Consider the following 57,671-nt stretch of genomic DNA (forward strand, 5'->3'; position numbering starts at 1 on the left):
ATCTCTCTTGTAAAGTCAATTCATTGGCTGTTCTTCGACTTAACCTCAATCTGCGTGTTGCATAATATCTGCAGTAATCTTCATAGCGACTGCATTAATATTATCCTCAGTTTGTGACATGCCAGTATGAGAGGTACAATCTTCTTCAAAGAATTTCTGTAGTGTTACCAGGGTATCACTATCAATGGGGATATTTTCCTCCCCACGGAGAATGGAAATGCCCATTCCCTGGACGCTAGCCTCATCGAAATTAACCCGATAGAGACGGGTATTAAACATACAGGCTTTTGTTAAAATAGAACAGTTGAAATGGCAGTTGCTTAAATTGGCATTATTAAAATTAACATTAGCCATATTAGAGCCGGTACATATAACCATTTCGAGGAATGTATTTGTCAGCCACGTACAAAAGAGTTTGCTATCAATTAAGTTTATATTCTGGAGGATTGCTTTGTTCAGATTGACGCGAGACAGATCAGCATGTTCAAAGTTAATTAAATCGAGTTTAGAGAAACTAAGGTCGGCTTTAAATAAATTAACATATGGCGCTATTACTTTATAAAGATTTACCTCAGCCATGTACGCCATATAAAAATTTGAATAGTCAAGGAAGGTATTTTTAATATTGGCTCTATTCATTGCTGCATTGTAGAATTGAACATGCATAGCGGAGCATGCATTTAGAGTTCCGTCGGCCATTTTTATCTGAGCGAAATTTGAGTCATCGAGAATACAATTATCAAAAAGTATTTTTTCCATTATGGCGTAATAAAAATTCGTTTTATACATATTACAGTCCTGGAAAATAGCGTTTTGTAGTCTGCAACCTGCAAAATTCGAATTGGATAAATCTTCATCTTTAATCACGATACCCTTCAGGCTAAGGTGTGAAAAATCGTAACCACCATTTACTATCTGTGGAATTTCGATAGTATTATTATGGACGGCGACATTATTTATAAAATATACCACCTTAATGGATACATCCTTTTCTTTACTAAGGTAAACTCTTCTCGTAATTCTATCGTCACATTTATTATTTGCATATAACGCTATATCTATAAAATATTTATGTATTTTCCTGTCCGTTTCTTTCGTGATTTTTCCTGATGGTAAACTATCATAAATTCTTTTCATTTTCTGAATCAAGCCTATCACTTTTTCATGATCATCTATTTTGAAAAGAGAGAGGGCTTTATTGTCAATTAACGTGTTTTTATGATGTTTGCTGTAATTATCTGATTTTGTTTTCTTTGTATGTGATGAACTTGTGATAGAGTGGTTATCGTTAATCTGGCAAAGAGGGAAAAACATATTATTTAAACCATTATAGCGCATAAAATATCCTTATAATTAACAAGAAAGAAAAGGCATATTCTCTGCATTATCATTTTCTACGACTGTCAAAAATCGCTCATTTTTTAATGAGTTTATTTGTTTAATATTATGGGAAAAGGTGATGCATGTTGGAGAGGAAGCGTATTCCCCGGTCAGGCGACCGGGGAAGGGGAGAGATTAATGTGCGCGGCCTTGCTCAACGCCAAAGCCGGTCTGGGAGCGGATAAACTGCGCGCGGAACAGTTCACGCTCGCGCGCCCCTTCCGCTGAGTTATCGGTTGCCGAGAAGAACCAGATGCCGAGGAATGCCACGCTGATAGAGAACAGCGCCGGGTATTCATACGGGAAGATGGCTTTTTCGTGACCGAGGATCTGTACCCAAATAGTCGGGCCGAGGATCATCAGCACCACTGCGGTAATCAGCCCCAGCCAGCCGCCCAGCATCGCGCCACGGGTAGTCAGTTTCGACCAGTACATGGAAAGCAGAATGATCGGGAAGTTACAGCTCGCCGCGATGGCAAACGCAAGGCCTACCATAAAGGCGATGTTCTGATTCTCAAACAGCACGCCGAGGATAATCGCAATCACGCCGAGGATCAGTACGGTGATTTTTGATACCCGCAGCTCTTCACGTTCGGTCGCGCCTTTTTTGAAGACGTTAGCGTACAAGTCATGCGAAACCGCCGATGCGCCCGCCAGCGTCAGATCCGCAACCACCGCGAGGATAGTGGCGAAAGCAACCGCTGAAATAAAACCGAGGAATAGGTTGCCGCCCACTGCATTCGCCAGGTGAACGGCCGCCATGTTGTTACCACCAATCAGATGGCCCGCCGCGTCTTTATATTCCGGATTCGCACCAACAAGCATGATCGCGCCGAAGCCGATAATAAAGGTCAGAATATAGAAGTAGCCCATAAATCCGGTGGCGTAGAACACGCTCTTACGTGCTTCGCGGGCATCGCTGACTGTAAAGAAGCGCATCAGAATGTGCGGCAAGCCCGCCGTACCAAACATCAGTCCCAGCCCCAGAGAGAGCGCGGAGATCGGATCTTTCACCAGTCCGCCCGGTTTCATGATGTCGACACCTTTCGGGTGTACCGCCATCGCTTCGCTGAACAGATTGTTGAAGCTAAAGCCGACGTGTTTCATCACCATAAAGGCCATAAAGCTGGCACCGAACAGCAACAGCACAGCTTTGATAATTTGTACCCAGGTGGTCGCCAGCATGCCGCCGAACAGGACGTACATCATCATCAGCACGCCGACCAGCACCACCGCAATGTGATAGTTAAGGCCAAACAGCAGCTCGATCAGTTTACCTGCGCCTACCATCTGAGCGATAAGGTAAAGCGCCACCACTACCAGAGAACCACAGGCCGAAAGAATACGAATCGGCCCTTGTTTCAGACGATAAGAGGCCACATCGGCAGAGGTGTAGCGTCCCAGGTTACGCAGACGTTCGGCAATCAGAAACAGAATGATTGGCCAGCCCACCAGGAAGCCCAACGAGTAGATCAGCCCGTCATAGCCGGAGGTAAACACCAGCGCGGAGATCCCCAAGAATGAGGCGGCGGACATATAGTCCCCGGCAATCGCCAGCCCGTTCTGGAAGCCAGTGATATTGCCGCCTGCGGTGTAGTAGTCGCTACGAGAACGTACGCGTTTTGATGCCCAGTAGGTAATGCCGAGCGTAAACACGACGAAAATCAGGAACATAATAATCGCCTGCCAGTTCGTTGGCTGGCGCTCTACGGCCCCGCTAATAGCATCCGCGGCGTTAGCTGCGAAAGGGAGTGTGGCGGCAAGCGCCGTCAGAACTCTTTTCATGATGCTTGTACCTCATGCAGGACTTCATTATTAAGACGGTCGAATTCGCCGTTCGCCCGCCAGATGTAGATACCGGTGAGAACAAAGGAGATCACAATCACTCCAACACCAATTGGAATACCGCGTGTGACGCTGGTGTTCGGATTCAGCGGCGTGCCCAGCCAGCCGGGCGCGAAGGCGATCAGTAAAATAAAGCCGATATAAACTGCCAGCATAATAATCGACAGGATGGTGGCAAACCGTTGCCGTTTTTCGACTAACTCCCTGAAATGCGCATTGTCTTCTATCCGCTGATAAATCGTACCATTCATCACAGATTCTCCAGAGGTAATGTAGGGATTGTTTTAATTCCCGCTCCCTTATGGGAGAAGGTTAACGCTCGGGTAACCCTTGCCGAATGTAGGCCGGATAAGGCGTTTACGCCGCATCCGGCAATCAATGCCTGATGCGACGCTGTCGCGTCTTATCAGGCCTACAAACCGTTACCGATTCGCATCCGGCAATTGTGGGTTACGATGGCATCGCGATAGCCTGCTTCTCTTCAAGCAGCTTCTCGACCACGCCAGGATCGGCAAGCGTCGAGGTATCGCCCAGGTTGCTGGTATCGCCCGCCGCAATTTTGCGCAGAATACGGCGCATAATTTTGCCGGAGCGGGTTTTAGGCAGGGAGTCGGTCCAGTGCAGCACGTCTGGCGTCGCCAGCGGGCCAATCTCTTTACGCACCCAGTTGCGGACTTCTGCGTACAGTTCTGGTGACGGTTCCTCCCCGTGATTAAGCGTGACATAGGCGTAGATCGCCTGACCTTTAATATTGTGCGGAATACCTACTACGGCGGCTTCGGCAATCTTCGGATGCGCCACCAGCGCCGACTCTATCTCTGCCGTCCCCAGACGGTGACCGGAGACGTTCAGCACGTCGTCCACACGCCCGGTGATCCAGTAATAGCCATCTTCATCGCGACGCGCGCCGTCGCCGCTGAAATACATATTTTTGAAGGTGGAAAAATAGGTCTGCTCAAAACGTTCGTGATCGCCAAACAGCGTACGCGCCTGACCAGGCCAGGAGTCGGTGATCACCAGGCTACCTTCGGTAGCCCCTTCCAGCGGGTTACCTTCGTTATCGACCAGCGCCGGTTGCACGCCGAAGAACGGACGTGTTGCCGAACCGGCTTTCAGCTCGGTAGCGCCAGGCAGCGGGGTGATCATGAAACCGCCGGTTTCGGTCTGCCACCAGGTATCGACCACCGGACATTTCTCGTTGCCGATTTTTTTCCAGTACCACTCCCACGCTTCCGGGTTAATTGGCTCGCCCACGGAACCGAGAATGCGTAGCGACGAACGGTCGGTGCCTTCAATCGCTTTATCGCCTTCCGCCATCAGCGCGCGGATCGCCGTGGGTGCGGTATAGAGAATATTGACCTGATGCTTGTCCACCACCTGCGCCATACGGGCAGGCGTCGGCCAGTTCGGTACGCCTTCAAACATCAGCGTGGTTGCGCCGCAGGCCAGCGGGCCGTACAGCAAATAACTGTGTCCGGTAACCCAGCCCACATCGGCGGTGCACCAGTAGATATCACCCGGATGATAATCAAAGACATATTTAAAGGTCAGCGCCGCGTACACCAGATAACCGCCGGTAGTGTGCAGTACGCCTTTTGGTTTTCCGGTAGAACCGGAGGTATAGAGAATAAACAGCGGATCTTCGGCGTTCATCTCTTCCGCCTAGTGCTGATCGCTGGCTTGCTCAACCAGGTCGTGCCACCACAGGTCGCGCCCTTCCTGCCAGTCGATGTTTCCGCCAGTACGCTTCAGTACCACCACATGCTCTACGCTGGTGACGTTCGGGTTTTTTAGTGCGTCATCAACGTTTTTCTTCAGCGGAATACTACGCCCGGCGCGCACGCCTTCGTCGGAAGTGATCACCAGTCGTGAGTTGGAATCAATAATGCGCCCGGCAACGGCTTCCGGCGAGAAGCCGCCGAAAATCACCGAATGCATCGCGCCAATGCGGGCGCAGGCCAGCATCGCAACCGCGGCTTCCGGCACCATCGGCATATAAATCGCCACCACATCACCTTTTTTAATGCCCAGCTCGAGCAGGGTATTGGCGAAGCGGCAGACGTCGCGGTGCAGCTCTTTATAGCTGATATGTTTGCTCTGGCTGGCGTCGTCGCCTTCCCAGATGATGGCGGTGCGATCGCCGTTTTCTTGCAGATGGCGGTCAAGGCAGTTTGCCGCCAGATTCAGCGTGCCGTCCTCGTACCATTTAATGGACACATTACCGGGGGCAAAGGAGGTATTTTTCACCTTCTGGTACGGTTTGATCCAGTCGAGAATTTTTCCCTGTTCGCCCCAGAAGGTATCAGGTACGTTAATAGATTGTTGATACATCGCCTCGTACTGCTGAGGGTTTATCAGGCAACGGTCTGCGATGTTGGCAGGAATGGTGTGTTTGTGAATTTGGCTCATGCTTTTGTTCTCCTTGTAGGATGTTAATAATATGTGGCATAAGCGTTAAATGTAGGGGTATTGGCAGTTTTGTTTAGTATTTGGGCGACAGATCACGCAAAAGTAGAATGGTGCAAATAAACGGCAGGGTAATTTTTGAAGGTCACCAACAAAAGTTGATTAATTCTTTGAGGAACATGCAGTTATGCATGCTGTTGAAAAAGAGGAAGATACTGACTAACTCTAAAGTGGTATTTTACATGCACTTACAATTGATTAAAGACAACATTCACAGTGTGGTTATTTGTTACACATAGGGGTGAGCAATGTCATGACAGTGTAGGTGCGGTTACTGTCGTGAAAAACAATAAAAACCGCCATTGCAACAATGGCGCAATTCGGATGAAGCCCCTATGACAAGGATAAAAATAAACGCACGCCGTATCTTCAGCTTATTGATTCCTTTTTTCTTTTTCACTTCTGTTCACGCTGAACAAACGGCAGCTCCCGCAAAACCTGTAACTGTGGAAGCGAAGAATGAAACCTTTGCCCCGCAGCATCACGATCAATATCTCTCCTGGAAAGCCACCTCGGAACAGTCAGAGCGTGTTGACGCCCTGGCGGAAGATCCACGGCTGGTGATCCTGTGGGCGGGGTATCCCTTCTCGCGCGATTACAACAAGCCTCGTGGACATGCCTTTGCTGTGACCGATGTGCGTGAAACCCTGCGTACCGGTGCGCCGAAAAACGCTGAAGATGGTCCGCTACCGATGGCGTGCTGGAGTTGTAAAAGCCCGGATGTGGCGCGTCTGATCCAGAAAGACGGCGAAGATGGCTACTTCCACGGTAAATGGGCGCGCGGCGGCCCGGAAATCGTCAACAACTTAGGTTGTGCCGACTGCCATAACACCGCCTCACCAGAGTTCGCCAAAGGCAAACCGGAGTTAACCCTTTCCCGTCCGTATGCGGCTCGCGCGATGGAAGCCATTGGTAAACCTTTTGAGAAAGCCGGACGTTTCGACCAGCAATCGATGGTTTGCGGTCAGTGCCATGTGGAGTATTACTTCGACGGCAAAAACAAAGCGGTTAAATTCCCGTGGGATGACGGCATGAAAGTCGAAAATATGGAGCAGTATTACGACAAAATTGCCTTCTCTGACTGGACTAACTCCCTGTCGAAAACGCCAATGCTGAAAGCGCAGCACCCGGAATATGAAACCTGGACAGCGGGCATTCACGGTAAAAACAACGTGACCTGTATCGACTGCCATATGCCAAAAGTGCAGAACGCCGAAGGCAAACTCTACACCGACCATAAAATTGGTAATCCGTTTGATAACTTCGCCCAGACTTGTGCGAACTGCCATACCCAGGATAAAGCTGCCTTGCAAAAAGTGGTCGCGGAACGTAAGCAATCGATTAACGACCTGAAAATCAAGGTTGAAGATCAACTGGTTCACGCTCACTTCGAAGCGAAAGCGGCGCTGGATGCAGGCGCGACGGAAGCCGAAATGAAGCCGATTCAGGACGATATCCGTCATGCCCAGTGGCGTTGGGATCTGGCGATCGCTTCCCACGGTATTCATATGCACGCACCGGAAGAAGGTCTACGGATGCTCGGTACGGCGATGGATAAAGCGGCGGATGCGCGCACCAAACTGGCGCGCCTGCTGGCGACCAAAGGTATCACCCATGAAATCCAGATCCCGGATATCTCGACCAAAGAGAAAGCCCAGCAGGCCATTGGCCTGAACATGGAACAAATCAAGGCCGAGAAGCAGGACTTCATCAAAACGGTGATCCCGCAGTGGGAAGAGCAGGCACGTAAAAACGGTCTGTTAAGCCAATAACCCCGTTCCGCCTCGCAAGGGGCGGAAAACACAATGGAGTGAATATGAGCGTATTACGTTCGTTATTAACTGCTGGGGTGCTGGCGTCGGGCCTGTTGTGGAGCCTGAACGGAATTACCGCTACCCCTGCGGTGCAGGCATCTGGTGATCGCTACGAAGTTACCCAGCAGCGTAACCCGGATGCCGCCTGTCTGGACTGTCATAAACCAGATACCGAAGGTATGCATGGCAAACATGCTTCCGTTATCAACCCGAATAACAAATTGCCGGTCACCTGCACCAACTGTCACGGCCAAGCATCACCGCAACACCGCGAAGGGGTGAAAGATGTGATGCGCTTTAACGAGCCGATGTATAAGGTCGGAGAGCAGAACAGCGTCTGTATGTCCTGTCATCTGCCGGAACAGTTGCAAAAAGCGTTCTGGCCGCACGATGTCCACGTAACCAAAGTGGCGTGCGCCAGCTGCCATTCCCTGCATCCACAGCAAGATACGATGCAGACGTTAAGTGACAAAGGACGGATTAAGATTTGCGTCGATTGCCACAGCGATCAGCGCACCAATCCGAACTTTAACCCGGCGTCTGTTCCGTTGCTTAAGGAGCAGCCATGACCTGGTCTCGTCGCCAGTTTCTCACCGGCGTCGGCGTGCTGGCAGCCGTCAGCGGCACCGCAGGGCGCGTGGTGGCGAAAACGTTGAATATCAATGGGGTGCGTTACGGCATGGTGCATGACGAGTCGTTATGCATCGGCTGTACCGCCTGTATGGATGCTTGTCGGGAAGTGAACAAGGTGCCGGAAGGCGTCTCGCGCCTGACGATTATTCGTAGCGAGCCGCAGGGCGAATTTCCTGATGTGAAATATCGCTTCTTCCGTAAGTCTTGCCAGCACTGCGATCATGCGCCGTGCGTTGACGTCTGCCCGACCGGTGCGTCTTTTCGTGATGCCGCTAGCGGGATTGTCGATGTTAATCCTGATCTCTGCGTCGGTTGTCAGTACTGCATCGCCGCCTGTCCGTACCGCGTGCGCTTTATCCATCCGGTCACGAAGACGGCGGACAAATGCGATTTCTGTCGTAAGACCAATTTGCAGGCCGGTAAGCTTCCCGCGTGCGTTGAAGCTTGCCCGACGAAGGCGCTGACGTTTGGCAATCTGGACGATCCTAACAGTGAGATTTCGCAACTGCTGCGCCAGAAGCCTACTTACCGCTACAAGCTGGCGCTGGGAACCAAACCGAAGCTGTACCGCGTACCGTTTAAATACGGGGAGGTGAGCCAATGACGCAGACTTCCGCATTTCATTTTGAATCGCTGGTGTGGGACTGGCCGATTGCCATCTACCTGTTTTTGATTGGTATTTCTGCCGGTCTGGTGACGCTGGCCGTGCTGTTACGTCGCTTCTACCCGCAGGCGGGCGGTGCAGACAGTACGTTGCTGCGCACCACGCTGATTGTCGGGCCGGGCGCGGTGATCCTCGGTCTGTTGATCCTCGTCTTCCACCTGACAAGACCGTGGACCTTCTGGAAGCTGATGTTCCACTACAGTTTTACCTCGGTGATGTCGATGGGGGTGATGCTGTTTCAGCTCTACATGGTGGTGCTGGTGCTGTGGCTGGCGAAAATCTTTGAACATGATTTGCTTGCCCTGCAACAACGCTGGTTGCCGAAGCTGGGGATCGTGCAAAAGGTTCTGAGCCTGCTGACGCCCGTTCATCGCGGACTGGAAACGCTGATGCTGGTGTTGGCGGTGCTGCTGGGGGCTTATACCGGCTTTCTGCTGTCGGCGCTGAAATCGTATCCGTTCCTCAATAACCCGAGCCTGCCGGTGCTGCTCCTCTTCTCCGGCATCTCGTCCGGTGCGGCGGTGGCGCTGATCGCCATGGCGATACGCCAACGCAGTAACCCGCATTCCACGGAAGCGCACTTTGTTCACCGGATGGAAATCCCCGTGGTATGGGGTGAAATCTTCCTGCTGGTGGCGTTTTTTGTCGGTCTGGCGCTGGGCGATGACGGTAAAGTTCGTGCGCTGGTGGCGGCATTAGGTGGCGGTTTCTGGACGTGGTGGTTCTGGCTTGGTGTCGCCGGGCTGGGGCTGATTGTGCCAATGTTGCTCAAACCGTGGGTCAATCGCAGTTCCGGCATTCCTGCCGTGCTGGCGGCGTGTGGGGCCAGTCTGGTCGGCGTGTTGATGCTGCGCTTTTTCATTCTCTACGCCGGACAGTTGACGGTGGCGTAAGCCAGAAAAGAGGTGGTTTCTGGACGTATTCCTTCCTGAAGTCGGTTTTCTGGCGTTGTTGTTAAGTCTCGGGGTCAACGTGTTGACCCCGTTGACGGCCTTTGCGGGAGTGCGGTTGCGCTGGCCTGCCATGATGCGACTCACTTGCATCGGCATTCTGGCGCAGTTCGCGCTCCTGCTGCTCGCCTTTGGCGTACTGACGTATTGTTTTCTCATCAGCGATTTCTCGGTCATTTATGTCGCCCAACATAGCTACAGCCTGCTGTCGTGGGAACTCAAACTGGCGGCGGTGTGGGGCGGTCATGAAGGTTCGCTGCTGCTTTGGGTGCTGCTGCTTTCCGCCTGGAGCGCGCTGTTTGCCTGGCATTATCGGCAGCAAAGCGATCCGCTATTTCCGCTGACGCTAGCCGTTTTATCTCTCATGCTCGCCGCACTGCTACTGTTTGTGGTGCTGTGGTCCGATCCCTTCGTGCGGATATTTCCACCAGCAATCGAAGGCCGCGATCTCAATCCGATGCTGCAACATCCCGGTCTTATCTTTCATCCACCGCTGCTTTACCTTGGCTATGGCGGTTTGATGGTAGCGGCGAGCGTGGCGCTGGCGAGTCTACTGCGCGGCGAGTTTGATGCGGCCAGCGCCCGAATTTGCTGGCGCTGGGCGTTACCTGGCTGGAGTGCATTAACGGCGGGGATCATCCTCGGTTCCTGGTGGGCCTACTGCGAACTCGGCTGGGGCGGCTGGTGGTTCTGGGATCCGGTGGAAAACGCCTCTTTATTACCCTGGCTTTCTGCCACTGCGCTGCTGCACAGTTTGTCCCTGACACGCCAGCGGGGGATTTTCCGCCACTGGTCGCTGTTGCTGGCGATAGTTACTCTGATGCTGTCGCTGCTGGGCACCTTAATTGTCCGTTCTGGCATTCTGGTTTCGGTTCATGCGTTCGCACTGGATAACGTCCGCGCCGTGCCGTTGTTCAGCCTGTTTGCACTGATTAGCCTTGCGTCTTTGGCTCTGTATGGCTGGCGAGCGCGGGACGGTGGCCCGGCGGTGCGTTTTTCGGGGTTATCGCGGGAAATGTTAATCCTCGCTACGCTGTTGCTGTTTTGCGCAGTGCTACTGATCGTGCTGGTGGGAACGCTTTATCCGATGATTTACGGCCTGCTGGGCTGGGGACGCCTCTCCGTTGGCGCGCCGTATTTTAACCGCGCGACGTTACCGTTTGGTCTGTTGATGCTGGTGGTGATTGTGCTGGCGACGTTTGTCTCTGGCAAACGCGTGCAGCTTCCGGCGCTGGTAGCTCATGCTGGCGTGCTGTTATTTGCCGCGGGGATCGTGGTTTCCAGTGTCAGTCGTCAGGAGATCAGCCTGAATTTACAGCCGGGTCAGCAGGTGACGCTGGCAGGATACACCTTCCGTTTTGAGCGACTCGATCTGCAAGCCAGAGGCAATTACACCAGCGAAAAAGCGATAGTGGCGCTGTTTGACCATCAGCAACGCATTGGTGAATTAACGCCGGAGCGGCGTTTTTATGAAGCACGCCGTCAGCAAATGATGGAACCGTCAATTCGCTGGAACGGCATCCATGACTGGTATGCGGTCATGGGTGAAAAAACCAGAGCGGATCGTTACGCTTTTCGTTTGTATGTACAAAGCGGTGTGCGCTGGATCTGGGGGGGAGGATTGTTGATGATTGCGGGCGCATTGTTAAGCGGATGGCGGGGGAAGAAGCGCGATGAATAAAGGGCTTCTCACGCTACTGCTGTTATTTACCTGTTTTGCGCGCGCTCAGGTTGTAGACACCTGGCAATTCGCCAATCCGCAACAACAGCAACAGGCGTTAAATATTGCCAGCCAGTTACGTTGTCCGCAGTGCCAGAATCAAAACTTACTCGAATCCAATGCGCCGGTGGCGGTCAGTATGCGCCATCAGGTTTATAGCATGGTGTCGGAGGGGAAGAACGAAGTCGAAATCATTGGCTGGATGACCGAACGCTACGGAGATTTTGTTCGCTATAACCCACCGTTAACGGGTCAGACGCTGGTGTTGTGGGCGCTGCCAGTGGTGTTGTTATTGCTGATGGCACTGATCCTCTGGCGAGTGAGGGCTAAGCGATGAAACAGCCTCAAATACCGGTGAAAATGCTGACAACACTCACGATATTGATGGTATTCCTCTGTGTCGGCAGTTATCTGTTAAGCCCAAAATGGCAGGCGGTACGTGCGGAGTATCAGCGTCAGCGCGATCCGCTACATCAGTTTGCCAGCCAGCAAACCCCGGAAGCGCAGCTTCAGGCATTGCAGGATAAAATCCGCGCTAATCCACAAAACAGCGAACAATGGGCGTTACTGGGCGAGTACTATCTGTGGCAAAACGATTACAGCAATTCGCTGCTGGCGTATCGTCAGGCGTTGCAACTACGTGGTGAGAACGCTGAACTGTATGCGGCGCTGGCGACGGTGCTTTATTACCAGGCCAGCCAGCATATGACCGCCCAGACTCGCGCAATGATCGACAAAGCCCTCGCGCTGGACTCTAACGAAATCACCGCTCTGATGCTGCTGGCTTCCGATGCGTTTATGCAGGCGAATTACGCGCAAGCCATCGAACTATGGCAAAAAGTGATGGATCTCAACTCACCCCGGATCAACCGGACACAGCTGGTCGAGTCGATTAATATGGCAAAACTGTTGCAGCGGAGATCGGATTAATCATCTGGTGATGAAGATTATGTCATTGAGCTGCATAAAAAATAATCGAATGAACATATGCCAAAAATAATCACCAATCAGTATTATTGCAGATTAAACAAATAAAAATCTTTCCATAACAAATGGTTATTCATTAATCCTGCCATAAACTCGCGTTATTATGCATTAATGCAGCGAAAAGCTCTGTTGTTAAAGGGTTGCGCAACATACCGCGCAAATGATACTGATCATAAGCGTTAAAAAAATCTACAAACCAACGCAACACAATTCATGCCCTGGCAGTATGTCACGTTCTCGCGTTTCTGAACGGGGAACGGCGCTCCATTGAGGAAGTTATTCTGATGAAAAATATAAAATTCAGCCTGGCCTGGCAGATTCTGTTTGCTATGGTGCTGGGCATTCTCCTGGGAAGCTACCTGCACTACCATAGCGACAGCCGCGACTGGCTGGTCGTCAATTTGCTCTCTCCGGCGGGTGATATCTTCATCCATCTGATCAAAATGATTGTTGTGCCGATTGTGATCTCCACGCTGGTGGTGGGTATCGCGGGTGTTGGTGATGCCAAACAGCTCGGGCGTATTGGCGCGAAAACCATTATTTACTTCGAGGTGATCACCACCGTCGCCATCATTTTGGGGATCACTCTGGCGAACGTCTTCCAGCCCGGTGCCGGGGTGGATATGTCGCAGCTGGCGACCGTCGATATCTCGAAATATCAGAGCACTACGGAAGCGGTACAAAGCAGTTCCCACGGCATTATGGGCACGATTTTGTCGCTGGTGCCGACGAACATTGTGGCGTCGATGGCGAAAGGCGAAATGCTGCCGATCATCTTTTTCTCGGTGCTGTTTGGTCTGGGGCTTTCTTCCCTGCCCGCGACGCATCGTGAACCGCTGGTGACCGTGTTCCGCTCCATCTCTGAAACCATGTTTAAAGTGACTCACATGGTGATGCGTTATGCACCGGTGGGTGTGTTTGCGCTGATTGCGGTGACGGTGGCTAACTTTGGTTTCTCGTCTCTGTGGCCACTGGCGAAACTGGTGCTGCTGGTGCATTTCGCCATTCTGTTCTTCGCGCTGGTAGTGCTGGGAATTGTGGCACGTCTGTGCGGGTTAAGCGTCTGGATCCTGATTCGTATTCTGAAAGATGAGCTGATTCTGGCGTACTCCACTGCCAGCTCTGAAAGCGTACTGCCGCGAATTATTGAGAAGATGGAAGCCTACGGAGCACCGGCGTCGATCACCAGCTTCGTGGTGCCGACCGGTTACTCTTTTAACCTTGATGGTTCGACGCTGTATCAAAGTATTGCCGCTATTTTCATCGCTCAGCTGTATGGCATTGACCTGTCCATCTGGCAGGAAATCATTCTGGTGCTGACGCTGATGGTGACCTCGAAAGGGATTGCTGGCGTGGCTGGCGTGTCGTTTGTGGTGTTGCTGGCAACGCTGGGTAGCGTAGGTATTCCGCTGGAAGGTCTGGCGTTTATTGCTGGTGTTGACCGTATCCTCGACATGGCGCGTACTGCGCTGAACGTGGTGGGTAATGCGCTGGCGGTGCTGGTGATTGCCAAGTGGGAACACAAATTTGACCGCAAAAAGGCGCTGGCTTATGAGCGTGAAGTGCTGGGCAAATTTGATAAAACTGCGGATCAATAATTGAAGATTGCCGGGGATATCCCCCGGCAATGTGTGGATGCCTGATGCGACGCTTGCCGCGTCTTATCAGGCCTACCTTAACCGTTGGTTAATTTTTCAAACTCTTCACACCCGGTATCAAACCCTTCCATACAGCTCAGGTTCAACCAGTGCAGCGCCTTTTGTTTGTTCTTCTCGATAAAACCTTCCTCACCGTTTAAGAACATCATTCCCGCCCAGTACTCGGAATAACCGGTTCGGGAAATTGCAGAGCTGCGTTTGAAATACCAGGTTGCCTTGTCATCGTCGGCCTTAATGCCCACGCCGTTGGCGTAAATCAAACCAAGCAGCATTTGGGCATCGACGGCGGAGTCATTCTCCAGATCTTCCGAGGCGTTTTCTAACAGCGAAATCGCCTTTGGATAATCCGGTTTACCCGCTTGAGTATTTACCAGAATATGCGCCAGCGTTACTTCACCTTCTTTACTGCCCGCTTGCGCCGCTTTCTCTGCAAGAACTTTTGCTTGTGGATAGTCCAGACTGACCGGATTGGTGATTTTGATCTGCGCCAACAGCGCGCAGGCATCAGCATCACCGCTGTCGGCGGCTTTCTGTGCCCAATATTCGGCTTTGCTCAAATCGCCGGAGCTAAACCAGCTGTCGGCAAGAAAATATTGTGCACGTCGGTCCCCGGCCTCTGCTGCCTTTAAATACTGGCTGCCAGGCTCGGAGTCGTTCGCGTGGGCAAAGAATGTCAAAAACAACATCAATGCGATAATTTTTTTCATTTTGATAATACGATTGGGTAGGGAGTAACCAGTATAAAGAGTTCGAATGGATAAAAAAACAGCCTCCGAAAGGAGGCTGTAGAAAGGACTGTATTACGCCAGTGCCGCTTCGCGCAGGCGAGTTTTCAACTTGTTGTACTCGTCAATCACGTACTGCTCGGCGGCGCGCTGATCGGAGATCGGCTCGACGCGCACGGCGCAGTATTTGTATTCCGGCGTTTTCGTAATCGGGCTTAAGCTTTCGGTAACCAGCTCGTTACAGGCACCAATCCACCACTGGTAGGTCATGTAAATCGCCCCTTTGTTCGGACGATCGCTGACCTGCGCACGGGTGATAATTTTGCCTTTACGCGAGTGCACTCAAACCAATGCCTCATCTTCAATACCCAGACGTTTGGCGTCTTCGGTATTGATTTGTGCGTAGCCAGGTTCATCAGCCAGCGCCGCCAGTGCCGCACAGTTACCGGTCATCGAACGGCAAGAGTAGTGACCAACTTCACGCACCGTTGACAGTACCATCGGGTACTCGTCGGTGAGTTTGTCGATTGGCGCTACCCAGTCGCAGGTGAAGAACTGCGCCAGACCGTTCGGGGTATCAAACTTCTCTTTAAACAGATAAGAAGTCCCCTGATCGGCATCTGAAGTATCGCGGCAAGGCCACTGAATGAAGCCCAGTTCGCCCATTTTCTCGTAAGTCGCACCGTAGAAATCCGGGCACAGATGACGCAACTCATCCCAGATCTCCTGGGTGTTGTTGTAGTGCATCGGATAACCCATACGGGTGGCGATTTCACTGATGATTTGCCAGTCCGTTTTCAGATCCCATTTCGGTTCAACTGCTTTGAAGAAACGCTGGAAGCCACGGTCAGCCGCAGTAAACACGCCTTCATGCTCGCCCCACGACGTTGACGGCAAAATGACATCCGCCGCCGACGCGGTTTTGGTTATAAAGATGTCCTGAACGATGACCAGTTCCAGATCTTCAAAGGCTTTACGTACTGCCGACAGCTCCGCATCAGTTTGCAGCGGATCTTCGCCCATAATGTACGCGGCACGCACTTCGCCATGCGCTGCGCGGTGCGGCAGCTCGCTGATGCGATAGCCGGTATGAGCAGGCAGGCTTTCCACGCCCCAGGCTTTGGCGAATTTTTCGCGGTTAGCCGGATCTTTCACGTACTGGTATCCCGGATACGTATCCGGCAGCGCGCCCATATCGCAGGCACCCTGCACGTTGTTCTGACCACGAACCGGGTTTACACCCGCATGCGGCTTACCGAGGTTACTGGTCAGCATCGCGAGGCTGGTCAGAGAACGCACGGTTTCCACGCCCTGGTAGAACTGGGTTACACCCATGCCCCACAGGATGGCGGCGCTTTTCGCCTGGGCATACATCCGTGCCGCCTGACGAATCTCACTGGCGCTGACACCGGTGATATCTTCAACCGACTCCGGCGTGTAGCCTTCAACGATTTTACGATACTCTTCAAAGCCTTCTGTACGGGAAGCGACGAACGCTTTGTCGTACAGATTTTCTTCAATAATGACATGGCCCATCGCATTCAACAGCGCGATGTTCGAGCCGTTTTTCAGTGCAATGTGCATGTCAGCAATGCGCGCGGTTTCAATTTTGCGCGGATCGCAGACGATAATTTTCGCCCCGTTACGTTTAGCGTTAATTACGTGATTCGCCACGATTGGGTGGGAATCCGCCGGGTTGTACCCGAAAACGAACACTAAATCGGTATTATCAATTTCGTTAATAGCATTGCTCATTGCGCCATTACCGACCGATTGGTGCAGACCTGCAACCGATGGGCCGTGTCAGACACGAGCGCAGCAGTCAACGTTATTGGTACCAATAACGGCGCGCGCAAATTTTTGCATTACATAGTTGGTTTCGTTACCCGTACCACGCGAGGAGCCGGTCGTCTGGATGGCATCCGGACCGTACTTCTCTTTGATGGCGCTCAGGCGCTCGGCAACGTAATTCAGTGCCTCATCTCAGGAAACAGGTTCGAGTTTGCCGCCACGCTGGCGACGGATCATGGGGGTTTTCAGGCGCGGGGTCAGGATCTGGGTATCGTTAATGAAATCCCAGCCATAATAACCCTTCAGACACAGGGTACCCTGGTTGGTTTTCCCCTGCGCTGCCTCCGCCCGGACGATTTTGCCGTTATCGACGACCAGGTTGATTTTGCAACCTGATGCGCAATAGGGGCAAACCGTGACGACTTTTTTCATCGGTCTCGCTCCAGTTAATCAAATCACGCATACGCGCTCTCGACTACAGTATGCATCTTTTATGCCACATTTTATTTGGGGTCATTCCCTGATATTACGGGCACTATTTATTCAAAACTCTGACGAAAAACAGGCTGTCGTCAGTTTTGACGTGACGAAACGAAATACCGCGTGACAGCCATCACGCGGCAGACATTTTATTTTTTCTCGACGACGGGAGCCGCCTGATACCCGCCGCCCAGCGATTTCATCAACTGAATGCTTTGGATCACCCGGCGGCTGTCCAGCATCAGTAATGACATCTCTTCGGCAAGTACTGGCAACCGGGCTTCAGTGGCCTGTAAGCGGCTGGTTAAGCCGCGCTGATAGGCGGCCTCGGCAGCGCGCTGGGTGAAGCGCGTTGCTTCCACGTGTTCAGCCTGCATTTCTCGCTCGTCGTTGAGCGTTTGCAGACGCGTGCCGTTGACGGCAACGTCACGCACCGCGTTCAGTACTGACTGGTTGTAACGTTCAATCATCATGTTGCTGGCGGCGCGCGTGCCTTCGAGATTGGCATTCAACCGTCCACCGTCAAACAGCGGCAATTTCAGACCCGGGATGAAGTTGAACTGGCGACTGGTTTTTTTGAATAAGGTATCCAGGTGGATGGCATCAAGGCCGAAAAACGCTTTGATATCAAAGCTCGGATAGAACAACGCCCGCGCGGAATCCACCTGATCTAATGACGCCTGAACATACCAGCGCATGGCTTGCAGATCCGGGCGTCTGGCGAGCAACTCATAAGAGAGTGTCGCCGGAATGCCGGTCTGGACTCGTGGTAATGCCACAGGTTTGATCTCCGGCATATCGCTGGCTCCCGCGCCAATCAATGCGCGCAGAGATTCTCTCGTTTCGGTGATTTGCCCTTTGACGGCAGCAATTTGTTTATCGACCGCCAGAATCTGTGCCCGCGCGCCGTGGAAAGGCACTTGTGCTTCCAGACCGTGCGCCACTTTACTTTGGTGCGCTTTCACCGCGTAATCAATCACATCGCGAGTTTGTTCTAACAGATCGAGCATCTGATAGCTGGCCTGCATACTGTAATAAAGCTGCGCTACGCCCGTGGTCAGCGATAGCTCTACTGCTGCGGTTTCTGCCAGCGCGGCATTATGCGCGCCAATGGCGGCGGCAACCGCTGAGCGATGCACACCCCACAAATCAAGATCCAGTCCGGCAAACAAACCTACTGTGGCTTCCGTATAGTACGGCCCGTCCATCCCCAGTGCGGGCGCATCCATCGCATAAGGGCTTAAAAAGCCGTTCGCCGAGACACGTTGGCGGTTAAGCATCCCTAACGCTGCCACCTGCAACTGTGAACCGGCATCTAACAAATCGGCCTGCGATTGCGCTTTTTCTTCCCGCAGTTTCGCTTCGGCGAGGGTGTGTGAACCACTTAGCGTCCGTTGGATCAGGGCATCCAACTGCGGGTCATTGAGTTGTTTCCACCACTGCGCCTGCGGCCAGCCGGAGCTGGCAAGATGAATATCATCGGCCAGTTTGATTTGTTCCGGTTTGAGCTGTTGATGAGGCGCAGAATCCTTACGTACCAGGGCACAGCCGGAAATCAGCGTCGTGCTGCCGAGAATGCTGCACAACAGCAGACGTGAAAGTTGACGATTGATCATTGCGTGGCTCCTTGTGCCTGTTCCGTGGCGGGCGTTAATGCCGGGGCTGTCCAGTCTGGCAAGCGGGCGAAAAGCTGGCAGACGTGTTGCTCCTGTTTTAATAAGGTGGGCAGGATGGCCTGCGAGGTGGGTGTCTCTTCAAGCGTTATTTGAGGAGAACGGCTGAGTGCGGTTGCCAGACCGGCAGCGTATTTCTCCAGGGCGTCGGCAAACTGACCTGCTCTGTCCGGCTGTAGTGCGTTATCCAGCGCCTGCGCCGAATTCCAGGTGGCATCCCAGGCGTGAAGGATATCGCGGCCCTGACGAATAACCGTTTGCGAACGTTCAATCAGTAAGGCGCGTTCTTCGCTGTCCAGTTGACGCTCCAGCGCCACGCGTTGGCACATCTCTTCACAGGCATTAAACGCCGCATGCAGACCGATACGAATTTGCAGATAAGTGCGCAGAGCCGTGACTTCCTGCTGGCGTGGGATCCGCATTACTTTACTTAACATACCCAGCGCGCCAGCCAGTTTTTGCGGCAGCGTGCGCGCTTCACTTTCAGGCCAGACAAAGGTGTAAATCATCGCGGACACCACGGTACCAATGATGATACCCAGGGCGCGATCGCGAATTTCCACCAGGTCGTACACTGGGCCAAAAACGTTTTCGAGCGTGGCGAGCGCGAAGGTGACCACCATCTGTGTGCCGATATAAGAAGAGCGTTCAGAGCTGGTGGCAATCCATGCGCCCAACAGGAAAATCGGTGCCAGCACAAACAGCAATTCGACAATATTGTCCAGCCAGGGCATGACCAGTAGCGTGAATAACAGCGCCAGAATCGCGCCGCAAAAGGCCCCGCCAAAACGCAGCACCATCTTCTGGTACGACGAACCGACATTTGGATTAGCGACGATCACGCAGGTCAGCATACAGGTGTGAATGCCTTCCCAGTCCACGCCGCTGTAAAAGGTGTAACAGATCAAACAGGCGAGCAATGTTTTTACCGCGTAGCGTATATAGTCTGGATTGGTAAAAGCATCGGCGACCATTGATGGCGGTTTGGCGGCGGGCGTTGGCGGCGTATTCGGGTTCATCTGGCCCAGTTGTAACAACGTCTGGCAGATATTCTCCAGGTTACATTCCCGTGCCGCCACCGCTTCACTTTCACTGAGCCGCCAGTCGCTTTGCCAGCACTGACCTTCAGCAACGGCATGCTGCAGCTTGTTGATTTCTGAGGCTAATTTTTGCCGAAATTCAATAATTGCCTGAGAATCAGCAAAAGAGGTGGGATCGTAGCGATTCAGCGTCGAGTAAATGTAGGTTACCGTTGCCACGCAGCTTTGCCACCATGCGCTTTGAGTTCGCCAGTTGGCATCGTCCGCGAGACAAAAGACATTCAGTTTTTGCAGCGCCAGCGCCTCTCTTTCAATCCGCGTTTCGGGTAGCGGTGCGAGGCTGTCCGTCAGGTGGCTAATGGCATCATCAAGCCGATCATTAAGCGCTTGATGCATTTGCGTAATGGCACGATTGGGAAACCACAGCACGCCGATTAACGTCATCAGCAAGGTTGGATAGAGGCCAACAACGATACACCACAGCGTTAAGCGCACGACTACTTCCGGATAGTCGAGCATGGCGGGGAAGGTTTGCCCGTAAATGGCGACAGCGAAAAAGACCAGTCCCAGCCGATGGGTGCGCATCAAAAACATGCAGCCCATCAGGATCGGCCCGGCGATGATCAATCGGATCAACGGTTCGCCGTATGACCATTTGTAGATCAAAAACAGGCTGCCGATCTCCAGCACCGTGGCAACCACAAACAAGATCGCCACAAATTTGGTGTAAAACGCGTTCGACTGAATACCGTAAAACAGCACTGCCAGCGATAACGCCACAAAAGGGATCTCAAAAGTCATCGAGATCAGAATCACCAGCAGGCAGCCTACCCAGAGTTGCACGATCTGCGGCACGCGGCCGGGTCGCCGCTCGCTTAACTCTTCATGAAAGAACGCCAGCAGCCTGACCACCGGTAATGGCAGGGAGTTGAGCGCGCTCATTATTGCGGCTCAAGATTAGCGACTGCCGAAGCGCCGATGCGGAACATTTCCGGGTCAGGTTTATCGACCATGATTTTGACCGGAAAACGCTGGGCAACGCGGACCCAGTTAATAGAACGAGACACTTTTGGCAGGCCGCCCAGCACCAGGCCGCCGTCATCCGGTAGCACGCCGTAGCCAATCGAATCCACTTTACCCTCGAAGGTTTTGCCGCTGTCACTCATCAGGCGAATCGTTGCGGGTGTACCTGAGCGAATATTTTTCAGATCGGTTTCGCGGAAGTTGGCGATCACGTACCAGTGACGAGTGTCGATGAGGGTAAAAATAGGGCGCATGGCAGAAGCAAATTGCCCGACGGAGGTTTTGAGGGAAATGATCCGGCCATCAAATGGCGCGCGAACGGTCGTCATTTCCAGATGTAGTTTGGTCAGGGCAATATCCGCTTCGACCGCCGCACGTTGCGCCACCAGCGCATCGACGCCGCTGACGGCGCTGGCGGCTGACTGCGCCTGTAACAATACGGCATTAAGATCCGCTTCTGCGGCGCGCTGCGCCGTTCTTGCACGGTCAACGTCTTCTGCTGAGACAAAACCCTCTTTCAGTAATGGCTCGGTGCGGCGTAATGTATCTGTGGCCTGTTTCGCGGCGGCACGGGCTTTTTCTACCGTGGCATTAACCGAGTCGGCACCAAACTGTTGGGCGTCAACGCTACGCTGGGTGAGCATAATTTGCTTATCCAGCGCCGCGAGGGAGGCTTCGGCTTTCGCCAGGTTGGCTTCGTACGGGCGCGGGTCGATGCGGAACAGCAAATCGCCCTGTTTCACCGCCTGGTTGTCGGTGACCGCCAGTTCTACAATGCGACCGCTGACTTCCGGCACCACATCAATGGTATCTGCTGACGCGTAAGCGTCATTAGTTGATGGCGCACTGTCTACGCGCCAGATAACGAAAACAAGGGCAACCAGCGCCAACGCAACCACTAACAGAGCAGGGAATTTACTGCGAGGTGCTTTTTTCGGCGTACTTTCCATGAGCGCGTCTCAAATAGATTAGAAAAATGCCAGCCAGAACAGCATGGCGTAGAGAGCAAAAAGGGCGGTATAAATAATTCCGACAAATGCCAGATTGATATTTGCCCGCTGGGTAATGCTGCCAACTTACTGATTTAGTGTATGATGGTGATTTTAAGGTGCTTGCGTGGCTTCCATTTCCATCAGATGTCCTTCCTGCTCCGCTACTGAAGGCGTGGTGCGTAACGGCAAAAGCACTGCCGGACATCAGCGCTATCTCTGCTCTCATTGCCGTAAAACATGGCAACTACAGTTCACTTACACCGCCTCTCAGCCCGGTACGCACCAGAAAATCATTGATATGGCCATGAATGGCGTCGGATGTCGCGCCAGTGCACGCATTATGGGCGTTGGCCTCAACACGGTTTTACGTCACTTAAAAAACTCAGGCCGCAGTCGGTAACCTCGCGCATACAACCGGGCAGTGATGTGATTGTCTGCGCTGAAATGGACGAACATTGGGGCTACGTCGGTGCTAAATCACGTCAGCGCTGGCTGTTTTACGCGTATGACAGGATACGGAGGACGGTTGTGGCGCACGTCTTCGGTGAACGCACTCTGGCCACACTGGAGCGTCTTCTGAGCCTGCTGTCGGCCTTTGAGGTCGTGGTATGGATGACGGATGGCTGGCCGCTGTATGAATCACGCCTGAAGGGAAAGCTGCACGTTATCAGCAAGCGTTACACTCAGCGCATTGAGCGACATAATCTGAATCTGAGACAACATCTGGCAAGGCTGGGACGGAAGTCACTGTCGTTCTCAAAATCGGTGGAGCTGCATGACAAGGTCATCGGGCATTATCTGAACATAAAACACTATCAGTAAGTTGGAGTCATTACCTGAAAAAACAAATATTGATGGGAAGCCTCCATAACGGAGGCTTCTTTTTTATGGCTGGCAGATGCTTTAATCATCCACCTTAAAACAATATAACCTATTGTTTTAATGACAAATCAGAACGGAATGTCATCATCAAAGTCCATCGGCGGCTCGTTAGACGGCGCTGCCGGAGCGGACTGCTGCGGGCGAGACTGCGCGCCGCCGCTGAACTGATTGCCACCCTGCGGCTGCTGAGGCTGACCCCAACCGCCCTGCGGCTGACCACCACCGATATTGCCACCTGCCGGAGCGCCACCACCCTGACGACCACCCAGCATCTGCATGGTGCCGCCAACGTTCACCACGACTTCTGTGGTGTAGCGATCCTGACCGGATTGATCGGTCCATTTACGGGTACGCAGCTGACCTTCGATATAAACCTGAGAACCTTTACGCAGATATTCGCTCGCCACTTCTGCCAGTTTGCCGAACAGCACAACGCGGTGCCATTCAGTCTGTTCTTTCATCTCGCCGGTCGCTTTATCACGCCAGGATTCGGAAGTAGCCAGCGTAATGTTGGCAACTGCGCCACCATTTGGCATGTAGCGTACTTCCGGGTCCTGACCCAGATTACCAACGAGAATAACCTTGTTTACGCCTCTGCTGGCCATGTTCGTGTCTCCTGAAAAAAATCGTTCTGAATAAGTGTAAACGCGCGATTGTACCATTACCAATAGCGCTTTTACTATGTTGTGACCTCGGTTCCGGGAAACAAACCTGGCCAGACATTGTTACACAACACTCCGGATAATGCATTCCAATACTGTATATTCATTCAGGTCAATTTGTGTCATAATTAACCGTTTGTGATCGCCGGTAGCACCATGCCACCGGGCAAAAAAGCGTTTAATCCGGGAAAGGTGAATGGATAAGATCGAAGTTCGGGGCGCCCGCACCCATAATCTCAAAAACATCAACCTCGTTATCCCCCGCGACAAGCTCATTGTCGTGACCGGGCTTTCGGGTTCTGGCAAATCCTCGCTCGCTTTCGACACCTTATATGCCGAAGGGCAGCGCCGTTACGTTGAATCCCTTTCCGCCTACGCGCGGCAGTTTCTGTCACTGATGGAAAAGCCGGACGTCGATCATATTGAGGGGCTTTCTCCTGCCATCTCAATTGAGCAGAAATCGACGTCTCATAACCCGCGTTCTACGGTGGGGACAATCACCGAAATCCACGACTATTTGCGTTTGTTGTTCGCCCGCGTCGGCGAACCGCGCTGTCCGGACCACGACGTCCCGCTGGCGGCGCAAACCGTCAGCCAGATGGTGGATAACGTGCTGTCGCAGCCGGAAGGCAAGCGTCTGATGCTGCTCGCGCCAATCATTAAAGAGCGCAAAGGCGAACACACCAAAACGCTGGAGAACCTGGCAAGCCAGGGTTACATCCGTGCTCGTATTGATGGCGAAGTCTGCGATCTTTCCGATCCGCCGAAACTGGAACTGCAAAAGAAACATACCATTGAAGTGGTGGTTGATCGCTTCAAGGTGCGTGACGATCTTACCCAACGTCTTGCGGAGTCGTTTGAAACCGCGCTGGAACTTTCCGGTGGTACAGCGGTAGTGGCGGATATGGACGACCCGAAAGCGGAAGAGCTGCTGTTCTCCGCCAACTTCGCCTGCCCAATTTGCGGCTACAGTATGCGTGAACTGGAGCCGCGACTGTTTTCGTTTAACAACCCGGCAGGTGCCTGCCCGACCTGTGACGGCCTTGGCGTACAGCAATATTTCGATCCTGACCGCGTGATCCAAAACCCCGAGCTGTCACTGGCTGGCGGTGCGATCCGTGGCTGGGATCGCCGCAACTTCTATTACTTCCAGATGCTGAAATCGCTGGCAGATCACTATAAGTTCGACGTCGAAGCGCCGTGGGGCAGCCTGAGCGCGAACGTGCATAAAGTGGTGTTGTACGGTTCTGGCAAAGAAAACATTGAATTCAAATACATGAACGATCGTGGCGATACCTCCATCCGTCGTCATCCGTTCGAAGGCGTGCTGCACAATATGGAGCGCCGTTATAAAGAGACAGAATCCAGTGCGGTACGTGAAGAATTAGCCAAGTTTATCAGCAATCGCCCATGCGCCAGCTGCGAAGGGACGCGTCTGCGTCGGGAAGCGCGCCACGTTTATGTCGAGAATACGCCGCTGCCTGCTATCTCCGACATGAGCATCGGTCATGCGATGGAATTCTTCAACAATCTCAAACTCGCTGGTCAGCGGGCGAAGATTGCGGAAAAAATTCTTAAAGAGATCGGCGATCGCCTGAAATTCCTCGTAAACGTCGGCCTGAATTACCTGACACTTTCCCGCTCGGCAGAAACACTTTCCGGCGGTGAAGCCCAGCGTATCCGTCTGGCGAGCCAGATTGGTGCGGGCCTGGTTGGCGTTATGTACGTGCTGGACGAGCCGTCTATCGGCCTGCACCAGCGCGATAACGAGCGCCTGTTGGGTACGCTTATCCATCTGCGCGATCTCGGTAATACCGTGATTGTGGTGGAGCATGACGAAGACGCAATTCGCGCCGCTGACCATGTGATCGATATCGGTCCTGGTGCGGGTGTTCACGGCGGTGAAGTGGTCGCAGAAGGTCCGCTGGAAGCGATTATGGCGGTGCCTGAATCGTTGACCGGGCAGTACATGAGCGGTAAACGCAAGATTGAAGTGCCGAAGAAACGCGTTCCGGCGAATCCAGAAAAAGTGCTGAAGCTGACAGGCGCACGCGGCAACAACCTGAAGGACGTGACGCTCACGCTGCCAGTCGGTCTGTTTACCTGCATCACAGGGGTTTCAGGTTCCGGTAAATCGACGCTGATTAACGACACACTGTTCCCGATTGCCCAACGCCAGTTGAATGGTGCGACCATCGCCGAACCGGCACCGTATCGCGATATTCAGGGACTGGAGCATTTCGATAAAGTGATCGATATCGACCAAAGCCCAATTGGTCGTACTCCACGTTCTAACCCGGCGACCTATACCGGCGTGTTTACGCCTGTGCGCGAACTGTTTGCGGGCGTACCGGAATCCCGTGCGCGTGGTTATACGCCAGGACGTTTCAGCTTTAACGTCCGTGGCGGGCGCTGCGAAGCCTGTCAGGGCGACGGTGTGATCAAAGTGGAGATGCACTTCCTGCCGGATATCTACGTGCCGTGCGATCAGTGCAAAGGTAAACGCTATAACCGTGAAACGCTGGAAATTAAGTACAAAGGCAAAACCATCCACGAAGTGCTGGATATGACCATCGAAGAGGCGCGTGAGTTCTTTGATGCGGTGCCAGCTCTGGCGCGTAAGCTGCAAACGTTGATGGACGTTGGTCTGACGTACATTCGCCTGGGGCAGTCCGCAACCACACTTTCTGGTGGTGAAGCCCAGCGCGTGAAGCTGGCGCGTGAGCTGTCAAAACGCGGCACCGGGCAGACGCTGTATATTCTCGACGAGCCGACCACCGGTCTGCACTTCGCCGATATTCAGCAACTCCTCGACGTGCTGCATAAACTGCGCGATCAGGGCAATACCATTGTGGTGATTGAGCACAATCTCGACGTGATCAAAACCGCTGACTGGATTGTCGACCTGGGACCAGAAGGCGGCAGTGGCGGCGGCGAAATCCTCGTCTCCGGTACGCCAGAAACCGTCGCGGAGTGCGAAGCTTCGCATACGGCACGCTTCCTCAAGCCGATGCTGTAATCGTTAAGGCCGCTTTCTGAGCGGCCTTTTCCTTTCAGAGTTGTACCAGCAATTTACGCTTTTCTTCCGGTAGTAAATTCACTGCCTGCTGATAAGACGCATCCACCAGATAATAGATTTGCGAATCCGGCAGCGAACCGTCGAGATACACGGTGCTCCAGTGCGCTTTATTCAGATGGCGGCTAGGACGCACATCGCTGTGCTGCTGACGTAGCAGCTCCGCCAGCTCCGGGCTGGTTTTCAGCGAAACAGCTGGGCGATTTTCTACTTCTTTCACCATCGCAAACAGTACATCTTCCACTTTGATCTGCGTCGCTTTCCAGTCGTTATGCACGCTCTGTTCTGCGCTTGGTTTTGCCATGCAATATTGTAGCAACTCCGAAATGGTCATTTTTTACTCCCCTTGTAGTGTCGCGATGATGCGACGCGATCCGCCGTGGATGCGATGTTCCCCCAGCCAGATGCCTTGCCAAGTGCCGGTCTGAATACGCCCTTTATGTACCGGCAATACAAGCGATGTTCCCAGCATTGAGGATTTGATATGAGAAGGCATATCGTCTGCTCCCTCATAGTCATGCTCATAATTTCCGTTGTCGGGAACGGTGCGGAGGAAAAAACACTCCATGTCGTGGCGTACGGTGGGATCGCAGTTCTCATTAAGTGTCAGAGAGGCGGAGGTATGTTGCAGCAACAGATGCAGTAAGCCGATGTTAACGCGCGGCATATCAGCCAGCTGATTCAGAATTTCATCCGTTACCAGATGAAACCCACGAGATTTGGCGCTAAGCGTGAGCGTCTTTTGATACCACATGTGCTGCTCCTTGATAAAACTCTCTTAATCAGTTTGCAGCAAGACAGCGAAAGGATAAAGGTGTGATTAAAAAAACAGCATTCGGGAGAGCATCACTCTCTCCCGCTCTGTCAGTATTCTGAATTGACGATCACCTCTTCACCAAACGCACCCGCTTGTGGCAAGGGTTTGTAGGTAGAGTTGGAGGCGCGCAGAATGCGGATACCACGAGCGCCGACATCGCGTGCGGCGGTAATATCGTTATCGGAATCGCCATAAAAAATTCGGATATTTTTATCCTGCAGCCATTGCGATTTTGTATTTTGCCCTGGTTTATCGCCCGCAAAGATTACCGGATTCATGTTGGTGGCAGGAATATGAAAATTATCCGCCAGCGTTTTTGAAACCGTTTCTGTTTTCGTCGGGCTACGACCAGTCACAAAGAAGATCGCGTCACCGCGGCGTACATGCATATCAATCAGCTGGCGAGCGACCTCTTTTGGAATGCTGAATTCATCCCAGCCATTATTCATTTTTTCCCAGAACACAGGATTTTTCAGATAATCTTCGCTTTCTGGCGAGAAGGTTTTTTTGCCGCGCCAGAACCCCGGACTGGAAAAAAGTACCGTGTCATCGATATCAAACCCCACCGCCATTGGCGGACGCCCTGCGAGGCTATTTTCAATTTGTGCGACCGAAACCCAATGAATTGGTGCCTGTTCAGCAAGCCTGGCAACGTTAGTCCCAGGGTTAAGCGGTGAAGGAGATGAGGCCAGGGCAACAGCGGAACTGTTTAGAGCGAACAATAAGCAAACGGCACTGATTGCCTGTGTGATCTTGCGCATATTTTTCCCTAAATAGTCAGTATGTTGAAACTTTTTATTGTGAGATTTGTTGCAAAAACCATCTGACCATAACGCCAGCTGCCGGGGAAAGGAAGGATTATCTGCGGTTTTTGTGATGAAAAGCAGGATGATTATATTTAACCCAGTAAATACGTTCCTGTCTTTTTTTGTATAAAAAATGTTTATTACTCGATGTAAGGATACATTAATTTTACGTTTATTATGATGAATCCTCGGCAAATGAGCGAAATTTGATAGAACATTTATCTGCTGTACGATTTAATGAACTTAATGATACAGCATTACAAAAACAATCGAAGTTTATAAAGATGATTTCTGATTGACCAGCCCCCTACCCTACAATGGTGATTAATTTTATTACTCGCGATGGAGATGATGATATGAATATATCATATGTGAATAGCAACAAAACGACATCTTTATCTGTTGAGCTAGATGCACTAAATAATAAAGATATCTCTTATGCCAAAGATTTCTTTTTATACATAGAAACACAGTTAAAAATTGCAAAAGATTTTTGTAGACCTGGAGAAGAAGTATCAAGTTCTATTGCAAGTAAAGTTTTTCACGCATTTATTGATTTAGTTAACAAAATCAGGGGTAAGAAAGACTTTATGTATATTTGCACGCTTTGCTGTTTTGCCGAGGAGGTTAAAGGTGATTATTCTCATTACAGGACCTTTTTATTTGATATTGGTAATCAATATAAGGTTAAACTTACACAAAGCGGAAAAAAGAGTTCTCTTTAACATTAGAATTTAACGATACTATAATTGAATCTCAGAAAGTCACAGGCAATAAGGCAAAGCATATTCTTGAGGATATAGAAATATTCTATCGTAACAAACCCGATACTTATTATTAAATTTAATAATGGTTAGATGTGCAGAAATTATTACTCCACACGAAAAAATAGGGAAAGGAATTCCAGATAATTGGGATAAACTTAACAATAAAAGAACTGACAACGTTTTATTATCTCTCACGTAGAACAACGGCATCAAAAAAATCATCTACAAAGAAATAGTGAAAGCGACGACAGTTTAATTTCACTGCAGGCTGGGTAACTCCAGCCTGCTTTCCTGCATTACATCACCGCAGCAAACGCCTTTGCCACACGTTGTACATTTGCCGTATTTAACCCGGCGACACACATGCGACCGCTGGCGATGAGATAGACACCAAATTCTTCACGTAGTCGGTCAACCTGAGCGGCACTTAAACCGGTATAACTGAACATGCCGCGCTGATTAAGCAGATAATCGAAATTGCGTTCTGGCATCTCTGTGCTTAATACCTTCACCAATTCCTGACGCATTGCCAGAATGCGAGTACGCATCTCTTCTACTTCCGCCAGCCAGCTGGCTTTCAATGCCTCGTCATTCAGCACTGCAGCCACCACCTGCGCACCAAAATTCGGCGGGCTGGAGTAGTTGCGGCGAACTGTTGCTTTCAATTGCCCCAGTACGCGGCCAGCGGCTTCGGCATCTTCACACAGAACAGAAAGTCCGCCGACGCGCTCGCCGTAAAGGGAGAAAATTTTCGAGAACGAATTGCTCACCAGAGCGGGTAATCCAGCACTGGCAATGGCGCGAATAGCGTAGGCATCCTCTTCCATACCGGCACTAAATCCTTGATAGGCAATATCGAGGAATGGGATAAGCTCGCGGGCTTTGAGAATTTCAATCACCGCATCCCACTGATCATTAGTGAGATCGGCACCCGTTGGGTTGTGGCAACATGGATGCAGCAACACAATACTGCGGGCAGGTAATGTTTTCAGCGTCGCCAACAGGTCATTAAAGCGCACGCTGTTAGTCACTTCGTCATACCAGGGGTAAGTACTCACTTCGAATCCAGCCCCGGCGAATATTGCTACGTGGTTTTCCCAAGTAGGATCGCTGACCCAGACGCCTGATTCCGGGAAGTAGCGTTTCAGGAAATCCGCGCCCACTTTCAATGCCCCTGAGCCGCCAAGGGTTTGAATGGTTGCTACGCGCTGTTGTTGCAGTACCGGATGGTCCGCACCAAACAGCAGCGGCGCAATGGCATGGCGATAGCTGTTAAGCCCTTCCATCGGTAAATAAAGCGAAGCGCCATGGGGCTGCGCATTCAGGCGCGCTTCCGCCTCCGCCACGGCTTTCAATTGTGGAATAATTCCGTCTTCGTTGTAGTACAGACCGATACTTAAATTCACTTTGTCGCTGCGAGGGTCTTCTTTAAAACGCTCCATAAGCGTAAGAATCGGGTCGCCAGCGTAGGCGTCAACTTTTTGAAACACGCGATGGTTCTCCAGGTTTACGGGCAGGTGGTTAAAACACAATAAACCGGAAGAAGGCGAAGATCGAGTGGATGTTCAGGAGCGAACGGCAATTAGCAACAGAGTGAGACTAATGATAAACGTACATCCGCCAGAGGCACGACCTTTATAAGAGCATGAAAGAACATCAACTTATTGAATTTTTAGGATTTTATTGGCCGGATAAGGCATTCACGCCGCATCCGGCACAGACAATCAAATATTACAGAACGATTAATCCACGTATTTCATCGCGACCCTTGAAGTCAGGCGCGTAATAAGTTCGTAAGCGCTTACTTTCGTCATTTCAGCGATACGTTCTACGGGCAAACCTTCGCCCCATAAAATGACCGGATCCCCGGCTTTGTCCTGCGCCTGTGGACCTAAGTCTACGCAGATCATATCCATCGCCACGCGCCCGACAATCGGTACTTCGCGACCGTTCACCAGCACTGGCGTACCGGACGGCGCGGCGCGCGGATAACCATCGCCATAGCCCATCGCGACTACGCCAAGACGGGTATCACGTTCGCTTACCCAGGTTCCACCATAACCAACAGGCTCTCCGGCTTTATGCTCACGCACGGCAATCAGGCTGGAGGTTAGTGACATCACTGGCTGACAGCCAAAATCGGCACCGGTGGAGCGATCTTCCAGCGGCGAGACGCCATAAAGAATGATGCCCGGGCGCACCCAGTCAAAATGCGACTGTGGCCACAGCAGAATGCCACCCGACGCGGCAATGGAACGTTGACCAGGTTTGCCTTCGCAAAAGGTATTAAAGATAGCGAGTTGTTTCTCGGTTGCGCCACATTTTGGTTCATCCGCGCGCGCAAAATGGCTGACGATATTCACCGGCTGACGAACGTTTTTGCACTGGGTCAGGCGATGATAAAACGCCTCAGCCTGTTCCGGCCTTACGCCCAGACGGTGCATACCGGTATCGAGTTTCATCCAGACGGTAACCGGCTCGTCCAAGCTAGCCTCTTCCAGCGCAGCCAGCTGTTCTTCGTTATGCACGGCGGTATGAAAATGTTGCGCAGAAATCGTCGGCAGATCTCTGGCATCAAAAAAGCCTTCGAGTAACAGTACAGGTTTGGTGATTCCCCCCGCACGCAGTCGCAGAGCTTCTTCGAGACGGGCTACGCCAAAGGCGTCAGCATCGGGGAGCGTTCGCGCGGTCTCAAGAAGACCGTGACCATAAGCGTTCGCTTTCACCACCGCAACCATTTTACTGGCAGGTGCCAGTTCACGAAGACGTTGCAGGTTGTGTCGCAGAGCGCGGCGGTTAATCACAACAGTTGCCGCTTGCATTTGTGTTCCTTGATAATTGTTTGCTTTAATTACCTAATTCATAAAATAATTATTATTCGTCGTCGTACTGCGGCCCCGCATAGTTGTCGAAGCGCGACCATTGACCGTTAAAGGTCAGGCGTACCGTCCCGATTGGGCCGTTACGTTGTTTACCGATAATAATTTCCGCGATGCCTTTTAAATCACTGTTTTCGTGATACACCTCATCACGATAGATAAACATGATCAAGTCCGCATCCTGCTCGATAGAGCCAGATTCACGCAGGTCGGAGTTGACCGGACGTTTGTCGGCACGTTGTTCCAGAGAACGGTTCAACTGGGACAGCGCCACCACCGGCACGTTCAGTTCTTTCGCCAGTGCTTTCAGCGAGCGGGAGATTTCTGCAATTTCCAGCGTACGGTTATCGGAAAGCGCCGGTACGCGCATCAGTTGCAGGTAGTCGATCATGATAAGCCCGATGCCGCCGTGTTCACGGGCAATACGGCGTGCGCGGGAACGCACTTCCGTTGGCGTCAGGCCGGAAGAGTCATCGATATAGATATTGCGTTTTTCGAGCAAAATACCCATGGTGCCGGAAATGCGCGCCCAGTCTTCATCATCGAGCTGCCCGGTACGGATTTTAGTCTGGTCAACGCGCGACAGCGACGCCAGAGAACGCATCATGATCTGTTCTGATGGCATCTCCAGCGAGAAGATAAGTACTGGTTTATCCTGCAACATTGCCGCGTTTTCGACGAGGTTCATCGCAAATGTTGTTTTACCCATCGACGGACGCGCGGCGACGATGATCAAATCCGACGGCTGCAAGCCAGCGGTTTTTTTGTTGAGATCGTCATAACCGGTGTTTACCCCGGTAACGCCATCGTGTGGCTGCTGAAACAACTGCTCAATACGCGCCACGGTTGCGTCGAGCACATCGGCGATGTTCTTCGGCCCTTCGTCTTTGTTTGCACGACTTTCGGCAATTTTAAAGACGCGGGATTCAGCAAGGTCCAGCAGATCTTCGCTGGTACGCCCCTGCGGATCAAAACCGGCTTCAGCAATCTCATTCGCAACCGAGATCATCTCACGGACAACGGCACGTTCACGCACGATGTCCGCATAAGCACTGATGTTCGCCGCACTTGGCGTATTTTTTGACAGCTCTGCCAGATAAGCAAAACCACCGACGCTATCGAGTTGCCCCTGGCGTTCCAACGATTCCGCAAGGGTAATCAGATCGATAGGACTACCGCTTTCCTGCAAACGCGCCATTTCAGTAAAGATATGACGGTGTGGGCGGGTGTAAAAATCGTCTGCTACCACACGCTCGGCTACATCATCCCAGCGTTCGTTATCCAGCATTAAACCGCCCAACACCGACTGCTCCGCTTCGATCGAGTGCGGAGGCACTTTCAGCCCGGCAACTTGTGGATCGCGTTCGCGGGGTTCAGCCTGCTGTTTGTTGAAGGGTTTATTTCCTGCCATAGTGAATGGAGTTACCGAAATAAAGAATGGGTCGAAACTTTACCATATGAAGCAGACCCTGACGATACGTTCTGGAGGACACATGGCAACACGAATTGAATTTCACAAGCACGGTGGCCCGGAAGTACTTCAAGCCGTAGAGTTCACTCCTGCCGATCCGGCGGAGAATGAAATCCAGGTCGAAAATAAAGCCATCGGCATCAATTTTATCGACACGTATATCCGCAGCGGCCTTTACCCGCCGCCATCGCTACCCAGCGGATTAGGTACCGAAGCGGCAGGCATCGTGAGTAAAGTCGGCAGTGGTGTAAAGCATATTAAGGCTGGCGATCATGTAGTCTATGCGCAGTCGGCGTTAGGCGCTTACAGCTCTGTGCATAACATTAATGCGGATAAAGCGGCGATTCTGCCTGCGGCAATTTCTTTTGAGCAAGCTGCGGCATCCTTCCTGAAAGGCTTAACGGTTTATTATCTGCTGCGCAAAACCTATGAAATTAAACCCGATGAACAGTTCCTGTTCCACGCAGCGGCTGGCGGCATTGGCTTAATTGCCTGCCAGTGGGCAAAAGCCCTGGGCGCGAAACTCATCGGCACCGTAGGAACCGCGCAAAAAGCGCAGAGCGCGCTAAAAGCCGGCGCGTGGCAGGTTATTAACTATCGTGAAGAGAATCTGGTCGAGCGATTGAAAGAGATCACCGGCGGTAAGAAAGTGCGCGTAGTGTACGATTCCGTGGGCAGAGACACCTGGGAACGGTCGCTGGATTGCCTGCAACGCCGCGGCTTAATGGTCAGTTTTGGCAACTCATCAGGTGCGGTTACCGGTGTGAACTTAGGCATTCTCAATCAAAAAGGCTCGTTGTATGTGACACGCCCTTCCCTGCAAGGCTATATCACCACGCGGGAGGAATTAACCGAGGCCAGTAATGAACTGTTCTCTTTGATTGCCAGCGGTGTGATTAAGGTCGATGTCGCCGAGCAGCAGAAATATCCGCTGAAGGATGCGCAGCGTGCGCATGAGATTCTGGAAAGCCGGGCGACGCAAGGTTCCAGCCTGCTGATTCCATAAAAGAAATAGGGCTTCCACCTGGGAAGCCCTTTCTTTTTATAGTTCGGCTGTATGTAGGGTACAGCACGATGAATCTGTTAGAGGCGCAATAGTGACAGATTTGATTATCAATTCCTATTTTGTTCTAAGGATAAAACCTTAGGTTGTGATCATCCGCACAATCCCTTAGTAACGCCAGCGGTCATAACGCTGATATTTCGGCATTTTTGGTGCTTTAATCGCCTTAATAACCCACACCACCGCAATCGCCAGTAGTAACCACGGCAGCAACTTAATCATCAATGCCAGCATACCGCCGAGGAACATAATGGCCGTCGCCACAACCAGCGCGGCGATAATGCCCAGCAACGAAACGCCGGTGACCATCAGCATGACAAAAAAGCCAATCACAAAAAGTAGTTCCAGCATGATGCTCTCCCAAATATGAAATCTCTTGCTGGCATTACAAGAATCATGCCAAAAATAATCTATTGATTTAACAGCAAAACGCCCCGCGACGGTGCGCAGGGCGTGGTGAATTTGACTACTTTTTGGTGAAAAGTTAACGCTTATCCGCCACCAGTTTGAGCGCGTGTTCCAGCACGTTAATGTCAGCACCCGCTTTATGGGCATTTTCACTTAAATAACGCCGCCACTGCCGCGCGCCAGGAATACCCTGGAACAAACCCAGCATATGCCGGATAATATGGCCGAGATACGTCCCCTGGCTGAGTTCATGCTCAATGTACGGATACATGGCACGCACTACTGCCACCGGATCGGCATCGGTATCCGAGGAACCAAAGATCTCCCGGTCTACCGCCGCCAGAATACCCGGATTCTGATACGCCTCGCGCCCGACCATCACGCCATCCATATGTTGCAAATGCGCTTTAGCTTCTTCCAGCGACTTGATACCACCGTTAATCGACATTGTCAGATGCGGGAAGTCACGCTTCAGTTGATACACACGCGGATAATCGAGCGGCGGGATTTCACGGTTTTCTTTCGGGCTTAACCCCGAAAGCCAGGCTTTACGTGCGTGGATGATGAACATCTCACACTCGCCTTTGCCGGAAACGGTATTGATGAAATCGCAGAGAAATTCATAGCTGTCCTGGTCGTCGATGCCAATACGCGTTTTCACCGTCACCGGAATCGACACCACATCGCGCATCGCTTTCACGCAGTCGGCAACCAGCTGCGCATTACCCATCAGACACGCACCAAACATGCCGTTCTGCACCCGGTCAGACGGGCAGCCGACATTCAGGTTGATCTCATCATATCCGCGCGCTTCTGCCAGCTTTGCACACTGCGCCAGCGCCGCCGGATCGCTACCGCCCAGTTGCAACGCTACCGGATGTTCTTCTTCACTGTACGCCAGATAATCACCTTTACCGTGAATTATCGCCCCTGTGGTCACCATTTCGGTATAAAGCAACGTATTGCGGGAAAGCAGACGCAAGAAATAGCGGCAATGTCTGTCCGTCCAGTCGAGCATTGGTGCAACACTAAACCGACCACTCCAGTGAACGTCAGTTTTTTCAGGCATTGCGCTGGTTTGGTTGATTTTTTGCATTTCAGAATTACCGTGCATTTTCAAATGTAGAGATTATTTTATCGATATATCATGGGGTTATGTTATTCAGCTTCACTGTTCAGGAGGCTCAATAGCGGGGTACTATACCATAACAACAGGAAGCGCCTGTCTCATTGCAAAAGAAAATTGAGATCCTCTCAAGGCATGAAGCTCTCACGAAGTGATGGAAATAATCTTATTAGCCGTTAACTTTGTTAAGGCCAATGATAAACAATCCAGGTTCGACGATAAATAAAAAATCACACATTAAACTCTGGTGATATATCTCCCTGCTAATAGCATTGATAGAGAAAAAAGAACCCAATAAATATTGGGTCCTTTTATATAATGCCTTCCATACTATCGAAGAACTTCACATATTATTTCTCCGATTTAACCCCGAACAAGTCATAAATTAATTTAGAAGTGTCTGTAAGTATTTTAATCTCTTCCTTTGAGGTTGGGTCAAACGACTTCGCGAAGCTAATTAATTGTGGTGCAGCATCTCGCATTTTGCTTAAAATATCAGGATCGAGCGTTCCTTCATTCACCAGATGTGACATCTTATCCAGATAGCCATCAAAATTCATTTCTCCCCCATCTGCCAGACGCTTCATCTCTCCTAGGTACTTCTTCATATCACGTTGATATAATTTTTCAAACTGAGCTTTCAGGTAGCTCTCATTATTTTCATTAATATACACTGTTTCTGATAAATCTGCGTAGGCACTAGAATATGAAAGTGAAATTAACAGCGAAGCAAATAATTTTAAGCTGTTGTCATCATGTTCCTGGCAGGCATTAACAAACGTTAAAAAACCAGAACCTATTGCTTGAAAATGTATATTCGCTAAAGGTTCATTATCCTTAGATTCCTCATAAAATAGCTGAACCGTGGAGGGAAGGCCATTCTTAGTTTCTACATCAAAAGTACATTGTTCAATGGGCATTGCATCTTTATTATCCCCAGGATTACATATACTATTAATCGCGAAATGAAAAATAGCCCGGTCAACAACTGATGCAATAAAGTCACGATCGTTTAAATCCTCATCAGTGCAATCGTCAGTATACTTATTGACCCACATTTTGAGATCATTTATGTGCTCAATTAAAAACACATTTTTTTACGTGCATGCCATAAATTATGCGTGATTCGTTGAATAAACAAATCTATTTTTGCAATAATTATATCCCGATGACGCAGCGCTGCATAATCAATAGATTTACCATATATATTATTTAATTTACCTTTGATTGAACCTCTATTATCCAATTTATCTTTGGTTGCATCTTTATTTTCGAATTGATTTGAATTGAGTGTTTTATTAAAGTATCCAGTTGCACCGGGTATTATCTTCAACATGATTCATCTACCTTTTTTGTCGTACCGTGTCCTCCTTATAATTCTTTTGCCATCTGGTCACTATCAAAAATCGCTCATAATTTCTGAACTACAGGTATGCGTTTAAACCCAGTTAAATAAATAGCGAGTTAACTTGAAGCAATTTATTTAAAAATGAATTATTAATTATTATCGTGTTGATAATGGTACGATAAGGCAACACAACACCTTACCTACAAAACAGAAAATCAACATTACGGCAACAATAAGGGTTCTCGGTGTTTTTCCTGGAACATGGTAAAGTAAGGACATTCTTAACCCCCACTTTGAGGTGCCCGATGGAAAAGACCACAACGCAGGAGTTATTAGCGCAGGCTGAAAAAATCTGCGCGCAGCGTAATGTGCGCCTGACCCCACAGCGCCTGGAAGTGTTGCGCCTGATGAGTCTGCAGGATGGCGCTATCAGCGCTTATGATCTGCTTGATTTACTGCGCGAAGCTGAACCGCAAGCCAAGCCGCCAACGGTTTATCGCGCGCTGGATTTTCTGCTTGAGCAAGGTTTTGTGCATAAGGTGGAATCCACCAACAGTTATGTGCTCTGTCATCTGTTCGACCAGCCCACGCATACGTCAGCCATGTTTATTTGCGATCGCTGCGGCGCGGTGAAAGAAGAGTGTGCAGAAGGCGTGGAAGACATTATGCATACGCTGGCGGCAAAAATGGGGTTTGCCCTGCGGCATAATGTGATTGAAGCACATGGGCTCTGTGCGGCATGCGTGGAAGTGGAAGCGTGTCGTCATCCTGAACAGTGCCAGCATGATCACTCTGTGCAGGTGAAAAAGAAACCGCGTTAAGAGGGCGTACATCCTTGTACACGTCGGGCAGGAGGGATTAATTACCAGCGATATTCATTGCGGGTTTCCCAATCCACGACCTCTTTTTCTGCCTGATCTTTCTGATAACCATAACGTTCCTGGATTTTACCGACCAGTTGATCACGTTTACCTTCAATGATCGTCATATCATCATCGGTCAGTTTGCCCCATTGCTCTTTCACTTTACCTTTAAACTGTTTCCAGTTACCGCCGGCTTCATCTTTATTCATAATCAAGACCTCATCGTTAGGTTGTGAATGAGAGTACGTTCACTTTTCTTCTGAACGTGAGATTAAGTGTAGTCAGCAATTTGGCTTAGGATAATTTATTCAGAATTTTTAACCGTCACGTTGCGGCAAACCAGGTACCGTTGCGCCAGTGACGCCGCCAGATAGCCGCCAGAGAAAGCCCGCGCAACGCCAGAAAGACGGTTAATGCCAGCCACAAACCATGATTACCCAGCCACGGCAGCGTAAGGAGCGTCAGCGCAAAACCTGCGGCGGCCACCGCCATACTGTTACGCATTTCGGCGGCACGCGTTGCGCCTATAAACATGCCGTCCAGCAGATAACACCAGACGCCAACCAACGGCAAAATCACCTGCCAGATAAGATAGCGGTCAGCCAGCTGCTGAATCTGGGTTAACGACGTCAGCAACGCAATGATGTGTTCCCCTGCCAGCAAATAAACCACCGAAAATAGTAACGCTACAATCCCCGACTGGCGGCACGCTGCCCGCCATACATCCAGCAACTGGCTACCGTCGCGCGCACCGTATGCCTGACCGGAGTGCGCTTCAACCGCGTAGGCAAAACCATCAAGCGCATAGGCGGTAAAGGTGAGTAGCGTCATCAGAACCGCGTTAACAGCGATAATGTCACTCCCCAGTCGCGCACCAAGTACGGTGATCGCGCCGAAACAGAGTTGCAACAACAGCGAACGCAGCATGATATCGCGGTTAAGCGCCAGCAAGCGACGGAAGTTTCCTCGCCAGGCAGTTTTCAGCATTTCGCCGGAAATTCCGCGTAGTTTGAGGATTTTACGCACCATTAGCAGACCAATCAGCAATGTTGCATATTCCGCAATAACCGTCGCCAGCGCCGCGCCCTGCACGTTCATATGCAGCCCCATCACCAGCCAGACATCCAGCACAATGTTGAGGATATTGCCGACCACTAACAAAATTACTGGCGCACGGGCATATTGCACGCCGAGTAACCAACCGAGTAATACCAGATTCGCCAGCGACGCCGGAGCGCTTAACCAGCGGATTTCAAGAAAGCGCCGCGCCTGTTCCAGGACCGCTTCACTACCGCCAACAATATGCAGCGCCAGATCGATAATCGGCGTACGCAACAGCGCAATTAACGCCCCGGCCCCCAACGCCAACAGCAACGGTTGCACCAGCGCACGGGCTAATGCCTGAGGATTTTTGGCACCATAAGCCTGCGCAGTCAGCCCGGTGGTGCTCATGCGTAAAAACAGCAACAGCATAAAGAGAAAGCTGGTCGCCGTTGCACCAACCGCCACGCCGCCCAAATAAACCGGACTATCAAGATGACCAATTACCGCCGTATCGACCAGTCCCAGCAACGGAACGGTGATATTGGAGAAAATCATGGGTAAGGCGAGATGCCAGAGTGCTTTATCAGATGAAGTGAGGAATGCCATGCAGACAAGCCTGATGAAGAGAGATGAAAAACAAACCGCGACGCCAAGCGGCATCGCGGTCTCAGAGATATGTTACAGCCAGTCGCCGTTGCGAATAACCCCAACCGCCAGCCCTTCAATGGTGAAGCTCTGCTGACGAAGGTCAACGACAATTGGTTTAAACTCGCTATTTTCTGGCAACAGTTCGACTTTATTGCCCTGTTTTTTCAGGCGCTTAACGGTAACTTCGTCATCAATACGTGCGACAACGACCTGACCGTTACGTACATCCTGAGTTTTATGCACTGCCAGCAAGTCGCCATCCATAATGCCGATATCTTTCATCGACATCCCGCTGACGCGCAGCAGGAAATCAGCATTCGGCTTGAACAAGGAAGGATCGACCTGATAATGACCTTCAATATGCTGTTGCGCCAGAAGCGGTTCACCGGCAGCCACACGACCTACCAGCGGCAACCCTTCTTCCTCTTCCTGCAACAGACGAATCCCGCGTGATGCGCCGGAAACAATTTCAATAACGCCTTTGCGTGCCAGCGCCTTCAGATGTTCTTCAGCCGCGTTTGGGGAACGGAACCCCAAACGCTGCGCGATTTCCGCACGCGTCGGCGGCATACCTGTCTGGCTGATGTGATCACGGATGAGATCAAACACCTCTTGTTGCCTGGCCGTTAACGCTTTCATTCCGCCCCCTGGGTGTATATACAGTTATACTGTGAGTATATACAGCAAAAGGCGATTTTGGAACCATAAACTGCACAATAAACCAGAGATTTATCGAAATCTGGAAGGGTTATCCAAAATGCGACCATAACAGGATGCACCAGGTAATCACGGCGACGATAATGGCAATCAGCACCGCGGCGGATCCCATATCTTTTGCGCGTCCGGAAAGCTCATGGTATTCAGAGCCAATTCGGTCAACCACTGCTTCGATGGCGCTATTGAGGATTTCCACAATCATCACCAGCATCACGGAGCTGATAAGCAGCACGCGGGTAATTGCGTCCACATCCAGCCAGCAGGCGATGACCACCGCCAACAATACCGCTACGCCTTCCTGACGGAATGCCGCTTCGTTGATCCATGCAGCGCGTAAACCTTTCCAGGAATAGCCAGCAGCTTTGATAATTCGGGTGAATCCAGTTGTATTATTGGCCATTGAAAGAACCTTTTTACATTATGAGCGTCAATATCAGTGTACCGTTAAATCCGATGATTCGGGTTTGCGTAACGCCGCGCGAAACATGAGCGGATACCACAGAATTTCCCATGACTTTCTGCTATCCTTGCCGCGCATTTGCATTATTAACCAGAGGCTTTACATCGTTTATGTCCGGCTGGCCACGAATTTACTACAAATTACTGAATTTACCATTAAGCATCCTGGTAAAAAGCAAGTCTATTCCGGCAGATCCTGCCCCGGAACTGGGGCTGGATACCTCTCGTCCAATTATGTACGTTTTACCGTACAACTCGAAAGCAGATTTGCTGACGTTGCGCGCCCAGTGTCTGGCACATGATTTGCCTGACCCGTTAGAGCCGCTGGAAATCGACGGCACGCTACTGCCGCGCTATGTGTTCATTCACGGCGGGCCGCGTGTATTCACCTATTACACGCCGAAAGAAGAGTCTATTAAGCTTTTCCACGACTATCTCGATTTGCACCGTAGCAACCCAAATCTGGATGTGCAGATGGTGCCAGTATCGGTGATGTTTGGTCGCGCGCCGGGGCGTGAAAAAGGCGAAGTGAACCCGCCGCTGCGTATGCTTAACGGCGTACAGAAATTTTTCGCTGTACTGTGGCTCGGTCGCGACAGTTTTGTGCGTTTCTCGCCGTCAGTGTCGCTGCGCCGTATGGCGGATGAACACGGCACGGATAAAACTATCGCTCAGAAACTGGCGCGCGTGGCGCGTATGCACTTTGCCCGTCAACGTCTGGCTGCCGTAGGCCCACGTCTGCCTGCTCGTCAGGATCTGTTTAATAAGCTGCTCGCCTCCCGCGCCATTGCCAAAGCGGTAGAAGATGAAGCGCGCAGCAAAAAAATCTCCCATGAAAAAGCGCAGCAGAACGCGATTGCGCTGATGGAAGAGATTGCGGCGAATTTCTCTTACGAGATGATCCGCCTGACTGACCGCATTCTGGGCTTCACCTGGAACCGATTTTATCAGGGCATCAACGTCCATAACGCCGAGCGCGTTCGCCAGCTGGCCCACGACGGTCATGAGCTGGTGTATGTGCCTTGCCACCGCAGTCACATGGACTACCTGCTACTTTCTTACGTGCTGTACCACCAGGGGCTGGTGCCGCCGCATATCGCCGCCGGGATCAACCTGAACTTCTGGCCGGCCGGGCCGATTTTCCGCCGTCTGGGGGCGTTCTTTATTCGCCGTACTTTTAAAGGCAATAAACTTTATTCCACCGTTTTCCGTGAGTATCTCGGCGAACTGTTCAGCCGTGGTTATTCCGTCGAGTACTTCGTGGAAGGCGGTCGTTCCCGCACGGGGCGTTTGCTGGATCCGAAAACCGGTACGCTGTCGATGACCATTCAGGCGATGCTGCGTGGCGGCACGCGTCCGATTACGCTGATTCCGATCTATATCGGTTATGAGCACGTCATGGAAGTGGGTACTTACGCCAAAGAACTGCGCGGCGCGACGAAAGAGAAAGAGAGCCTGCCGCAGATGCTGCGCGGTTTAAGCAAGCTGCGTAATCTCGGTCAGGGTTACGTCAACTTCGGTGAACCAATGCCGTTGATGACCTACCTTAACCAGCACGTACCAGACTGGCGTGAATCTATCGATCCCATCGAAGCGGTGCGTCCGGCCTGGTTAACGCCGACGGTCAATAATATTGCTGCCGATCTGATGGTACGCATTAACAACGCAGGCGCGGCAAACGCCATGAACCTGTGCTGTACTGCGCTACTGGCATCACGTCAGCGCTCACTCACCCGCGAGCAGTTAACCGAGCAACTCAACTGCTACCTGGATCTGATGCGCAACGTACCTTACTCCACGGACTCTACCGTTCCTTCAGCCAGCGCCAGCGAGCTTATCGATCACGCGCTGCAAATGAACAAGTTTGAAGTCGAGAAAGACACTATCGGCGACATCATCATTCTGCCACGCGAGCAAGCGGTGCTGATGACCTACTATCGCAACAACATTGCGCATATGTTGGTGCTGCCTTCGCTGATGGCGGCAATTGTCACCCAGCATCGCCACATCTCCCGCGACGTATTGATGGAGCACGTCAATGTGCTTTACCCAATGCTGAAAGCGGAGCTGTTCCTGCGCTGGGATCGCGACGAGTTGCCGGACGTTATTGATGCGCTGGCAAATGAGATGCAACGTCAGGGGCTGATTACCCTGCAAGATGATGAGTTGCATATCAACCCGGCGCATTCTCGCACCCTACAGCTGCTGGCCGCAGGCGCGCGCGAAACGCTGCAACGTTATGCCATCACCTTCTGGTTGTTGAGTGCCAACCCGTCGATCAACCGCGGTACGCTGGAGAAAGAGAGCCGCACCGTTGCGCAACGTCTCTCCGTGCTGCACGGCATCAACGCGCCGGAGTTCTTCGACAAGGCGGTGTTCAGTTCTCTGGTGCTGACGCTGCGTGATGAAGGGTATATCAGCGATAGCGGCGATGCCGAACCAGCAGAAACGATGAAGGTTTATCAGTTGCTGGCGGAGTTGATTACATCAGACGTGCGTTTGACGATTGAGAGTGCGACGCAGGGCGAAGGGTAATCAGAGAGAATTGCCGGATGCGGCGAAAACGCCTTATCCGGCCTACCATGACCTGCAAATTCAATAAATTGCGATTCACCGGGTAGGCCTGAGAAGCGCAACGCATCAGGCAACCCAGAAGAAAGCCGGATGATCATCCGGCTTTTTTACATCATCAGAAATGCCAGTAACTCATTGCCAGTCCTAAAAACAGTACCAGACCAACATAGTTATTATTCATAAATGCTTTAAAGCAGGCTTCACGCTCGCGGTTGGCAATCAGTTTTTGTTGATAAACAAACAGCGCGCCAGCCACCACAATTGACCAGTAATATCCCCAGCCTAAGCCATTTAACTCACCGATGATCGCCATCAGTGCCAGTACGCCAATCTGCAAAATACCAATAATCAATTTATCGTATTGGCCGAACAGGATTGCCGTGGATTTAATGCCAATCTTCACATCATCATCGCGGTCAACCATCGCATACTGCGTGTCGTAAGCCACCGCCCAGAGAATATTGGCGAGGAACATTAACCAGCAACTCAATGGCACCGACTCACTCACAGCGGCAAAAGCCATTGGAATCGACCAGCCAAACGCCGCGCCCAGCACCACTTGCGGGAGATGGGTATACCGCTTCATAAACGGGTACACCCACGCCAATGCCAGAGCGGCAATCGACAACAGAATGGTCATCGTATTCAGCGTCAGAACCAGTAAAAACGAAATCAGTACCAGCACTACAAACAGCGCGCGCGCCTCTTTCTCTGTTACCGCGCCGCTGGGAAGTGGTCGGTTCGCCGTGCGCTTAACATGACCATCAAACTTGCGATCAGCATAATCATTCACCACGCAACCAGCAGCGCGCATCAGCCAGACACCCGCGACAAACACCGCCATGATCCAGAGCTGAGGAACGCCCGGTGTCGCCACCCACAACGCCCATAATGTTGGCCAGAGCAGCAGTAACGCGCCAATTGGCTTATCCGTACGCATTAAGCGATGAAACGCCAGCAGCTTATTCTGCGTCAGACTCCACTCCATATTTTTTTCCTCTTAGTACAACGGTGACGCCGGTAAAAACAGTTCTGTTAGCAACAGCGGTTTACCGCTTAATCGCAGGCGGGAACGTCGCCCCCACAGTCCGGCATCACGGCCTATCTCGATAAAATCCCGGGTTAGTGTCGATGATGTGAACAGATAGCGTCCTAACGGCGTTTTACCCAATTTTTGTAACGCTAGTTCCGGCCCGCTTAATGTTGATACAGGAACGACGGTACGACCGGCAAGCCACGGTTCACCATCGGCACATAACAAAATTTCACGTAACCAGTAACGAGACTCTTTCGGCAGCAGCGGCAGTTCTTCGGGGATTTCATTCTGCTCGACAAACCCCTCGCGGATCATCGTCACACTCACCGTTTTTCCCTGCTGTTCAAAACGTTTTGTCATGGAATCCTCCAGCAACAGCCAGTCGAGCAGTTGCGGATCCAGGGCAGGGATCTCTTTAAAATAGCGCAGCGCACGCAGTTGCGTTAACGCGGGGTGTGACATGCCGAACTCTCCGTTACATAACGTAAAGGCATTGTATCGCAGAAAAGTGTTTACGGGAGATGTAAAGCAAATTAAGTGATCTAATGCGCAACAAAAACGCAACAATCGCATGAAGTGGTAAAACGCTGTTGAACCTTACGCTTTGCCGATGCCCGTGCTGGCGAGGGCAACCATAGGGGCATCACCGCCCATGATGCTAGGAACGGTGATGTTTTCCTTTACTTAAATACCTTTATTCTTTATACGAGTAGCTCGCCAACTCGCAGTAAAAATTGGGAAAAGCGCATATTTACCATGAGATTTGGAGCTGAAAAGTGTTTCCTGAGTAAGATTAATAGGCAACATCTTATGTCTGGATTTATAGATACACGTGGAATTCCAATTGGTATCTTTTGTAGGATTCAACATATCATGTAAGCGCTGGGAGCTTACCACCATAACAGGCCCATCATCGACAGAGGAGAACAGGATAAATATATTATCGTTTCGTGTTAATTTATTAGTGTTAAAGGTTCTTAACTTTTCTTCAGTTTCTATAAATATAGGTGAAACATCATCACTACGAATCCACTCTTTATAAAGATACCAGGCATTTGCTTTGATCATATCATCCGTTGATCGTAAGGCCTGATCGATAAGTTGGATAAAAAAATTGTTATTTTTATCAACCAGCCCTTTATTCATATTAAATCTGTTAATAAAATGGATCATCTGTTGGGTATCGAAATTCACCTTACTGAATCGATGTTGACGCATAAAATTATCGAACTTGTCATCTTCCCCAGAATGTATATAACTACGTATAATTGGATCTTTTATATAAGGACAATGGCTAAATGTTTTCTTCATATTCTCAATAAAGTTTTTATTAACAATATTGAGAATTTTTAATTGCATCACCAGTTTTACTGCCAGAACGGATTTCAATATCATTGCATTATCTGGCAATGTATCAATCATTTTTATAATGTTATTGATATAACCATCGAGATCTTCATTCCCAAATATATCTGAATAATCAATAGTTAATTCCAATTGTTCTGTAATGCAATCTTAAAAATTCCCTGTCGACATTCGCACATGATCAAACATAACAGCTGTCAAATTCGATTTAATAAATGATATTTCTTTGGCAGACAGAAACTCTGCTCTGGTGAAGTGCGAAGCGTAAAGATAACAATTATCGAAGTTTGAATTTCTAATCTGACATTCGCGAAAATTACTATGACCAAGTTGACTCTGCGAGAAGTCAACTGTATCAAGAATATTTTGGCTAAAATCAACACATTCGCCACTCGTTTTGAGAAAAATCACATTGTGTAAACGTCGACATTTAAATATGACATTATCAACTGTTGCCTTAGTAAAATTGCAATTCTCAATTTCTTTACATTCGAAAGTTACATGTTGTAGATTTGATGATAAAAAAGACACCTTAGAAATAACGTCACCTTTAAAATGACAATTTGTTAAATCAAAATCAGACAGGTCGATATACCCCTGCGCATCTTTATCCATCAGAAAATTACAAGCGCATTCTATTTTTTCATTTCTGTAGAATTTTACACTTATAGTATCATTACTAATTGAGACTTCACGTAACATATTTATTGCATGATTTTTTTCGTTCCGTTGTTTTATATTTAAAAATATATCACTGATATAAATAAAGTAATCTCTGTTTAAACCTGTTACCCCATTGAAATTACGTAGTAAATCAAGATCTACTATATTATTTCCTTGCACCACATCATGTTTCATCAAAGAGTTATTGCCGCCAGAATTTGTGATATGACCTATCATAAAACCTCTGTAATACAGAAATAAAATAACCTGGAAAAGTAGCCTGAGCGTCCAGACACTACCGGCGAAAGGAAAAGAATCTCTGATAATGCATTGAAATAATGGACATTCTTAGTGAAGAAGAAGTGAAGTACTATAAAAAATCGCTCATATCCCAGGAAGGAAGCATAAAAAAAGGTGCGCCAGGAGACGCACCAGTTGTTGCAAAATCAGCACTGTGGGGCGTAATTACCCCTTGCCTTTTACACTGCTGATAAAGGTGGAACGGGCAGATGTCGATCCCAGGCGTTCAGCTTCATCAAGCAGTTTTAACGCCTTATCAACATCACCTTTCGCGACAGCGTTTTTGATCGCGGTATTAAAATAACTTTCCGTGTCGTTGAGCATCGGCTCGCTTTTCTTCACCGGCACCGGAGCAGGTGCAGCCACAGCTGGTGCCGCCGTGTTGCCTACCGTAACCGGAGCTGGAGCGGAAGAACCAAATAGCGGTCCTACCAACACGCTGGAGCTGGAGTTCGTTTTGACTTTCAGTTTCAGTAAGCCATCGCTGGTATGACGAGCAACCGGATCGGGAATATCCGGGATCGAGTTACCGACGCCTTTGGCATAGGCTTTAGCCGGGTCGAGCAGTTGGGTCGTCTGCTGGAGATCTTTTTCCGTGGTAAAGACCAGAACATAAAGTTTTTGCTGCCCCAACGCCGGTGTCAGGCGCATAACGCCTTCCAGCCGATCTGCACTCATCACGCCTAGTTCCTGGTAGGTGAAATAACTGCTGGGGAAGAAGGCTGATGGGGTCATGTTCTGATCAAGAATCAGCACGTTCGGCGCAAAAACGCTGGTTTGTTTGTTCACTTCGCTGGTCAGCGTCAGGGTCAGTTCGCCAATGTTTGCCGGGACGCTGTACGCAGCAACCGGACCACTGATGCCGGGAACGTTCAGTTGTTGGCCGCCGGTCGCCAGTTGGGTGGTCTGGGTTTTAGATTGATCGACCGGTGTCCAGGTGAGTTGTTGCAGCGCGGCAGATGGAATGGCTGGCGCGTCGCTGGTGTTTTGCGGTACGTAGTTAACATCGGCAAGGCTAATTCCAGGCGCGCTTGCCAGTAACCCTGCTGATAAACAGAGGGCGATGAGACTTTTATTCATTTTCATTGTTTTCACCTCAAAATCTGGAGCTCAGCGGTAGCCAGGCAATAGCGCGCTAAACCCGATAATCAGAGGGGCTTTCGCCCCTTTCAGATAATGACAACCTGTTTTTATGCCGGATGCGGCGTAAACGCCTTATCCGGCCCAGGTTTTGCTATTACCACCAGATTTCCATCTGGGCACCGAAGGTCCACTCGTCGCTGTCGCCACGACCGAAGCTGCCGCCGTTGAAATCAGCAGGAACGGCTTTGCCGTAGTTCGGGTTAACCTTGCTATCGCCGTTGTAGTCGTAACCCCATTTCTCATCCCACTTGGCGTAGGTTGCGAAGACACGAATAGCCGGGCGTGACCAGATGCTGTCGCCAGCCTGCCATTGTTGTGCGAGGGTAATTTTGTACTGATTGTTCTTGTCGCCGGTGCGCTGGGATTCGACGTTGTCGTAGCCGATTTCCATCACGGTGCTCATGATTGGCGTCCACTTGTACATCGGGCGAATACCAACGGTCCACCACTTGGTGCCGTTGTCGTTATCCCAGTTGATATCCTGGTACATACCCACGTACATCATGTCCCAGTTGTCGCCCATGGAGATCGCACCGTGGTCGAGGATACGCAGCATGTGACCGTTGTTGTTGATATTGTAGGCAAATTTTTCGTTATCAAACGCGACGCCAGAACCCTGCGACAGACCTTTACCCTGCGAGGTCATCGAGTCAGTAGCGTACTGAACAACAAACTTGTTAAAGCCCTTCAGGACACTCTGAGTATGTTCAGCAGTGAATAACCAGCCGTCTTTCGATGCGCCATCAACCAGACGATAGTTATCACGCAGGTTGGCACGACCGTAGTCGACACCCAGTTCTAATGTGCCGCCCGGGTTGATTTCCATCTGCGCTAAACGCACATCGAAAACGTCGTTCGCGGTTTCGTTGGTATAGTCATAAATATTGTTGCTGGCAAAAGAGGAAGAACCACCAGCTTCAGAGGAGCGGGTTGCTGCCAGAGAGAGTTTACCGAAGCCAACATCGATGTTTTCCAGACCGGCACCAGGACCAGAAATATCCCAGTAGTAGAAGTCGATCATATGAACGTCATGACGTTGGTAGAAGCGCTTACCTGCCCAGATGGTGGAACCTGGCAGCCATTCGATCAGGTTTTTTCCCTGCACGTTTGCTTCACGGAAGGCCGGATCGGTAGCTTCCCAGTCATTCTGTTGCGCGACGGAATAGGCCACGTTAGTGTCGAAATAGAAGCTCTTATCGCCCTCTTTCCACACTTCCTGACCCAATTTTAATTCAGCATAAGTTTCACATTCGTTGCCAAGACGGTATTTACTTTGAGCACCGGTAGTCTGGAAACACTGTTGTTCACCGCCGCTACCTGTCCAGCCAATACCGGAACGTGCATAGCCGTGGAAATCAACAGCCATTGCCTGAGCAGACATTACGCCCGCTGCGACGGCAACCGCCAGAGGAAGTTTGCGCAGAGTAATCATCATTCTATCTCCTGAGTCATTGCTTTTCTTTTTTCACATCACCTGTGACAGGCTTTGTGTGTTTTGTGGGGTGCTTAAACGCCCGGCTCCTTATGCAGTCGACGACATGCAGTGCCATCCTCACGGAACAGATGGCAACGCTCTGGCGGCAGGCCGATAGCGAATGTGGCACCTTCTTCTACCAACACCACGTCGTTCTGGCGGTACACCAGGTTTTGACGAATGGAAGGGATCTGGATATAGATTTGGGTTTCGTTGCCGAGTTGCTCGACGACCTGAACTTCACCCTCAAGGATGACGTCAGCGATATCACTCGGCAGTAGATGTTCCGGGCGAATACCCAGCGACATATTGGCTCCAACCTGGACATCACGGCTTTCAACAGGCAGCCAGACTTGTTGACGATTTGGCATCGGCAGCTCCACCTGCACTTGATCGATTGCGGTGGCGGTCACTTTTACCGGCAGGAAGTTCATCTTTGGCGAACCGATAAATCCGGCGACAAAACGGTCTGCCGGATAGTGGTACAGTTCCAGCGGTTTCCCAACCTGTGCCACGCGACCGGCGTCCAGCACCACGATTTTGTCGGCCAGCGTCATCGCTTCGACCTGATCGTGGGTGACGTAAATCATTGTGCGGCCCAGGCGTTTATGCAGACGGGAGATTTCGATACGCATTTGCACACGCAGTGCAGCATCGAGGTTGGAGAGCGGTTCATCGAGCAAAAATACGCTTGGCTCGGCCACCAGCGTACGGCCAATCGCCACGCGCTGACGCTGACCACCGGAGAGCGCTTTCGGTTTGCGATCCAGCAAATGCGCCAGTTGCAGCACTTCCGCCACCTGGTTGACGCGTTGGTTAATCACCTCTTTTTTTGCGCCAGCCAGTTTCAGGCCAAATGACATGTTTTCTGCTACTGACAGGTGGGGATAGAGCGCGTAAGACTGAAACACCATACCAACGCCGCGTTCTGCTGGCGGAGTGTCATTCATCCGTTTCTCACCGATGAACAGGTCGCCGCTGGTGATCGTCTCAAGCCCGGCAATCATGCGCAGTAAAGTCGATTTACCGCAGCCAGACGGTCCGACAAACACCACGAATTCACCTTCATGGATATCGAGATTGATATCTTTCGATACCACGACCTCGCCCCAGGCTTTCGTTACATTTTGCAGCTGTACGCTCGCCATGCCCTTCTCCCTTTGTAACAACCTGTCATCGACAGCAACATTCATGATGGGCTGACTATGCGTCATCAGGAGATGGCTTAAATCCTCCACCCCCTGGCTTTTTTATGGGGGAGGAGGCGGGAGGATGAGAACGCGGCTTCTGTGAACTAAACCGAGGTCATGTAAGGAATTTCGTGATGTTGCTTGCAAAAATCGTGGCGATTTTATGTGCGCATCCCCACATTACCGCCAATTCTGTAACAGAGATCACACAAAGCAACGGTGGGGCGTAGGGGCAAGGAGGATGGAAAGAGGTTGCCGTATAAAGAAACTAGAGTCCGTTTAGGTGTTTTCACGAGCACTTCACCAACAAGGACCATAGATTATGAAAATAAAAACAGGTGCACGCATCCTCGCATTATCCGCATTAACGACGATGATGTTTTCCGCCTCGGCTCTCGCCAAAATCGAAGAAGGTAAACTGGTAATCTGGATTAACGGCGATAAAGGCTATAACGGTCTCGCTGAAGTCGGTAAGAAATTCGAGAAAGATACCGGAATTAAAGTCACCGTTGAGCATCCGGATAAACTGGAAGAGAAATTCCCTCAGGTTGCGGCAACTGGCGATGGCCCTGACATTATCTTCTGGGCGCACGACCGCTTTGGTGGCTACGCTCAATCTGGCCTGTTGGCTGAAATCACCCCGGACAAAGCGTTCCAGGACAAGCTGTATCCGTTTACATGGGATGCCGTACGTTACAACGGCAAGCTGATTGCTTACCCAATCGCTGTTGAAGCGTTATCGCTGATTTATAACAAAGACCTGCTGCCGAACCCGCCAAAAACCTGGGAAGAGATCCCGGCGCTGGATAAAGAACTGAAAGCGAAAGGTAAGAGCGCGCTGATGTTCAACCTGCAAGAACCGTACTTCACCTGGCCGCTGATTGCTGCTGACGGGGGTTATGCGTTCAAGTATGAAAACGGCAAGTACGACATTAAAGACGTGGGCGTGGATAACGCTGGCGCGAAAGCGGGTCTGACCTTCCTGGTTGACCTGATTAAAAACAAACACATGAATGCAGACACCGATTACTCCATCGCAGAAGCTGCCTTTAATAAAGGCGAAACAGCGATGACCATCAACGGCCCGTGGGCATGGTCCAACATCGACACCAGCAAAGTGAATTATGGTGTAACGGTACTGCCGACCTTCAAGGGTCAACCATCTAAACCGTTCGTTGGCGTGCTGAGCACCGGTATTAACGCCGCCAGTCCGAACAAAGAGCTGGCGAAAGAGTTCCTCGAAAACTATCTGCTGACTGATGAAGGTCTGGAAGCGGTTAATAAAGACAAACCGCTGGGTGCCGTAGCGCTGAAGTCTTACGAGGAAGAGTTGGCGAAAGATCCACGTATTGCCGCCACCATGGAAAACGCCCAGAAAGGTGAAATCATGCCGAACATCCCGCAGATGTCCGCTTTCTGGTATGCCGTACGTACTGCGGTGATCAACGCCGCCAGCGGTCGTCAGACTGTCGATGAAGCCCTGAAAGACGCGCAGACTCGTATCACCAAGTAATGCTGTGAAATGCCGGATGCGGCGTGAACGCCTTGTCCGGCCTACAAAACTGAAACGCATGTAGGCCTGATAAGACGCATCAGTGTCGCATCAGGCAGTTGTTGTCGGATAAGGCGTGAAAGCCTTATCCGTCCTGGAATGAGGAAGAACCCCATGGATGTCATTAAAAAGAAACATTGGTGGCAAAGCGACGCGCTGAAATGGTCAGTGCTAGGTCTGCTCGGCCTGCTGGTGGGTTACCTTGTTGTTTTAATGTACGCACAAGGGGAATACCTGTTCGCCATTACCACGCTGATATTGAGTTCAGCGGGGCTGTATATTTTCGCCAATCGTAAAGCCTACGCCTGGCGCTATGTTTACCCGGGAATGGCTGGAATGGGATTATTCGTCCTCTTCCCTCTGGTCTGCACCATCGCCATTGCCTTCACCAACTACAGCAGCACTAACCAGCTGACTTTTGAACGTGCGCAGGAAGTGTTGTTAGATCGCTCCTGGCAAGCAGGCAAAACCTATAACTTTGGTCTTTACCCGGCGGGCGATGAGTGGCAACTGGCGCTCAGCGACGGCGAAACCGGCAAAAATTACCTCTCCGACGCGTTTAAATTTGGCGGCGAGCAAAAACTGCAACTGAAAGAAACGACCGCCCAGCCCGAAGGCGAACGCGCGAATCTGCGCGTGATTACCCAGAATCGTCAGGCGCTGAGTGACATTACCGCCATTCTGCCGGATGGCAACAAAGTGATGATGAGCTCCCTGCGCCAGTTTTCTGGCACGCAGCCGCTCTACACACTCGACGGTGACGGCACGTTGACGAATAATCAGAGTGGCGTGAAATATCGTCCGAATAACCAAATTGGCTTTTACCAGTCCATTACCGCCGACGGCAACTGGGGGGATGAAAAGCTAAGCCCCGGTTACACCGTGACCACCGGCTGGAAAAACTTTACCCGCGTCTTTACCGACGAAGGCATTCAGAAACCGTTCCTCGCCATTTTCGTCTGGACCGTGGTGTTCTCGCTGATCACTGTCTTTTTAACGGTGGCGGTCGGCATGGTTCTGGCATGTCTGGTGCAGTGGGAAGCGTTGCGCGGCAAAGCGGTCTATCGCGTCCTGCTGATTCTGCCCTACGCGGTGCCATCGTTCATTTCAATCTTGATTTTCAAAGGATTGTTTAACCAGAGCTTCGGTGAAATCAACATGATGTTGAGCGCGCTGTTTGGCGTGAAGCCCGCCTGGTTCAGCGATCCGACCACCGCTCGCACGATGCTGATTATCGTCAATACCTGGCTGGGTTATCCGTACATGATGATCCTCTGCATGGGCTTGCTGAAAGCGATTCCGGACGATTTGTATGAAGCCTCAGCAATGGATGGCGCAGGTCTGTTCCAGAACTTCTTTAAGATTACGCTGCCGCTGCTGATTAAACCGCTGACGCCGCTGATGATCGCCAGCTTCGCCTTTAACTTTAACAACTTCGTGCTGATTCAGCTGTTAACCAACGGCGGCCCGGATCGTCTTGGCACGACCACGCCAGCCGGTTATACCGACCTGCTTGTTAACTACACCTACCGTATCGCTTTTGAAGGCGGCGGGGGTCAGGACTTCGGTCTGGCGGCAGCAATTGCCACGCTGATCTTCCTGCTGGTGGGTGCGCTGGCGATAGTGAACCTGAAAGCCACGCGAATGAAGTTTGATTAAGGGAGATAACAAAAATGGCAATGGTCCAACCGAAATCGCAAAAAGCACGTTTGTTTATTACTCACCTGCTACTGCTACTTTTTATCGCGGCGATTATGTTCCCGCTGCTGATGGTCGTCGCTATCTCGCTGCGTCAGGGAAACTTCGCGACCGGTAGCCTGATCCCGGAGCAAATCTCCTGGGATCACTGGAAACTGGCGTTAGGTTTTAGCGTTGAACAGGCTGATGGTCGCATTACGCCACCGCCATTCCCGGTACTGCTGTGGCTGTGGAACTCGGTAAAGGTCGCTGGGATTTCCGCGATTGGCATTGTGGCGCTCTCCACCACCTGCGCCTACGCTTTCGCCCGTATGCGCTTTCCAGGCAAAGCGACGCTGCTGAAAGGAATGCTGATTTTCCAGATGTTCCCGGCAGTACTTTCACTGGTCGCGTTGTATGCGTTGTTTGATCGTCTGGGTGAGTACATTCCATTCATTGGCCTGAATACTCACGGCGGCGTAATTTTCGCGTATCTGGGTGGGATTGCGCTGCATGTCTGGACCATCAAAGGCTATTTCGAAACCATCGACAGTTCGCTGGAAGAAGCGGCTGCGCTGGATGGTGCGACACCGTGGCAGGCCTTCCGCCTTGTCCTGTTGCCGCTGTCAGTACCGATTCTGGCGGTGGTATTCATCCTGTCGTTTATCGCTGCCATTACTGAAGTTCCGGTCGCGTCGCTGTTACTGCGTGACGTAAACAGCTACACCCTGGCCGTGGGGATGCAGCAATACCTCAACCCGCAAAACTACCTGTGGGGTGACTTTGCCGCCGCTGCCGTGATGTCTGCATTACCGATCACCATCGTCTTCTTGCTGGCTCAACGCTGGCTGGTCAACGGCCTGACGGCAGGTGGTGTGAAAGGTTAAAGATGTTGTTCTGCCAATGTTATGCCGCTGCACCCTCAACTTACGTTATCCCAACTTGTGACTATTATTCGGCGCTCCACGGAGCGCCTTTTTTTCTTTCGTCTGCAATCTGAATCGTTCGCCGGTTAATATTCCCATCATAGAACTTATTATTTTTACGTTATTTGTTTTCCCACTTACGATAATTCTCTTTCGTGCTCTGAGTCACGGCAATAGTATTGTTTCATCAATTTTTGATAATTATCACAATTAAGATCACAGAAAAGACATTACGTAAACGCATTGTAAAAAATGATAATTGCCTTAACTGCCTGACAATTCCAACATCAATGCACTGATAAAAGATCAGAATGGTCTAAGGCAGGTCTGAATGAATACCCAGTATAATTCCAGTTATATATTTTCGATTACCTTAGTCGCTACATTAGGTGGTTTATTATTTGGCTACGACACCGCCGTTATTTCCGGTACTGTTGAGTCACTCAATACCGTCTTTGTTGCTCCACAAAACTTAAGTGAATCCGCTGCCAACTCCCTGTTAGGATTTTGCGTAGCCAGCGCTCTGATTGGTTGCATCATCGGCGGTGCCCTCGGTGGTTATTGCAGTAACCGCTTCGGCCGTCGTGATTCACTTAAGATTTCTGCTGTCCTGTTTTTTATTTCTGGTGTAGGTTCTGCCTGGCCAGAACTTGGTTTTACCTCTATAAACCCGGACAACACAGTACCTATTTATCTGGCAGGTTATGTCCCGGAATTTGTTATTTATCGTATTATTGGCGGTATTGGCGTTGGTTTAGCCTCAATGCTTTCACCAATGTATATTGCGGAACTGGCTCCAGCTCATATTCGCGGAAAACTGGTTTCATTTAACCAGTTTGCGATTATTTTCGGGCAACTTTTAGTTTACTGCGTAAACTATTTTATTGCCCGTTCCGGTGATGCCAGCTGGCTGAATACTGACGGCAGGCGTTATATGTTTGCCTCGGAATGTATCCCTGCACTGCTGTTCTTAATGCTGCTGTATACCGTGCCAGAAAGTCCTCGCTGGCTGATGTCACGCGGCAAGCAAGAACAGACGGAAAGTATCCTGCGCAAAATTATGGGCAACACGCTTGCAACTCAGGCAGTACAGGAAATTAAACACTCCCTGGATCATGGCCGCAAAACCGGTGGTCGTCTGCTGATGTTTGGCGTGGGCGTGATTGTAATCGGCGTTATGCTCTCCATCTTCCAGCAATTTGTCGGCATCAATGTGGTGCTGTACTACGCGCCGGAAGTGTTCAAAACGCTGGGGGCCAGCACGGATATCGCGCTGTTGCAGACCATTATTGTCGGAGTTATCAACCTCACCTTTACCGTACTGGCAATTATGACTGTGGATAAATTTGGTCGTAAGCCACTGCAAATTATCGGCGCACTCGGAATGGCAATCGGTATGTTTAGCCTCGGTACCGCGTTTTACACTCAGGCATCGGGTATTGTGGCGCTACTGTCGATGCTGTTCTATGTTGCCGCCTTTGCCATGTCCTGGGGTCCGGTATGCTGGGTACTGCTGTCGGAAATCTTCCCGAATGCTATTCGTGGTAAAGCGCTGGCAATCGCGGTGGCGGCCCAGTGGCTGGCGAACTACTTCGTCTCCTGGACCTTCCCGATGATGGACAAAAACTCCTGGCTGGTGGCCCATTTCCACAACGGTTTCTCCTACTGGATTTACGGTTGTATGGGCGTTCTGGCAGCACTGTTTATGTGGAAATTTGTCCCGGAAACCAAAGGTAAAACCCTTGAGGAGCTGGAAGCGCTCTGGGAACCGGAAACGAAGAAAACACAACAAACTGCTACGCTGTAATCTTCCTGTCCAGCACGCCGCGCCATTTCGGCGTGCTGTCTTTTTACTCCCGCTTCAGCCGTTTCGAATTACACAGCCACAGGGTGATCACCAGTAACAGGATCGCAGCCGAGTAGATCAACACATCCAGTGGCGATTTATGATCGACGATGATCAAGCGCACAATGGCGGTGATCCCAATATAGACAAAGTAACGTAGCGGGAAGTGAAAACCGGACTGAAAGTACTTCACAATCAGCGCGATAAATTCGAAATAGAGAAAGTAAACCACCAGTCCTTCTACCAGCTCATATTTGCTGGTTTGTTCTGGCGCGAACAGCACATCAGCCAGATGCACCGTTTCTTTGCCGAGGAAGACAACCAAAATCAGGCCGAGGCACAGCAGGCCAAGATTGAGTACGGTCTGCAAAATGGTGGAGATAAACTCCACGCGCGGACGAGAGAGTGACGTCATAGCAGTACCTCCTTCACAGTGGCGAGCTTCCTGTATAACGCAAAAATGTGACGGAGATCTATATTTTTTGTGTATGTTTTGTTCAACCTGGATTTGGAGCGCGCCTCCACCAAAGCCGGATATACCTACCCGTAGGCCGGATAAGCCGCGCCTGGCGGCGCATCCGGCAAGACAAACCGCACCAAAGCCGGTAATTCAAAAATCACCCATTCAGGTGATTCCCAGCCACCAGCAATGCGCGAAAAATCGACAATGTTCCTCTGGAACAAATGAAACGTAACCTGATAAAGGTGGTAAAAATGAAGCCTTATTTTGCTGCTTTGATGTTATCAGTCTCTGTTCTTCCTGCTTATGCTGGTCCGCTCGGTACTGCTGATAAAGCCGACCTACCGCAAAGCAATGTCTCCAGCCCAATGATGGCCCAGTCGCTCAGGCAACCAGACCTGCAACCGATATCGACGGACAGGAAGACAGAATGTTTTCGCCTTTACACACCAGATCGTAAACCGGGGGTGAACTGCGTTCCTGATGGCTCAACAGGTCATTAAGAATGAGGGTGCCAGTGAGTGCGAAAACTGGCACCTTTCCCATGACTTAGCGGAAATTTACGCTACGGTCGCTGGTCATGTCATA

At 50.9% G+C, this 57,671-nt stretch carries 49 protein-coding genes, 3 pseudogenes and 4 other annotated features (1 of these 56 cut by a window edge); of the genes and pseudogenes, 19 read left to right on the plus strand and 33 right to left on the minus strand.

The features are described from left to right. Positions 1-45: 45 nt before the first annotated feature. The 4 genes and pseudogenes from yjcF to acs all read right to left on the minus strand — a co-directional run bounded on the left by yjcF (position 46) and on the right by acs (position 5,634). Positions 46-1,338 (minus strand): hypothetical protein, encoded by a 1,293-nt coding sequence (gene yjcF / locus SF4126; RefSeq protein NP_709843.1) that lies wholly within the window; start codon positions 1,336-1,338, stop codon positions 46-48. A gap of 177 nt (positions 1,339-1,515) precedes the next feature. Further along, on the minus strand, positions 1,516-3,165 hold the full coding sequence (gene actP, locus SF4127; RefSeq protein NP_709844.1) for an acetate permease: 1,650 nt from the start codon (positions 3,163-3,165) through the stop codon (positions 1,516-1,518). After that, positions 3,162-3,476, minus strand: a complete 315-nt coding sequence (gene yjcH, locus SF4128) for a hypothetical protein (protein NP_709845.2) — start codon at positions 3,474-3,476, stop codon at positions 3,162-3,164. The genes actP and yjcH overlap by 4 nt, the downstream gene beginning before the upstream one ends. A 199-nt stretch (positions 3,477-3,675) precedes the next feature. Continuing rightward, positions 3,676-5,634, minus strand: a sequence feature (Similar to Escherichia coli K12 acetyl-CoA synthetase gi: 1790505 (653 aa). BLAST with identity of 98% in 652 aa. This CDS contains an in-frame stop codon. The sequence has been checked and is believed to be correct.). Beyond that, positions 3,676-5,634, minus strand: a pseudogene (acs, locus tag SF4129). It overlaps the preceding feature by 1,959 nt. Positions 5,635-6,026: 392 nt before the next feature. Between acs and nrfA the strand changes: the two are divergent. The 8 genes from nrfA (at position 6,027) to gltP (ending at position 14,057) form a co-directional block, all read left to right on the plus strand. Next, positions 6,027-7,463, plus strand: a complete 1,437-nt coding sequence (gene nrfA / locus SF4130) for a cytochrome c nitrite reductase subunit c552 (RefSeq protein NP_709846.2) — start codon at positions 6,027-6,029, stop codon at positions 7,461-7,463. 44 nt (positions 7,464-7,507) lie between these two features. Then, positions 7,508-8,074, plus strand: a complete 567-nt coding sequence (gene nrfB / locus SF4131; RefSeq protein NP_709847.2) for a cytochrome c nitrite reductase pentaheme subunit — start codon at positions 7,508-7,510, stop codon at positions 8,072-8,074. Next, positions 8,071-8,742 (plus strand): formate-dependent nitrite reductase, encoded by a 672-nt coding sequence (nrfC, locus tag SF4132; RefSeq protein NP_709848.1) that lies wholly within the window; start codon positions 8,071-8,073, stop codon positions 8,740-8,742. Before nrfB ends, nrfC begins: the two co-directional genes overlap by 4 nt. Continuing rightward, complete coding sequence (gene nrfD / locus SF4133) at positions 8,739-9,695, plus strand: formate-dependent nitrate reductase, transmembrane protein (RefSeq protein NP_709849.1); 957 nt, start codon at positions 8,739-8,741, stop codon at positions 9,693-9,695. The genes nrfC and nrfD overlap by 4 nt, the downstream gene beginning before the upstream one ends. A gap of 79 nt (positions 9,696-9,774) precedes the next feature. After that, the gene (gene nrfE / locus SF4134; RefSeq protein NP_709850.2) at positions 9,775-11,433 is read left to right on the plus strand and encodes a heme lyase subunit NrfE; all 1,659 of its coding nucleotides are present in this window, start codon (positions 9,775-9,777) and stop codon (positions 11,431-11,433) included. Further along, on the plus strand, positions 11,426-11,809 hold the full coding sequence (gene nrfF, locus SF4135) for a formate-dependent nitrite reductase complex subunit NrfF (protein ID NP_709851.1): 384 nt from the start codon (positions 11,426-11,428) through the stop codon (positions 11,807-11,809). The genes nrfE and nrfF overlap by 8 nt, the downstream gene beginning before the upstream one ends. Beyond that, entirely contained in the window at positions 11,806-12,402 is a 597-nt protein-coding gene (gene nrfG, locus SF4136; RefSeq protein ID NP_709852.1) for a formate-dependent nitrite reductase complex subunit NrfG, read from the plus strand. The genes nrfF and nrfG overlap by 4 nt, the downstream gene beginning before the upstream one ends. A 341-nt stretch (positions 12,403-12,743) precedes the next feature. Further along, complete coding sequence (gltP, locus tag SF4137) at positions 12,744-14,057, plus strand: glutamate/aspartate:proton symporter (protein NP_709853.1); 1,314 nt, start codon at positions 12,744-12,746, stop codon at positions 14,055-14,057. A 77-nt stretch (positions 14,058-14,134) separates the two neighbouring features. On the opposite strand, the gene yjcO is transcribed toward gltP, so the two are convergent. The 6 genes and pseudogenes from yjcO to SF4143 form a co-directional block, all read right to left on the minus strand. Further along, a complete protein-coding gene (gene yjcO, locus SF4138; protein ID NP_709854.2) occupies positions 14,135-14,803 on the minus strand; it encodes a hypothetical protein in 669 nt (222 codons plus the stop codon). A gap of 114 nt (positions 14,804-14,917) precedes the next feature. Beyond that, positions 14,918-17,065, minus strand: a sequence feature (Similar to Escherichia coli K12 selenopolypeptide subunit of formate dehydrogenase H gi: 3868721 (716 aa). BLAST with identity of 98% in 716 aa. This CDS contains an in-frame stop codon. The sequence has been checked and is believed to be correct.). Then, positions 14,918-17,065 (minus strand): annotated as a pseudogene (fdhF, locus tag SF4139). It overlaps the preceding feature by 2,148 nt. 197 nt (positions 17,066-17,262) lie before the next feature. Beyond that, a complete protein-coding gene (gene yjcP, locus SF4140) occupies positions 17,263-18,729 on the minus strand; it encodes an outer membrane efflux protein MdtP (RefSeq protein NP_709855.1) in 1,467 nt (488 codons plus the stop codon). Continuing rightward, positions 18,726-20,627, minus strand: a complete 1,902-nt coding sequence (gene yjcQ / locus SF4141) for a hypothetical protein (protein NP_709856.4) — start codon at positions 20,625-20,627, stop codon at positions 18,726-18,728. Before yjcQ ends, yjcP begins: the two co-directional genes overlap by 4 nt. A gap of 140 nt (positions 20,628-20,767) precedes the next feature. Continuing rightward, entirely contained in the window at positions 20,768-21,799 is a 1,032-nt protein-coding gene (yjcR, locus tag SF4142) for a multidrug resistance protein MdtN (protein NP_709857.2), read from the minus strand. Beyond that, complete coding sequence (locus tag SF4143; protein ID NP_709858.1) at positions 21,765-22,085, minus strand: IS1 encoded protein; 321 nt, start codon at positions 22,083-22,085, stop codon at positions 21,765-21,767. Before SF4143 ends, yjcR begins: the two co-directional genes overlap by 35 nt. Beyond that, positions 21,911-22,678, plus strand: a mobile genetic element. (Overlaps the previous gene by 175 nt.) Between SF4143 and insB the strand changes: the two genes are divergently transcribed. Further along, positions 22,160-22,663, plus strand: a complete 504-nt coding sequence (gene insB / locus SF4144; protein NP_709859.1) for an insertion element IS1 protein InsB — start codon at positions 22,160-22,162, stop codon at positions 22,661-22,663. Its footprint overlaps the feature before it by 504 nt. Positions 22,679-22,791: 113 nt before the next feature. Here insB and ssb read toward each other — a convergent pair. Beyond that, positions 22,792-23,328 (minus strand): single-stranded DNA-binding protein, encoded by a 537-nt coding sequence (gene ssb, locus SF4145; protein NP_709860.2) that lies wholly within the window; start codon positions 23,326-23,328, stop codon positions 22,792-22,794. A gap of 253 nt (positions 23,329-23,581) precedes the next feature. Between ssb and uvrA the strand changes: the two genes are divergently transcribed. Next, positions 23,582-26,404 (plus strand): excinuclease ABC subunit A, encoded by a 2,823-nt coding sequence (gene uvrA, locus SF4146; RefSeq protein ID NP_709861.1) that lies wholly within the window; start codon positions 23,582-23,584, stop codon positions 26,402-26,404. A gap of 34 nt (positions 26,405-26,438) precedes the next feature. On the opposite strand, the gene yjbR is transcribed toward uvrA, so the two are convergent. The 3 genes from yjbR to aphA form a co-directional block, all read right to left on the minus strand. Next, positions 26,439-26,795 (minus strand): hypothetical protein, encoded by a 357-nt coding sequence (yjbR, locus tag SF4147; RefSeq protein ID NP_709862.1) that lies wholly within the window; start codon positions 26,793-26,795, stop codon positions 26,439-26,441. A gap of 3 nt (positions 26,796-26,798) precedes the next feature. After that, positions 26,799-27,215: a hypothetical protein gene (gene yjbQ / locus SF4148; RefSeq protein ID NP_709863.1), complete on the minus strand. Its 417-nt coding sequence runs from the start codon at positions 27,213-27,215 to the stop codon at positions 26,799-26,801. A gap of 110 nt (positions 27,216-27,325) precedes the next feature. Beyond that, complete coding sequence (aphA, locus tag SF4149; protein NP_709864.2) at positions 27,326-28,039, minus strand: acid phosphatase AphA; 714 nt, start codon at positions 28,037-28,039, stop codon at positions 27,326-27,328. 362 nt (positions 28,040-28,401) lie between these two features. On the opposite strand from aphA, the gene SF4150 reads away from it, so the two are divergent. Beyond that, on the plus strand, positions 28,402-28,809 hold the full coding sequence (locus tag SF4150) for a hypothetical protein (protein ID NP_709865.1): 408 nt from the start codon (positions 28,402-28,404) through the stop codon (positions 28,807-28,809). 338 nt (positions 28,810-29,147) lie between these two features. Here the strand turns inward: SF4150 and tyrB are convergent, their stop codons facing one another. The 3 genes from tyrB to dnaB form a co-directional block, all read right to left on the minus strand. After that, on the minus strand, positions 29,148-30,341 hold the full coding sequence (gene tyrB, locus SF4151; RefSeq protein ID NP_709866.2) for an aromatic amino acid aminotransferase: 1,194 nt from the start codon (positions 30,339-30,341) through the stop codon (positions 29,148-29,150). Positions 30,342-30,593: 252 nt separating this feature from the next. Then, positions 30,594-31,673, minus strand: a complete 1,080-nt coding sequence (gene alr / locus SF4152; protein ID NP_709867.1) for an alanine racemase — start codon at positions 31,671-31,673, stop codon at positions 30,594-30,596. A 52-nt stretch (positions 31,674-31,725) separates the two neighbouring features. After that, positions 31,726-33,141 carry a replicative DNA helicase gene (gene dnaB / locus SF4154; protein NP_709868.1) on the minus strand — a complete coding sequence of 472 codons (1,416 nt, stop codon included), beginning with the start codon at positions 33,139-33,141 and terminating at the stop codon, positions 31,726-31,728. Positions 33,142-33,223: 82 nt separating this feature from the next. Between dnaB and qor the strand changes: the two genes are divergently transcribed. Further along, positions 33,224-34,207, plus strand: a complete 984-nt coding sequence (gene qor / locus SF4153; RefSeq protein NP_709869.2) for an NADPH-dependent quinone oxidoreductase — start codon at positions 33,224-33,226, stop codon at positions 34,205-34,207. 165 nt (positions 34,208-34,372) lie between these two features. On the opposite strand, the gene yjbO is transcribed toward qor, so the two are convergent. The 4 genes from yjbO to yjbL form a co-directional block, all read right to left on the minus strand. Then, positions 34,373-34,615 (minus strand): hypothetical protein, encoded by a 243-nt coding sequence (gene yjbO, locus SF4155; RefSeq protein ID NP_709870.4) that lies wholly within the window; start codon positions 34,613-34,615, stop codon positions 34,373-34,375. 133 nt (positions 34,616-34,748) lie between these two features. After that, positions 34,749-35,768 carry a tRNA-dihydrouridine synthase A gene (gene yjbN, locus SF4156; RefSeq protein NP_709871.2) on the minus strand — a complete coding sequence of 340 codons (1,020 nt, stop codon included), beginning with the start codon at positions 35,766-35,768 and terminating at the stop codon, positions 34,749-34,751. A 380-nt stretch (positions 35,769-36,148) separates the two neighbouring features. Continuing rightward, the gene (gene yjbM, locus SF4157; protein ID NP_709872.1) at positions 36,149-36,856 is read right to left on the minus strand and encodes a hypothetical protein; all 708 of its coding nucleotides are present in this window, start codon (positions 36,854-36,856) and stop codon (positions 36,149-36,151) included. A gap of 23 nt (positions 36,857-36,879) precedes the next feature. Further along, on the minus strand, positions 36,880-37,134 hold the full coding sequence (yjbL, locus tag SF4158) for a hypothetical protein (protein NP_709873.1): 255 nt from the start codon (positions 37,132-37,134) through the stop codon (positions 36,880-36,882). A gap of 257 nt (positions 37,135-37,391) precedes the next feature. Between yjbL and yjbK the strand changes: the two genes are divergently transcribed. Next, a complete protein-coding gene (gene yjbK / locus SF4159) occupies positions 37,392-37,967 on the plus strand; it encodes a regulator (protein NP_709874.3) in 576 nt (191 codons plus the stop codon). A gap of 41 nt (positions 37,968-38,008) precedes the next feature. Here yjbK and yjbJ read toward each other — a convergent pair whose 3' ends face one another. The 4 genes from yjbJ to dgkA form a co-directional block, all read right to left on the minus strand. Further along, the gene (gene yjbJ / locus SF4160; RefSeq protein ID NP_709875.2) at positions 38,009-38,218 is read right to left on the minus strand and encodes a hypothetical protein; all 210 of its coding nucleotides are present in this window, start codon (positions 38,216-38,218) and stop codon (positions 38,009-38,011) included. 115 nt (positions 38,219-38,333) lie between these two features. Continuing rightward, entirely contained in the window at positions 38,334-39,713 is a 1,380-nt protein-coding gene (gene dinF, locus SF4161) for a DNA-damage-inducible protein F (protein ID NP_709876.3), read from the minus strand. Positions 39,714-39,731: 18 nt separating this feature from the next. Next, the gene (gene lexA, locus SF4162) at positions 39,732-40,340 is read right to left on the minus strand and encodes a LexA repressor (RefSeq protein NP_709877.1); all 609 of its coding nucleotides are present in this window, start codon (positions 40,338-40,340) and stop codon (positions 39,732-39,734) included. A gap of 109 nt (positions 40,341-40,449) precedes the next feature. Continuing rightward, positions 40,450-40,818 (minus strand): diacylglycerol kinase, encoded by a 369-nt coding sequence (gene dgkA, locus SF4163; protein ID NP_709878.1) that lies wholly within the window; start codon positions 40,816-40,818, stop codon positions 40,450-40,452. A gap of 110 nt (positions 40,819-40,928) precedes the next feature. Here dgkA and plsB point away from each other — a divergent pair, with 110 nt between their 5' ends. Beyond that, positions 40,929-43,412 (plus strand): glycerol-3-phosphate acyltransferase, encoded by a 2,484-nt coding sequence (plsB, locus tag SF4164; protein ID NP_709879.4) that lies wholly within the window; start codon positions 40,929-40,931, stop codon positions 43,410-43,412. A gap of 154 nt (positions 43,413-43,566) precedes the next feature. Here plsB and ubiA read toward each other — a convergent pair whose 3' ends face one another. The 6 genes and pseudogenes from ubiA to malK all read right to left on the minus strand — a co-directional run bounded on the left by ubiA (position 43,567) and on the right by malK (position 50,580). After that, on the minus strand, positions 43,567-44,439 hold the full coding sequence (gene ubiA, locus SF4165; RefSeq protein NP_709880.1) for a 4-hydroxybenzoate octaprenyltransferase: 873 nt from the start codon (positions 44,437-44,439) through the stop codon (positions 43,567-43,569). A gap of 12 nt (positions 44,440-44,451) precedes the next feature. Further along, a complete protein-coding gene (gene ubiC, locus SF4166) occupies positions 44,452-44,949 on the minus strand; it encodes a chorismate pyruvate lyase (protein NP_709881.2) in 498 nt (165 codons plus the stop codon). 222 nt (positions 44,950-45,171) lie between these two features. Further along, positions 45,172-46,496, minus strand: a sequence feature (Similar to Escherichia coli K12 conserved hypothetical protein gi: 1790471 (443 aa). BLAST with identity of 98% in 441 aa. This CDS contains an in-frame stop codon. The sequence has been checked and is believed to be correct.). Beyond that, positions 45,172-46,496, minus strand: a pseudogene (yjbI, locus tag SF4167). (Overlaps the previous feature by 1,325 nt.) Positions 46,497-46,980: 484 nt before the next feature. After that, complete coding sequence (gene malM, locus SF4168) at positions 46,981-47,901, minus strand: maltose regulon periplasmic protein (RefSeq protein ID NP_709882.2); 921 nt, start codon at positions 47,899-47,901, stop codon at positions 46,981-46,983. 151 nt (positions 47,902-48,052) lie between these two features. After that, on the minus strand, positions 48,053-49,390 hold the full coding sequence (lamB, locus tag SF4169) for a maltoporin (protein ID NP_709883.2): 1,338 nt from the start codon (positions 49,388-49,390) through the stop codon (positions 48,053-48,055). Between the two features lie 74 nt (positions 49,391-49,464). Beyond that, complete coding sequence (gene malK, locus SF4170) at positions 49,465-50,580, minus strand: maltose ABC transporter ATP-binding protein (RefSeq protein NP_709884.2); 1,116 nt, start codon at positions 50,578-50,580, stop codon at positions 49,465-49,467. 364 nt (positions 50,581-50,944) lie between these two features. Between malK and malE the strand changes: the two genes are divergently transcribed. The 4 genes from malE to xylE all read left to right on the plus strand — a co-directional run bounded on the left by malE (position 50,945) and on the right by xylE (position 56,584). Continuing rightward, positions 50,945-52,135, plus strand: coding sequence for a maltose ABC transporter substrate-binding protein (malE, locus tag SF4171; protein NP_709885.1), 1,191 nt, complete (start codon positions 50,945-50,947; stop codon positions 52,133-52,135). Positions 52,136-52,288: 153 nt separating this feature from the next. Beyond that, positions 52,289-53,833 (plus strand): maltose transporter membrane protein, encoded by a 1,545-nt coding sequence (gene malF / locus SF4172; RefSeq protein ID NP_709886.2) that lies wholly within the window; start codon positions 52,289-52,291, stop codon positions 53,831-53,833. A 14-nt stretch (positions 53,834-53,847) separates the two neighbouring features. Further along, entirely contained in the window at positions 53,848-54,738 is an 891-nt protein-coding gene (malG, locus tag SF4173) for a maltose ABC transporter permease (RefSeq protein ID NP_709887.1), read from the plus strand. Between the two features lie 370 nt (positions 54,739-55,108). Continuing rightward, positions 55,109-56,584 (plus strand): D-xylose transporter XylE, encoded by a 1,476-nt coding sequence (gene xylE / locus SF4174; RefSeq protein NP_709888.1) that lies wholly within the window; start codon positions 55,109-55,111, stop codon positions 56,582-56,584. A 43-nt stretch (positions 56,585-56,627) separates the two neighbouring features. Here xylE and yjbA read toward each other — a convergent pair whose 3' ends face one another. Further along, a complete protein-coding gene (gene yjbA, locus SF4175) occupies positions 56,628-57,038 on the minus strand; it encodes a phosphate-starvation-inducible protein PsiE (RefSeq protein ID NP_709889.1) in 411 nt (136 codons plus the stop codon). Between the two features lie 269 nt (positions 57,039-57,307). Between yjbA and SF4175a the strand changes: the two genes are divergently transcribed. Further along, complete coding sequence (locus tag SF4175a; RefSeq protein YP_008439295.1) at positions 57,308-57,586, plus strand: hypothetical protein; 279 nt, start codon at positions 57,308-57,310, stop codon at positions 57,584-57,586. Positions 57,587-57,632: 46 nt separating this feature from the next. Here the strand turns inward: SF4175a and yjbH are convergent, their stop codons facing one another. Further along, positions 57,633-57,671: the 3' end of a hypothetical protein gene (yjbH, locus tag SF4176; RefSeq protein ID NP_709890.1), read on the minus strand. Its footprint extends 2,058 nt past the window's final position; 39 of the gene's 2,097 nt are visible here — the last part of the coding sequence; its start codon lies beyond the right edge, outside the window; its stop codon occupies positions 57,633-57,635.

The organism is Shigella flexneri 2a str. 301 (genome assembly GCF_000006925.2).
In the GTDB taxonomy this organism is placed as follows: Bacteria; Pseudomonadota; Gammaproteobacteria; order Enterobacterales; family Enterobacteriaceae; genus ECMA0423.

What these genes read in the sequence shown, in the direction of transcription:
- yjcF (NP_709843.1), bottom strand. Translation starts at nt 1,338, where the DNA reads ATGCGCTATAATGGTTTAAATAATATGTTTTTCCCTCTTTGCCAGATT.
- actP (NP_709844.1), bottom strand. Translation starts at nt 3,165, where the DNA reads ATGAAAAGAGTTCTGACGGCGCTTGCCGCCACACTCCCTTTCGCAGCT.
- yjcH (NP_709845.2), bottom strand. Translation starts at nt 3,476, where the DNA reads ATGAATGGTACGATTTATCAGCGGATAGAAGACAATGCGCATTTCAGG.
- nrfA (NP_709846.2), top strand. Translation starts at nt 6,027, where the DNA reads ATGACAAGGATAAAAATAAACGCACGCCGTATCTTCAGCTTATTGATT.
- nrfB (NP_709847.2), top strand. Translation starts at nt 7,508, where the DNA reads ATGAGCGTATTACGTTCGTTATTAACTGCTGGGGTGCTGGCGTCGGGC.
- nrfC (NP_709848.1), top strand. Translation starts at nt 8,071, where the DNA reads ATGACCTGGTCTCGTCGCCAGTTTCTCACCGGCGTCGGCGTGCTGGCA.
- nrfD (NP_709849.1), top strand. Translation starts at nt 8,739, where the DNA reads ATGACGCAGACTTCCGCATTTCATTTTGAATCGCTGGTGTGGGACTGG.
- nrfF (NP_709851.1), top strand. Translation starts at nt 11,426, where the DNA reads ATGAATAAAGGGCTTCTCACGCTACTGCTGTTATTTACCTGTTTTGCG.
- nrfG (NP_709852.1), top strand. Translation starts at nt 11,806, where the DNA reads ATGAAACAGCCTCAAATACCGGTGAAAATGCTGACAACACTCACGATA.
- gltP (NP_709853.1), top strand. Translation starts at nt 12,744, where the DNA reads ATGAAAAATATAAAATTCAGCCTGGCCTGGCAGATTCTGTTTGCTATG.
- yjcO (NP_709854.2), bottom strand. Translation starts at nt 14,803, where the DNA reads ATGTTGTTTTTGACATTCTTTGCCCACGCGAACGACTCCGAGCCTGGC.
- yjcP (NP_709855.1), bottom strand. Translation starts at nt 18,729, where the DNA reads ATGATCAATCGTCAACTTTCACGTCTGCTGTTGTGCAGCATTCTCGGC.
- yjcQ (NP_709856.4), bottom strand. Translation starts at nt 20,627, where the DNA reads ATGACTTTTGAGATCCCTTTTGTGGCGTTATCGCTGGCAGTGCTGTTT.
- yjcR (NP_709857.2), bottom strand. Translation starts at nt 21,799, where the DNA reads ATGGAAAGTACGCCGAAAAAAGCACCTCGCAGTAAATTCCCTGCTCTG.
- insB (NP_709859.1), top strand. Translation starts at nt 22,160, where the DNA reads ATGTCGCGCCAGTGCACGCATTATGGGCGTTGGCCTCAACACGGTTTT.
- ssb (NP_709860.2), bottom strand. Translation starts at nt 23,328, where the DNA reads ATGGCCAGCAGAGGCGTAAACAAGGTTATTCTCGTTGGTAATCTGGGT.
- uvrA (NP_709861.1), top strand. Translation starts at nt 23,582, where the DNA reads ATGGATAAGATCGAAGTTCGGGGCGCCCGCACCCATAATCTCAAAAAC.
- yjbR (NP_709862.1), bottom strand. Translation starts at nt 26,795, where the DNA reads ATGACCATTTCGGAGTTGCTACAATATTGCATGGCAAAACCAAGCGCA.
- yjbQ (NP_709863.1), bottom strand. Translation starts at nt 27,215, where the DNA reads ATGTGGTATCAAAAGACGCTCACGCTTAGCGCCAAATCTCGTGGGTTT.
- aphA (NP_709864.2), bottom strand. Translation starts at nt 28,039, where the DNA reads ATGCGCAAGATCACACAGGCAATCAGTGCCGTTTGCTTATTGTTCGCT.
- SF4150 (NP_709865.1), top strand. Translation starts at nt 28,402, where the DNA reads ATGGTGATTAATTTTATTACTCGCGATGGAGATGATGATATGAATATA.
- alr (NP_709867.1), bottom strand. Translation starts at nt 31,673, where the DNA reads ATGCAAGCGGCAACTGTTGTGATTAACCGCCGCGCTCTGCGACACAAC.
- dnaB (NP_709868.1), bottom strand. Translation starts at nt 33,141, where the DNA reads ATGGCAGGAAATAAACCCTTCAACAAACAGCAGGCTGAACCCCGCGAA.
- qor (NP_709869.2), top strand. Translation starts at nt 33,224, where the DNA reads ATGGCAACACGAATTGAATTTCACAAGCACGGTGGCCCGGAAGTACTT.
- yjbO (NP_709870.4), bottom strand. Translation starts at nt 34,615, where the DNA reads ATGCTGGAACTACTTTTTGTGATTGGCTTTTTTGTCATGCTGATGGTC.
- yjbN (NP_709871.2), bottom strand. Translation starts at nt 35,768, where the DNA reads ATGCAAAAAATCAACCAAACCAGCGCAATGCCTGAAAAAACTGACGTT.
- yjbM (NP_709872.1), bottom strand. Translation starts at nt 36,856, where the DNA reads ATGTGGGTCAATAAGTATACTGACGATTGCACTGATGAGGATTTAAAC.
- yjbL (NP_709873.1), bottom strand. Translation starts at nt 37,134, where the DNA reads ATGTTGAAGATAATACCCGGTGCAACTGGATACTTTAATAAAACACTC.
- yjbJ (NP_709875.2), bottom strand. Translation starts at nt 38,218, where the DNA reads ATGAATAAAGATGAAGCCGGCGGTAACTGGAAACAGTTTAAAGGTAAA.
- dinF (NP_709876.3), bottom strand. Translation starts at nt 39,713, where the DNA reads ATGCCGCTTGGCGTCGCGGTTTGTTTTTCATCTCTCTTCATCAGGCTT.
- lexA (NP_709877.1), bottom strand. Translation starts at nt 40,340, where the DNA reads ATGAAAGCGTTAACGGCCAGGCAACAAGAGGTGTTTGATCTCATCCGT.
- dgkA (NP_709878.1), bottom strand. Translation starts at nt 40,818, where the DNA reads ATGGCCAATAATACAACTGGATTCACCCGAATTATCAAAGCTGCTGGC.
- plsB (NP_709879.4), top strand. Translation starts at nt 40,929, where the DNA reads ATGACTTTCTGCTATCCTTGCCGCGCATTTGCATTATTAACCAGAGGC.
- ubiA (NP_709880.1), bottom strand. Translation starts at nt 44,439, where the DNA reads ATGGAGTGGAGTCTGACGCAGAATAAGCTGCTGGCGTTTCATCGCTTA.
- ubiC (NP_709881.2), bottom strand. Translation starts at nt 44,949, where the DNA reads ATGTCACACCCCGCGTTAACGCAACTGCGTGCGCTGCGCTATTTTAAA.
- malM (NP_709882.2), bottom strand. Translation starts at nt 47,901, where the DNA reads ATGAAAATGAATAAAAGTCTCATCGCCCTCTGTTTATCAGCAGGGTTA.
- lamB (NP_709883.2), bottom strand. Translation starts at nt 49,390, where the DNA reads ATGATTACTCTGCGCAAACTTCCTCTGGCGGTTGCCGTCGCAGCGGGC.
- malK (NP_709884.2), bottom strand. Translation starts at nt 50,580, where the DNA reads ATGGCGAGCGTACAGCTGCAAAATGTAACGAAAGCCTGGGGCGAGGTC.
- malE (NP_709885.1), top strand. Translation starts at nt 50,945, where the DNA reads ATGAAAATAAAAACAGGTGCACGCATCCTCGCATTATCCGCATTAACG.
- malF (NP_709886.2), top strand. Translation starts at nt 52,289, where the DNA reads ATGGATGTCATTAAAAAGAAACATTGGTGGCAAAGCGACGCGCTGAAA.
- malG (NP_709887.1), top strand. Translation starts at nt 53,848, where the DNA reads ATGGCAATGGTCCAACCGAAATCGCAAAAAGCACGTTTGTTTATTACT.
- xylE (NP_709888.1), top strand. Translation starts at nt 55,109, where the DNA reads ATGAATACCCAGTATAATTCCAGTTATATATTTTCGATTACCTTAGTC.
- yjbA (NP_709889.1), bottom strand. Translation starts at nt 57,038, where the DNA reads ATGACGTCACTCTCTCGTCCGCGCGTGGAGTTTATCTCCACCATTTTG.
- SF4175a (YP_008439295.1), top strand. Translation starts at nt 57,308, where the DNA reads ATGAAACGTAACCTGATAAAGGTGGTAAAAATGAAGCCTTATTTTGCT.